The following is a 54,385-nucleotide window of genomic DNA, read 5'->3' as shown; positions in this document are numbered from 1 at the left end:
AGATGTTGCCGGCCAGCAGGTTGGAGAGCTGGGCGAGGAAGAGGGTCGGCCGCAGCCCGTTGGCCAGGCGCTCGTTCAGCAGCGGCCCGGCCTCGCCCGGCGGCAGCGCGGCCAGCTCGCGGCAGATCGCCTCATCCAGGGCCACGTCGCGCTCGCCCCCGCCGGCGGCGACGAGGAGGTGCATCTCCCCCGCCAGCCCGCGGGCGCCGGCATGGTCGAGCGCCAGCCCGGCGGCATAGGTGCCGAGGCGCTGCCAGGGCTCCATCTGCCGCTGGTCGCCCTTCTTCGGGATCTGCGCGTCGAGGGCGAGGCTGGGCAGCGGGTGGATGGGGAAGGGGGCGAAGCTCGCGGCATCCACGACCGGCTTCGCATCAGGCGCCCGCAGCGCCGCCAGATGCGGCTCCACCCCCTCGCCGAGCGAGGAGACGAGGCCGATGCCGGTGATCCAGACCGGCTCGCTCATGCGAGGAGGCCGATCCGCGCCGCCTGCGCCCGCATGGCGGCCGCGAGTTCCGGCGCCGGGAAGTCCTGGATGCTGAATTTCATCTCGCGCACCTCGCAGATACGCTTGCCGGCACTGGTGATGGCGGCATCGGTGACGGCGAAGCCGGAGCCTTCATGCACCAGCCGCGCGGTCACGCTGAGGGTCTCACCTGGCCGCACGAAGCGGCGCAGCTTGGTCTCCCGGCTGCCGGTGAGGAAGGCCATGCGGGCGAAGCCCAGCCGCGCCAGCAGCAGGTAGCCCGAGGCCTGCGCCATGGTCTCGACCAGCAGCACGCCGGGGACCAGCGGATGGCCGGGAAAATGCCCCTCGAAGACCGGGCTCGCCTCCGGCACCACGGCCTCGGCGGCGATGCTCTCGGCATCGGCCGAGAGCACCCGGTCGATCATCTGGAAATATTCGAGGCGCACCGCCCTGGGCTCAGGCCGTGCCGGCGGATTTGGCCGCCACCAGCTCCTCGATCCGCTTTGCCAGGTTCTCCATGACGAAATACTGCGAGGCCGGGGCGGTGCCCGCATTCACCTCCTGCGTCCAGGCCTCGACCGGCACCTTGATGCCGAAGGCCTTGTCGATGGCGAAGACGATGTCGAGGAAGTCGAGGCTGTCGATGCCGAGATCCTCGATCACATGGCTTTCGGGCTTGATGGTGTCGCGCGGGACGTCACTGGTCTCCGCGATGATGTCGGCGATGCGGTCGAACGCCGAGGCCATGGGCTGTCTCCGGGCGGCAAGGGGCAGGGCAGGGGGTCTTGACCCGAACCGGACCGCTTGGCAAGCGCGGCGATCGGTGCGGCCCTGGAAGGGAGCAGGCCCCGGCCGCTCAATCTGCCTTGATGCCGGCCGCCTGCACCAGCGCCGCCAGCCGTTCCACCTCGCCGGCGAGGAAGCGGCCGAATTTCGCGCCCGGCATGGGCCGGGGCAGGCTGCCGCTGGCCTCGATCCGGGCGACGAGCCCCGGCTCGGCCAGCGCCGCCAGCACCTCCGCCTCCAGCCGGGCCGCCCGCGCCTCCGGCACGCCGCGCGGCAGGAACAGGCCGAACCAGCCGACCGAGACGAGGTCGAGCCCGGATTCCCGGAGCGTCGGCACCTCCGGGAAGGCGGGCACCCGCTCGGCGCTGGTGACGGCCAGGGCCTTCATCCGCCCGCCCCGGACAGGCTCGGCCGCCGCCGCGATGGTCTGGAACATCACCTCGACGCGCCCGGCCATCAGGTCCGCATTGGCCGCCCCCGTCTCGCGGTAGGGCACATGGGTCATGTCGAGCCCGGCGGCGATGGCGAATTGGGCGCCGGCCAGGTGCAGCGAGGTGCCGTTGCCGATGGAGGCGTAATTCACCGGCCGCTGCCGCGCCAGGGCGATGAATTCGCTGACCGAGGCGACCGGCAGCGCCGCCGGCACCACCATGATGTTCGGCACCACCGCCAGCATGGCGAGCGGGGTGAAGTCGCGCTCGGCATCATAGGGCAGGTTGCGGAAGAGGAAGCGGTTCACCGCGATGGGCACGCCGTTCAGCAGCAGCGCATGGCCGTCCCGCTCGGCCTGGGCGGCGGCGGCGGTGCCGATGCTGCCGCCCGCCCCGGTGCGGTTCTCGATCGCCACCCCCTGGCCGAGGCCGCGCGCCAGCCCCTCGCCCACCGCCCGGCCGAGGAAATCCGCCGCGCCGCCGGGCGGGAAGGGGATGACCATCCGCAGCGGCCGGTCCGGGAAGGGCTGGGCCCGGGCCCGGCCGGCGAGGGCGAGGGTGGGGAGGGCAAGCAGGGCGCGGCGCGGGGCCTTGGTCATGCGGGTCTCCGTCGCCGCGGGTGGCGGCGCTGGCGCTCGCGGCAGCAAGCCCCATGCCAGGGGGCGGCTTGCCCCAAGGGCCCGCCCGGCCGATCCTGCGGGCCAGATCCCGGGAGGAACCACATGGATTTCGGCCTTTCGCCCGAGCAGGAGGCGATCATCGAGGGCGTCGCCGCCACCTGCCGCCGCTTCGGCGACGACTACTGGCGCGACTGCGAGGCCGAAGCGCGCTTCCCCCGCGAGTTCCACCGCGCCATGGCCGAGGGGGGCTGGCTCGGCATCACCATGCCGCCCGAGCATGGCGGCGCCGGGCTCGGCGTCACCGAGGCGGCGCTGATGATGCACACGGTCGCCCGGCATGGCGGCGGCATGGGCGCGGCCTCGGCGCTGCACATCAACATGTTCGGCCCGCACCCGATCGTCGTCCACGGCACGGCGGAGCAGAAGGCGCGCTGGATCCCGGCCCTGGTCGCCGGCACCGACCAGGCCTGCTTCGGCTTCACTGAGCCGAATGCCGGGCTGGATACCACCAGCATCACCACCTTCGCGCAGCGCGTGCCGGGCGGCTACCGGGTGAACGGGCGGAAGATCTGGACCTCGACTGCCCAGGTCGCCAACAAGATCATGCTGCTGACCCGCACCACGCGGAAGGAGGAGGCGGCCCGGCCCTCCCAGGGCATCACCCTCTTCTACACCGACCTCGACCGCAGCCGGGTCGAGGTGCAGCGCATCCCGAAGATGGGCCGCGCCGCCGTCGATTCGAACATGGTCTTCATCGACGACCTCTTCATCCCGGAGGAGGACCGCATCGGCGAGGAAGGCCGCGGCTTCTCCTACGTGCTCGACAGCCTGAACCCCGAGCGCATCCTGATCGGCGCGGAGGCGGTGGCGATCGGCCGCGACGCGCTGGAGCGTGCCAGCCGCTATGCGCGGGAACGCGTCGTCTTCGGCCGGCCGATCGGGCAGAACCAGGCGATCCAGCATCCGCTGGCCGAATGCTGGGCGGGGCTCGAGAGCGCCTGGCTGATGGTGATGAAGGCCGCCTGGCTCTACGACAACGGGCGCCCCTGCGGCGCCGAGGCGAATACCGCGAAGCTGCTCGGCGCGCGCGCCGGCTACGAGGCCTGCCTCCGCGCCGTGCTGACCCATGGCGGCATGGGCTACGCCAAGGAATATGTGGTGGAGCGGCTGCTGCGCGAGGTGATGATCAACCGCATCGCCCCGGTCTCGGAGCAGATGATCCTCTCCTTCATCGCCGAGCGGGTGCTGGAGCAGCCGAAGAGCTACTGACCCCTCAATTCACCCCGACCGCCCCGCCCAGCACATCGCCGATGCTGCGGTGGATGACGAGGTCGGCGATGTCGTCGAGCCCCGTCTCCTGGATGTTCAGGATGACGAGGCCGGCGCCGCGCCGCTTCGCCATCTCGGGGAAGCCCGCCGCCGGATAGACGACGAGGGAGGAGCCGAGCACCAGGCAGAGATCGGCCGTCATCACCGCCTCCTGTGCGCGGAGCATCGGCCCCTCCGGCATGGACTGGCCGAAGCTGATGGTCGCCGTCTTGATGAGCCCGCTGCAGGCCCGGCACTCCGGCACGTCGCCGTCGCGCTCGAAGGCGCCGCGGAGCTCCTCGATCGAGTAGCGCGTGCCGCAGTCGAGGCAGGCGCCATAGGTGGTGTTGCCGTGCAGCTCGATCACCTGGGCGTCGGGGATGCCGGAGGCCTGGTGCAGCCCGTCGATATTCTGGGTGATGACATCGGTGACCTTCCCCTCGCGCACCAGCCGCGCCACCGCCCGGTGGCCGCGATTGGGCTCGGCCGCGCGCAGCCGGGCATCGGCGGCGAAGCGGCGGCGCCAGCTCTCGCGCCGCAACTCGGCCGAGGCGAGGAAGTCCTGGAACATGATCGGCTTCATCTGCTCCCAGACCCCGCCGGGGCTGCGGAAGTCGGGGATGCCGGATTCCGTGCTGATCCCGGCCCCGCTGAAGACCACGATGCGCCCTGCATCCGCGATCATCCGGCGCAGATCGGCGGTGTCCTGGTCCATGGCGCCCTCCCTCAGCGGCGGAATATCAAGGTCAGGTTGTTCGCCGGCATCGCCTCCACAATGGGCGGGGCGAAACCCTCGGCCGCAGCCGCCTCCGTCACGGCCTCGAGGTCGCGGATGCCCCAGGTGGGGTCGCGGGCGCGGAGGTCGGCGTCGAAGGCGGCATTGCTCGGCGCGGTATGCGCCCCGCCCCGCCGGTAGGGCCCGTAGAGCACCAGCACCCCGCCCGCCTCGAGGCACCCCGCCGCCCCCCGCAGCAGCCCGAGCGTCGCCGCCCAGGGCGCGATGTGGATCATGTTGACGCAGAGCACCGCCGCGGCCGCCGGCCAGCCACCGCCCATGGCGTCGAGCACCATCGCCGGCCGCAGGTTCGGCAGCCCCGCCCCCCAGGCGTCGATGCCCGGCAGCGCCGCCGCCTCGCGCTCGCTGGGCTGGAAGGCGAGGTGGGGCAGGGCGGCGGCGAAGTGGGCGGCATGCTCGCCGGTGCCGCTGGCCACCTCCAGCACCAGCCCGGCGGGCGGCAGGTGCCGCCGCAGCACGGCGAGGATCGGCTCCCGGTTGCGCAGGGTGGCCGGGGCATGGCGGCGCGGGCCGGTCATGCGAGGCCGATGGCGAGGGCGATGCGCTCGCGGATCTCGCCTAACTGCTGTGGTGTGATACGGGATTCGGTCGCTCGCAGTCGCAGCTTCGAGGTGGCGGCGACATGGTGCGGCAGGGCGTAGCAGGGCTTGGCACAGCCATTGTCCGCTGTCGGCTCAATCCGTACCGCAAGGCCCGCCGGGGCGAATTCCGCATCCTCCGTCAGCGGCACCAGGATGACGTTCGGATAGTCGGGAAACAGGTCGTCATCTTCCACGACTATGGCCGGCCGCCGTTTGTTCGGCTCCTTCGGCAGGCCATCCCGCCAATCGGCGAGCACGATCTGCCCAGCCCTCAGCGCGAGGCTCATTCGCGGTCGTGGATGGGCGCCGGCGTGCCCCAGGCTGCGCAGAATGCCTGCGCCTCGGGAGAACGGGCGATATAGGCGGCCACCCTCTGTGTTTCCGCCCGGATCTTCTCCCGCCGCACCCGCTTCGCCTCCGCCGTCGCCAGGTCGCGCAGATAGGTCGAGAGCCCGATCCCACGCTCCCGCGCCGCGCCCTCCAGCGTGGACTGGACCGCCTCGTCGAGCCGGACCGACACCGGAGCACCCATGGCAGCACCTCCAAACACACATGACTGTAGTCTACCGACGTATTACATTCAACGACGGACCCTTAGTCCGGCCTGATCCCCGCCACCTTCAACACAGGCCCCGAGCGGCGGCGAAATCCGCCACCACCTTCTGGTAGCCCGCCGCGTTCAGCGGCTGCGGCGGCGGGTAGAGGCAGACGCCCTCCGGCGGGATCCGCATGGCCGGGCAACCGCCATGCCAGCTTGGTTCCGCCGCCCCGACGCACTAGGTTCCGCCGCGATGCGTTATCTCAGCACCCGCGGCCAGGCCGCGCCCCGCGATTTCGAAGGCGTCCTGCTGGCCGGCCTCGCCGAGGATGGCGGGCTCTTCCTGCCGGAATCCTGGCCGAGCCTCTCGGCCGCCGAATGGCGCGCCCTGCGCGGCCTGCCCTATGCCGAGCTTTCGGCCCGGCTCATCCACCCCTTCGCGGGCGAGGCGCTCTCCTTCGAGACGCTCCGGGCCATGACGGGGGAGGCCTATGCCGGCTTCGGCCATCCGGCCATCGCCCCGCTCGTCCAGCTCGACCAGCGGAGCTTCGCGCTCGAGCTGTTCCATGGCCCGACGCTCGCCTTCAAGGACATGGCGATGCAGCTGCTCGGGCGGCTCTTCGACCATGCGTTGGCCCGGCGGGGCGAGCGGATCACCATCGTCGGCGCCACCTCGGGCGATACCGGCTCGGCCGCCATCGAGGCCTGCCGCGACCGCCATGCCATCGACCTCGTGATGCTCCACCCGGAGGGGCGGACGAGCGAGGTGCAGCGCCGGCAGATGACGACGGTGCTCTCGCCCAACATCGCCAACATCGCCATCCAGGGCAGTTTCGACGACTGCCAGGACCTGGTGAAGGCGATGTTCAACGACGCGCCCTTCCGCCGCGAGATGCACCTCGCCGCGGTGAACTCGATCAACTGGGCCCGTGTCGCCGCGCAGATCCCCTATTACGCCTATGCCGCGCTGGCCCTCGGCGCGCCGGACCGGCCGGTCGCCTTCTCCGTCCCCACCGGCAATTTCGGCAATGTCCTCGCCGCCTGGGCCGTGCGGCGGATGGGGCTGCCGGTCGAGCGGCTGATCATCGGCGCCAACCGCAACAACATCCTGGCGCGCTTCCTGGCCTCGAACGACATGTCGATCCGCACGGTGGAGCCGAGCTACTCGCCCAGCATGGACATCCAGGTCAGCTCGAATTTCGAGCGCCTGCTCTTTGAGCTGCTCGGCCGCGACGGCGCCGCGACGGCGGCCGTCATGGGGCGCTTCCGGGCCGAGGGGCTGATGCCCGTCCCCGATGCGGCCTGGCGCGAGGCGACGGCCCTGTTCCATGGCTTCACCCTCGACGATCCGGGGACGCTGGCCGAGATCCGCCGGCTCTGGACCACGGCCGGGTACCTGGCCGACCCGCATACCGCCATCGGCACCGCCGCCGCCCGGGCCCTGGCGCCGGAGGATCCCGGCATCCCCGTGGTGGTCGCCGCCACCGCCCATCCGGCCAAATTCCCCGATGCGGTCGAGGCGGCGATCGGCCTCCGCCCGCCCCTGCCGCCGCGCCTCGCCGATCTCTACGAGCGGCAGGAACGCTATTCGGGTGCCGCCCCGGACCTCGCCGTGGTCGAGGCGCTGGTGCGTGGCCATGCCCGGCGGAACGGCTGAGGCACCACCTCCCGATGGCAGCGGGCGGTGCGGAACCGCCCGGCCATGCCTACATAGAGGCCAGATCCCATCATCAGACCCGACAGGAACCGCCCTTTGTCATCGAACGAAGCCGTCCGCGTCACCCGCCTGTCCAACGGCCTCACCCTCGTCTCCGAGACCATGCCGCGGGTCGAGACCGTCTCCTTCGGCGCCTATGTCTCCGCCGGCACGCGGCATGAGAGCGAGGCCGAGAACGGCGTCTCCCACTTCCTCGAGCACATGGCCTTCAAGGGGACGGACCGGCGCGACGCGGCGACCATCGCGCGCGACATGGAGAATGTCGGAGGCCACCTGAACGCCTATACGGCGCGGGAGCAGACCGCCTACTACGCCAAGGTCCTGAAGGACGACCTGCCGCTCGCCGCCGACATCATCGGCGACATCCTGACGCACTCGACCTTCATCCCCGATGAGCTGGAGCGCGAGCGCGGCGTCATCCTGCAGGAGATCGGCCAGGCGAACGACACGCCGGACGACATCGTCTTCGACCATTTCCAGACGACCGCCTATCCCGGCCAGCCCATGGGCCGCCCGACCCTCGGCACCGAGGACATCATCAAGCGCATGAAGCGCGAGGTGCTGACCGGCTACATGCAGCACCATTACGGGCCGGAGCGCATGGTCGTCGCCGCCGCCGGCGCGCTGGAGCATGACCGGCTGATCGAGCTGGTCGAGCGGCATTTCCGCGACCTGCCCGAGGTCGCCCCGCCGCCGCCCGAGGCCTCGCGCTATGTCGGCGGCGAATTCCGCGAGGAGCGGGACCTCGACCAGGTTCATATCGTCCTCGGCTTCCCCTCCTGCGGCTACAAGGACCGGCTGCACTACCCGAGCCTGCTGCTGAGCACGCTGCTGGGGGGCGGGATGTCCTCGCGCCTGTTCCAGGAGATCCGCGAGAAGCGCGGGCTGGTCTACTCGATCTACTCCTTCGCCCATCCCTTCGACGATAGCGGCCTCTTCGCCGTCTATGCCGGCACCGGCGAGGCCGAGGCGGAGGAGCTGGTGCCCGTCACGCTGGAGGAGCTGCGCAAGGTGCAGACCGGCGTGACCCAGGACGAGCTCGACCGCGCCAAGGCCCAGCTGCGCGCCAGCCTGCTGATGAGCCTCGAGAGCACCGGCAGCCGGACCGAGCAGCTGGCCCGGCAGATCCAGGTGCATGGCCGCATCATCCCCATCGAGGAGACCAAGGCGAAGATCGCCGCCGTCACCATCGAGGAGGTGCAGGAGGCGGCGAGCCTCGCCTTCCGCGGCACGCCGACGCTGGCCGCCCTCGGCCCCGCCGGCAAGGTGCCGGGCGTCGCCGAGATCGCCGCCCGGCTCCGCGCATGAGCCGCGGACGCATCGCAGTGCCGGTATCTTCCGTGAGGGGCACCCCATGACCTCCCATGCCGACCTTCTCCAGGACCTCGTCGCCGCCGCCCGTGGGGCCGGCGCCGATGCGGCCGATGCGCTGCTGGTCGCCTCCGCCTCGCTCTCGGTCCAGCGGCGCCTCGGCAAGATCGAGCAGCTGGAGCGGTCCGAGGGCTTCGACCTCGGCCTCCGCGTCTTCCTCGGCCAGCGCCAGGCGATCGTCGCCACGACCGACCCCTCGCCGCGCGGCTTCCAGGCCCTGGCGGAGCGCGCCCTCGCCATGGCCCGCGTCGTGCCGGAGGATCCCTTCGCCGGCCTGCCCGAGGCGCCGGACGGGCTGATCTCCTCTGCGCTCGAGCTGGAGGACCCGGCCGAGCCCGGCGCCGAGGACCTCATCGCCCGCTGCGCCGCCGCCGAGGATGCGGCGCTGGCCATTGCCGGGGTGACCAATTCCGAAGGGGCCGATGCCGGCTTCTCGCGCTACACCGTGGCGCTCGCCGCCAGCAACGGCTTCGCCGGCGAATATACCCGCACCAGCCATTCCATCTCCGCCACGGCACTGGCCGGGCAGGGGACGGGGATGGAGCGGGACTACGACTACTCCAGCACCGTCTTCCTCGCCGACCTGGAGGATGCCGCGGCCATCGGCCGCCGCGCCGGCGAGCGGGCGGTCGCCCGCCTCAACCCCACCCGGCCGAAGACCGCGCGCATCCCGGTGGTCTATGACCCGCGCGTCGCGACCTCGCTGCTCGGCCATCTCGCCGGCGCCATCAACGGCGCCGCCGTCGCGCGCGGCACCAGCTTCCTGCGCGACCGGCTCGGCCAGCGCGTCATGGCGCCCGGCCTCTCGGTGATCGACGACCCGACCCGCCGCCGCGGCCTGCGCAGCCGGCCCTTCGACGGGGAAGGGATGCAGGGCATCCGCCGCGCCGTGGTCGAGGACGGCGTCCTCACCAGCTGGATCCTCGACTGGCGCAGCGCCCGCCAGCTCGGCATGGTCTCGACCGGCCATGCCAGCCGCGGCACCGGCGGCCCACCCGGCCCGGCGCCGACCAACCTCTACCTCGCCCCGGGCAGCCTGACGCCCACCGCGCTGATGGCCGATATCCGCGAGGGCCTCTATGTGACCGAGCTGATCGGCATGGGGGTGAACGGCGTGACCGGCGACTACAGCCGTGGCGCCGCCGGCTTCATGATCCGCGACGGGGCGCTGGCCGAGCCGGTCTCCGAGGTGACGATCGCCGGCAATGTCCGCGAGATGCTGCTCCACATGACGCCGGCGGACGACCTGGTATTCCGCCGCGGCACCGACAGCCCGACGGTCCGCGTCGAGGGGCTGACCATGGCGGGTGGCTGAGCACGCCTGCGCAACGTGAGCGGCGGTGATTCCGCCGGCTCACGCAAGGATCACGCTCCGCTGACGGCCCGCCCCGCACTCTCCTGCCACCGCCGCATCCCCGGCGGGCGCAGGAGGCTGCGATGCCCCATCCCCAAGCCCCGACCCGCCGCCGGCTCTGCGGCCTGCTTGCCGCGGCACTGCTCCGCCCCGGCCCTGCGGCGGCCTCGCCCGAATATCTCCCCGAGGCCGAGCCCCAGCCGCAGCCCTTCCCCATGGCGCCGCTGGCGGCGACCCTGACCCTGCCGCCCGGCATCCGCCCGCCTGTCGCCGCCGTGGCGGTGCTGCATGACCGCCTCGGCCCCGATCCGCGGGCCGAGCCCTATATCCGCCACCTGCTGGGCGCCGGACTCGCCGCCTTCGAGATCCTGGATGTCGCCGAGCCGGGCGAGGCGCTGGTTGCCAGCCTCGCGGCGCTGGCTGCCGATCCCAGGGTCGATGCCCGGCGGGTCGGTGCCCTCGGCTTCGGCGCCGGCGCCGCCGCGGCATTGGCGCCCGGCCTGCCGCTCGCCGCGCGGGCGCTGCTCTATCCCGGCTGCGAGGGCCTGGCCCGCTTGCCCGACGGCGCCTGGCCGGGCCAGCCCATCCTCCTCCTGCATGGCGGGGCGGACACGGCGAACCGCGTGGAGGATTGCCGCGGTGCCGCCGCCGCCCTGGCGCGGGCCGGTGCGGCCGTGCGGCGGATCGAGTACCGGGGCGCCAGCTATGCCTGGGACCATCCGGGATTCGGGCTCGAGAGCCGGCTGCTCCATCCGGCCCCGGACGGGGAGGGAAGGGTGGAGGTACTGCCCTGGCCGGGCCTCGCCACCATCTCCGCCGGGCATGTCGCGGGCTTCTTCGCCCGTGAGCTGGCCTTGCCCGGCGGGCGGGGATTTACGCCGAATTAGGGATCTGTCCGCCATCCTCCGCCGCATTCGAAAAGGACGGATGATGCTGGCATCCTTGCGTATCCGCGAGAAGGTTGGCGCTGCCCTGGCGGTGCTGACGCTGACCACCTGCCTATTGGGGGGCTTCGCGCTCCACCGCTTCTCGGCCCTGGCGGGCACCGTCACCGAGATCACCACGAATTGGCTGCCCAGCGTGCAGGCCGCCGGCCGGATCACCCAGCTGTCCCAGCGCTACCGGTCCCTCCTGCCGCTGCACATCCTGAACACCGATGCAGGCCGGATGGCGCAGATCGACCAGGAGATGGTGGAGGTCCTGCGCCTCGTCGAGGAGGTCCGCAGGTCCTATGCGGGCCTGATCAGCGAGGCGGAGGAGGGTGCGACCTATGCGGAGTTCAGCCGGCGCTGGGCCGACTATACGCGCCTGGCGGAGCGGATCCTTGCCTTGTCCCGCCGGAACGAGAATGCCGAGGCGGTCGCCCTCTACCAGACCGAGGCAACCGGCGAGTTCCGCCAGGTCCGGGAGACGCTCGACCGGCTGATCGAGATCAAAGCCCGGGGTTCCGACCGCGCCGGTGAGACGGCGGCGCGGGGTGTGCGGACCGGCTTCGCCGTGATCCTGGCCATGCTCGGCGCCTGCATCCTGGCCGCGGCCGGCGCCGCCACCTGGATCATGCGCGGTCTCCGCCGCGATATCGACGCGGTGGCGCAGCCGATGGAGCGCCTGGCCGCCGGCGACCTCGCGGCCGAAGTGCCCCCCCTGCCGGCCCGGACCGAGATGGGCGGTTTCGCCCTGCGTCTGGGCAGCTTCAAGGCCACGCTGATCGCCAAGCGGCATGCCGATGCCGCCGCCGTCGAGGAGGCCGCCTCCAAGCTCCGCCGCGCCGAGACCCTGGCCGGGCTGATCCGGCAGTTCGAGGCCAGCGCGGCCGGCGCGTTCCGCACCGTCGCCGCCGCGGTCACCGAGCTCGAGGCCATGGCCGGCAGCATGACCGAGACCGCCCGGCGTGGCGAGGCGCAGGCCGGCGGCGTCTCCCATGCTGCGGGCGATGCCTCCCATTCGGTCAGCACCGTCGCCTCCGCCGCGGAGGAGCTCGGTGCCTCGATCGGCGAGATCACCCGCCAGATCAACGACACCGCCCAGATCGCCCGGCAGGCCGCCGAGAGTGCCGCCTCCAGCAACAATACGGTCAATGCGCTGGCGGAATCGGCCCAGCGGATCGGCGATGTGGTGCGGCTGATCAGCGACATCGCCGCCCAGACCAATCTGCTGGCACTGAATGCCACCATCGAATCCGCGCGTGCCGGTGAACATGGCAAGGGCTTCGCCGTCGTCGCCGGGGAGGTGAAGCAACTCGCCGCGCAAACCGCCCGCGCGACGGAGGAGATCGGCGCCCAGATCGGCGCCATGCAGGCCCAGACCGCCGCCTCGGTCCAGGCCATCCGGGAGATCGTCACCTATATCAGCCGAGTCGAGGGAATCGCCGCGCAGGTCGCCGCCGCGGCCGAAGAGCAGAGTGGCGCCACGCAGGAGATCATCCGCGCTGTCTCCAGCGCGGCGACGGGGACGGAAGCGGTGGCGCGCTTCGCCGGCGACCTCATCGAGGGCGCGACGGCGACCGGCGCAGCCGCCACCCAGGTGCGCGCCTCCGCCGCCGAACTGGCTCAGCAATCGGAGCTGCTGCATGGCGAGGTGGATGAGTTCCTCCGGAACGTCCGCGCCGCCTAGGGACAGGTAGGGCTGGCCATTCCGCACCGAAGCCTGTCGCAATCCCGGGCTCGGCTCCCTATATTGCCGATAATTCAGAAATCCGGAGGTCCAGCCTTCATGCGTCGCCCCGTCCTGTTCCTTGCCGCCGCTGTCCTGGCACTGGCCCCTGCGCTCGCGGATGCGCGGCCGGGTGGCGGTTCCTCGGTGGGCAGCCGCGGCAGCCGCACCTACAGCGCCCCGCCCAGCACCAATACCGCACCCAATGCCGCCCGGCCGATGGAACGCTCGATGGAGCCTGCGCGCCCGTCCGCCGGCCAGCAGGCCACGCGCCCGCCGATCGGCCAGCCCAACCCCGCTGGCGGCTTCTTCTCACGCTCGCCCTTCATGGCGGGGCTGATGGGCGGCCTGATCGGCGTCGGCCTCGGCGGTCTGCTCTTCGGCAATGGGCTGTTCAGTGGCTTCACGGGCATCGGCTCCATCTTCGGCCTGCTGCTGCAGATCGGCCTCATCTTCCTGCTGGTGCGGCTGGTGATGGGCTTCATCCGTCGCCGCCAGCCGCAGCCCGCCATGGCGGGAATGCCGGGCGGCATGGCCCGTGAGGCCCAGGGCGGCGCGCCGGACGGCCTGATACGCGGCGGCAGCGCCGGTGCCGCGCCGTCCAGCGCCATCCAGGTCACGCCGGCCGATTTCCAGGCCTTCGAGAACGCCCTGCTGCGGGTGAACGAGGCCTGGAACCGGCAGGACGAGGGGCTCATGCGCGCCGTCGCCACGCCGGAGATGCTGCGCTATTTCGGCGACGACCTCGCCAAGCTGCATAGCCGCGGCCTCCGCAACGAGACCCGCGACGTGAAGCTGGAGCAGGGCGACCTGGCCGAGGCCTGGCGCGAGGGCAGCCGCGAATTCGCCACCGTGGCGATGCGCTTCTCGCAGATCGACGTGACCCGCCGCATCAGCGACGGCACGGTGGTCGAGGGCGACCCGAATCGCCGGACCGAGGCGACCGAACTCTGGACCTTCATGCGGGTCCAGGGTGGCCCGTGGGTGCTCTCCGCCATCCAGCAGACCGGCTGACCGCTTTCACGCCTGCGTCATAATTGCGCCGCCATCTCCGAAAGGGGATGGCGGCGTTGCCGTAATTGTGGCCGGCTGGGACCAAATCATGGCATAACCATGGCAAGATTTGTCCCCAATGCCGGAGGCTTCCGATGATTCCGCTCTGCTTCCTGGCCGTCATTGCCGCCGTCGCCGGCCTTCTCGTCGTCGGCTTCGCCCTCGGAACCGCCGGTGCCTCGATGATCCTGCTGGCGGCCCCGATGCTCGGCCTCGTCTCCCTGACCAGCGGCCTCGCCGCCGCCGTCCTGGCGCTCCGCCGGAAGAGCGTCTTCGCCTGATACGCGCTCTCGCCTGAGCCTGGCGCCGCTGCCGGCGGCGCGCCCTATTCCGGCACCGCATGGGGCATGCTAGGGGCGTCCGCCCCGCCATGCTCCGCCCCCCATGCTCCGCCGCCTGATCCGGCATCCCACCACCCAGGCGGCCTTTGCCCGGCTGCTCGGCCTCTATCTGTCCCTGGTCTTCCGCACCACGCGCTGGACCCTGCTGGGAGAGGCCCATCTGGCAGCCGCGCTCGGCCCAGGGGAGGGCGCGAAGCCCCGGCCCATCCTCGCCGCCTTCTGGCATGAGCGCCTGCCGATGATGCCGATGCTCTGGCTGCGCGCCCGCGCCGCGGAGCCGCGCCTTGCTGGCACACGTGCCCATGTCCTCGTCTCGCGCCATCGCGATGGGCGCTTCATCGGCGATATCGTCCGCCGCTTCCGTCTGGAGCTGGTGCATGCCTCCTCCTCGCGCGGCGGCGCGGCCGGGATGCGGGTGCTGCTGCGGGTGCTGGGGCAGGGGGATATGGTCGTCATCACCCCGGACGGGCCGCGCGGCCCACGCCGTCAGGCGGCGCCGGGCGTTGCCCAGCTCGCGGCGCTCGCCGATGTGCCGGTGCTGCCCTGCGCCGCCCGCACCAGCCGCGTCCAGGTCCTGGGTAGCTGGGACCGCATGGTGCTGCCGCTGCCCTTCGCCCGCGGCGTGCTGGTGATGGGGCCGCCGGTGCCGGTGGACCGCACCGCGCCGCTTGCCGCCCTGCCGGCGATCGAGGCGGCGCTGACCGCCGCCTGCGAGGCGGCCGATGCCTGGATCGGCCGCGCCGCATGAGCCTTGCCAGCCTCGCCTGGCGGTGCGGCGCCACGCTCGCCGCGCCGGTGCTGCCCCTCTGGCTGCGCCTCCGTTGCCGCCGTGGCAAGGAACTGGCCGGGCGCCTGGCGGAGCGCCGCGGCTGCGGCATCGCCCGCCCGCCCGGCCCCTTGCTCTGGCTGCACGCGGCCAGCATCGGGGAAACGCTCTCGCTCCTGCCGGTGCTCGATGCGCTGGCGCGCCGCGCGCCCACCCTGTCGATCCTGCTGACCACCGGCACCGTGACCAGCGCCGCCCTGCTGGAGCGCCGGCTGCCGCCCGCCCTCCGGCCCCGGGTGATCCACCGCTTCGTTCCGCTCGATGTCCCCTCCTGGGTCGGCCGTTTCCTCGATGGCTGGCGCCCCGATGCCGCCGGCATGGTCGAGTCGGAGCTCTGGCCCAACCTGTTGCGCACCGCTCATGCCCGGCGCCTGCCGCTCGCCCTGATCAATGGACGGCTCTCGGCCCGCTCCGCCGCCCGCTGGCGCCTCGCCCCGGCGCTGGGGCGGGAGCTGATGGCCGCCTTCACCCTCATCCTGGCGCAGAGCCCGGCCGATGCCGCCCGCTTCGCCGCGCTCGGCGCCCGCGCCGTCAGTGCGCCGGGCAATCTGAAGGAGGCCGCGCCGCCCTTGCCGGCCGACCCGGCGGCGCTCGCCGCGCTCCAGGCCGCCATCGGCCATCGCCCCGTGCTGCTCGGCGCCCAGACCCATCCGGGCGAGGAGGCGATGCTGATCGAGGCGCATCGGCAGCTTGCCGGCGAATTCCCCGGGCTGCTGACCATCCTCGCCCCGCGCCACCCGGAGCGCGGCGCCGCGATTGTGGCCGAGGCCGGCGGCCTCTCCGCCTGCCGCCGCAGCACCGGTGCCCTGCCGGGGCCGGGGACCGAGCTCTACATCGCCGACACGTTGGGCGAGCTCGGCATCCTCTACCGCCTCGCCGGGGTCGCGCTGGTCGGCGGTTCGCTGGTGCCGCATGGCGGGCAGAACCCGCTGGAGCCGGCGCGGCTCGGCTGCCCCATCCTGCTCGGCCCGCATACGGCGAATTTCGCCGATATCGTCGCCCGGCTGCTGGCGGCGGGGGCGGCGCGCCTGGTCCGCCCGGCCGAGGCGGCGGCGCTGGCCGCGGCCATTCGCGCTGTGCTATCCAACCCGGATCATGGCCGGAATCTGGCAGACGCCGCCGCCGTCGCCATCGCGTCGGCGGACGCCCTGCCGGATGAGGTGGCCGAGGCGCTGCTCCGGCTGCTGCCGGCCAGTGCCCTGGGGGACGAGGACCGATCGACGCCCGATGCCCATTGAGATGACCGCAGGTTGATGCGCGCACCCGCATTCTGGGGCGGCGACGGCTCTGGCCTGATGCCGCTGCTGCTGTCCCCCATCGCCTCCTTCTATGAGGCGGCGACGGCGCGGCGCATGGCGAAGCCCGGCTGGCAGGCACCCGTGCCCGTCATCTGCTGCGGCAACGCCACGGCGGGCGGGGCCGGCAAGACCACCGTCGCGCTCGACCTCGGCCAGCGCCTGGCGCATCGCGGCATCGCCGTGCAATTCCTGCTGCGGGGCTATGGCGGGCGGCTGAAGGGCCCGGCCCGGGTCGATCCGGCCGTGCATGACAGCCAAGCCGTGGGCGACGAGGCGCTGCTGCTGGCGGCCGAGCGCCCGGCCTGGATCTCCGCCGACCGCGCCGCAGGGGCGCGGGCCGCCATCGCCGGCGGCGCCCAGGCCATCATCATGGATGACGGCCTGCAGAACCCGACGCTGGAGAAGGACCTCTCGCTGCTGATCATCGACGGGAGCTTCGGCTTCGGCAACAACCGCATCATCCCGGCCGGCCCGCTGCGCGAGCCGGTCGCCGCCGCCGCCGCCCGCTGCCGCGCCGCCGTCATGATCGGCGAGGACGAGACGAATGCCGTGCGGCTGCTGCCACCCGGCCTCCGCGTGCTCCGCGCCCATCTTCGGCCGGGACCCGAGGCGGCGATGCTGGCCGGCCAGCCGGTGCACGCCTTCTGCGGCATCGCCAACCCGAAGAAATTCTTCGCCACGCTGCAGGAAGCCGGGGCGATGATCGCCGGCCGCGCCCCCTTCGCCGACCACTACCCCTTCGATGAGGGCGACATGCGGGCGATCCTCGCCGAGGCCGAGACGCTGCGTGCCATCCCCGTGACCACCCGCAAGGATTTCGTCCGCATTCCCCCCGCCTTCCGCAGCCGCGTCACCGTCGTCACCGTGCGGCTGGAATGGGAGGATACGGCGGCGATCGAGGCCCTGCTCGACCCGCTCGCCGGGCGCGTGCCGATCCCGGCCTGATCCTTCCTCCGCGATGCCGGGGCGCCGCCCCGGTCACGCTCCATGGCACGGACCTCCCACATGTCGCGCTTCCTGCACCGGGTCGAATATGCGGCCGCGCGGCTGTTGCTCGGCCTGTCGCGCCGGCTGGGGCCGGAGCGCGCCTCGGCGCTTGGCGGCCGCATCGCCCGCACTATCGGCCCGCTGCTGCCGGTCTCGCGCACGGCCCGCAGCAACCTCGCCCGCGCCCTGCCGAAGCTCACCGCCGCCGAGCGGGACCGGGTGGTGCGCGACATGTGGGAGAATCTCGGCCGCACCGTCGCCGAGCTGCCGCATCTGCCGAGCCTCACCTGGGAGATAGAGGGGCGGGAGTATCTCGAGCCCATCGCCGCGCATGGCGGCCCGGCCATCCTCGTCTCCGGCCATATCGGCAACTGGGAGGTCCTGCCGCCGGCGCTCGCCACCATGGGAATCCGCATGGGCAGCGTCTACCGCGCCGCCGACAATGCCGAGGTGGATGCGCTGATCCGCGCCTGCCGCGCCGCCGCGGTGGAGGGCGAGCCGCTGCCGCTCTTCCCCAAGGGCTCCCTCGGGGCCCGCGCCGCGTTGCGCTTCCTGTCGCAGGGCGGCGTGCTCGGCATGCTGGCGGACCAGAAGCTGAATGACGGCATCGCCGTGCCGCTGCTCGGCCTGCCGGCGATGACCGCGCCGGCACCCGCCCAGCTCGCGCTCCGCTTCGGCTGCCCGATCATCCCCGGCCGGGTCCTGCGCCTCGGTCCCTGCCGCTTCCGCCTGGTGGCGGAGCCGCCGCTGCCCGTGCCGCCGGGCGAGGACCGCCAGGCGCAGATCCTCGCCCTCACCACCGCCATCAACGACCGCCTCTCCGCCTGGATCGCCGAGCGCCCGGCGGAATGGCTCTGGCTGCATCGCCGCTGGCCGAACTAGGGTGGTTCTGTACCGGCTGGACGGTTGACATACCGTCCAGCCGGTATAGTTTTTCGCTATCATGATGGATGGCATGTCCCTTTCCGCACCTGTCGATGCCCGCACCCGCATCCTCGATGCTGCCGAGGCGCTGGTGCGCGCCAAGGGCGTCGCCGGCCTCACCCTCGATGCCGCTGCGCGCCTCGCCGGTGTCTCGAAGGGTGGCCTGCTCTATCACTTCGCCTCGAAGGAGGCGCTGCTCACCGGCCTCATCGACCGCATGGCGGCCTTCATCGAGGAGGATTTCGCCGCCGGCATCGCCGCCCAGCCGGAGGGGCCGGGGCGCGTCGCCCGCGCCTCGCTGGCCTGGGGCTTCGGCCCCGCACCGGAGGCGGCGGACGAGCGCTGCGACCGTGCCGCGGCTGTCTTCCTGGCCACCTTCCACCACAATCCGGCCCTGCTCGATCCGGTCCGCGCCGTGATCGCCCGCATGCGCCGGGCCGTGGCGGAGGACGGCCTCGCCCCTGGCATCGGCGGCGTGGTGATGGCGGCGGGAGATGGGCTTTTCATGGCCCGCATCTTCGGGATGTACAAGCCGACGCCCGAGGAAATGGCCGACATGCACGCCACCCTCTCCCGTCTCATCGAGGAGTCCGCGTCATGAGACTGTCGACCTCGCTCGCCGGTGCGCTCCTCGTCATGCTGATCGCCGGCGCCGCTGCCGCGGGCACGCAATTCAACCCCGCCATGCCCGGCCTTTTCGGCCTGGTCAGCGAATATATCCGCTGCGGCGACCCGCCGGATGGCGCGCTGCTCGCCTTCGACGTCATGGACGAGGCGGAATTCCTTGAGCTTCTCGATCCCGGTGCGGCGGAGGCGCCCACCAAGTGACCCGCCGCGCGGCTCTGCTCGGCCTGCTGCTGCTGGCCGCCGCGGCCGGCACCCTGGCGGCATTGCGGCCCGACTCGCTCGGCCCTGGCCCGGTAACCGAGGCCGAGGCAGCGCCGCTGCCCCCGGCCGGCGTCGGCGCGCTCGGCCGGGTGGAGCCTGCCAGCCGCGTCCGCCGGCTGAATCCGCCCGGCGGCATGGCCGTCACCCGGCTGGAGCGGCTGCTGGTCAATGAGGGCGACCAGGTCGAGGCCGGCCAGCTCCTCGCTGAGTTCGGCGATGCCGTGCAGAAGGATGCCGCCATCGCCGAGGCCGCGGCCCAGCTTGCCCGCGTCCGCGCCGAACTCGCCCGCATCCGCGCCGCCGGCCGGCCGGAGGAGATCGCCGCCCAGCAGGCCCGGATCGAGGCGCTGCGCTTCGCCGAGAACAGCGCCCGCCGCGATGCCGAGCGGGCCGAGGCCCTCGTCCCCTCCGGCGCCGGGGGGCTGGCCCCGGCCGAGCGCGCCCGCTTCGCCGCCGCCCGCGCCGCCGCCGAGCGGGCCGAGGCGGATGCAACCCTGCAGCGCCTGCGCATCCCCCGCCCGGAGGATCTCGCCGTGGCCGAGGCGGAGGTCGCCACCGCCGAGGCCGGGCTGATCCGCGCCCAGGCCGACGCCACGCTGTCCCGCGTGATTGCCCCCATCGCCGGCACCATCCTCAGGATCCATGCCCGCCCCGGCGATCAGGTCGGCAGCGACGGGCTGCTGGAGATGGCCGATCTCGGCCGGCTCGACATCGTCGCCGATGTCTACGAGACCGACCTGCCACGCCTCCGCCCCGGCGCCGCAGCGGAGGTGATCGTCCCTGGCGACCCCCGGCGCTACCCGGCGGAGCTGCGCGAGATCGGCTGGATGGTCCGCCGCACCACCCAGGCCAATACGGACCCGGTGGCCGCCGTCGATGCCCGTACCGTCGAGGTGCGCCTCACCCTCTCGCCGGAGGGACGCGCCGTGCTGGAGCGGCGGACCAACATGCAGGTGCAGGTCTCGATCCGCCCATGAGCGACGTCATCCCGCGCAGCATGCCGGAGGCGTCGCTGCTGCCCTGGGCGCCGGAGCTGAGCGGCGAGCCTGCTGCCGCCGCGCCGCCGCCGCGCCGCCCGCGGCCTGGCTTCGGTGCCGCCATGCTGCTGCCGCTGCGCCTCGCCTGGCGGCAGCTGCGGGCGGAGCGGGCGCGCCTCGCCTCCGCCATTGCCGGCGTGCTCTTCGCCTGCGTCCTCGTCTTCATGCAGCTTGGCTTCCGCTCGGCACTCTTCGACAGTGCGACGGCGCTGCTCTCCGCCATGCGCGCCGATATCTTCCTGATGCACCCGCTGACCACGGTGAGCTTCAAGCCGGAGATGCTGCCCCGCATCCGCGCCAGCCAGGCCATGGCGCTGCCCGAGGTGCAGGCTGCCGTACCCGTCTACCTGGCCCAGGCCACCTGGCGGAACCCGGAGGACGGCACCCGCCGTCCGGTCCAGCTCGTCGGCTTCGACACCGAATCCGGGGTGATGGACTTCCCGGGCCTTGCCCCCCTGATCGAGACGCTGAAGCGCCCCGACACCATGGCCTTCGACCTCCGCTCGCGCCCCGAATTCGGCGCCGTGCCCCGGCTGCTGGCGGAGCGCGGCCCCTTCCAGGTCCAGCTCGGCAACCGCCAGATGGAGGTCGTCGGGCTGATCGAGATCGGCCCCTCCTTCGGCGCCGACGGCAATGTCGTCATGTCGGACGTCAATTTCCGCCGCGTGGTGAAGGAGCGTCAGGCGAGCCAGGTCGATCTCGTCGCCATCAAGCTGAAGCCCGGCGCCGATCCCGCCATGGCGGTCGAGCGGCTGCGCGCCGTCCTCCCCGCCGATGTCCGCGTGCTCAGCCAGCCCGACCTCGTCGCCCATGAGCGGGACTATTGGGAGACGGCGACGCCCATCGGCTTCATCTTCGCCTTCGGCAGCCTGATGGGCCTGATCGTCGGCATGGTGATCGTCTACCAGATCCTGTTCAGCGACATCGCCAGCCACCTGCGGGAATATGCGACCCTCAAGGCGATCGGCTATTCCAACGCCTTCCTCGGCCGTGCCGTGCTCTCGGCGGCGCTGATCCTCGCCGTGCTCGGCTTCATCCCCGGCCTCGTCATCTCGACACTGCTCTACGACGTGGTGGGGAAGGGGACTTTCCTGCCGCTGGAGATGGACCTCTCCCGCGCCCTCAGCGTCTTCGGCATGATTTTCACCATGTGCGCCCTGGCCGGACTGCTCGCCATGCGGAAGCTGCGCGACGCCAACCCGGCGGACATGTTCTGATGCAGTCGCCGATCCAGCTGCGCGGCGTCACCTATGCCTACGGCACCGGCGACCTTGCCCGCCCGGTGCTGCGCGATGTCGACCTCACCGTGGCGCCGGGCGAGGTGGTGCTGCTCACCGGCCCCTCGGGCAGCGGCAAGACCACGCTGCTGACGCTGATCGGCGCGCTGCGCGCGCTGCAGCAGGGCAGCGCGACTGTTCTCGGCCAGCAGCTCGCCGGCGCGACGGAGCGACAGCGCACCGCCATCCGGCGCCGCATCGGCTTCATCTTCCAGCAGCACAACCTGCTTGGCTTCCTGACGGCCCGGCAGAATGTGGCGATGGCCCTCGAGCTCGACCCGGCGACCACCGAGCGCGAGCGCCTGGCCCGCGCCAGCGAGATGCTGGCCGCCGTCGGCCTCGCCGAGAAGGGCGAGTCCCGGCCGGACCAGCTCTCGGGCGGCCAGCGCCAGCGCGTCGCCGTGGCCCGGGCGCTGGCGGGCCAGCCCGGTCTCATCCTGGCCGACGAGCCGACCGCGGCGCTCGACCGGCAATCGGGCGGCGATGTGGTGCGGCTGCTGCGCGACCTTGCCCGCCGCCGTGGCGTGCCGATCCTGATGGTCACGCATGACCCGCGTATCCTCGACATCGCCGACCGCATCATCGCGATGGAAGATGGGCGGATACTGCCTGCGAATGAGGCAAACTCCGCGTCGGCGGCCTAAATAGCCCCGGCCGTTGCGTTGACAGGACGGAGCCGCAGCATCGACGATCCCTGCCAGGTTCAAACAGGGCAGGTCAATACACATGCTGGGACGAGGCTTCATTGCCGCGGCGGCGCTCGCTTGCGCGCTGCTGGCCACCACCACCGCACGCGCCCAGCAGACGCTGGAGGCGGTCAAGGCGCGCGGCCAGCTCGTCTGCGGCATCGGCACCGGCGTCGCCGGCTTCGGCCTGCCGGACAGCCGTGGCGTCTGGCAGGGCATGGATGTCGATCTCTGCCGTGGCCTTGCGGTGGCCATCTTCAACGACGCCAACAAGGTCCGCTTCGTCCCGCTCTCCTCCTCGACGCGCTTCACCGCGCTCGGCGCGGGCGAGGTGGATGTGCTGTTCCGCACCAGCACCCAGACCATGCTGCGCGACGTGACGCTCGGCCTCCGCCACGTCACCACCTATTTCTATGACGGCCATGGCTTCATCGTCCGCACCGGCAGCGTGCAGAAGGTGGCCGAGATGCGCGACGCCACCATCTGCCTCGTCCAGGGCACGACCAACGAGCAGGTGACGGCGGATTACTTCCGCAGCATCAGCACGCCCTTCCGCCCGCTGCTCTTCGAACGCACCGACCAGGCCACGGCGGCGCTGCAGGCCGGGCGCTGCGACAGCTTCGGCACCGATGCCTCGCAGCTCGCCGGCGTCCGCTCCACCATGGCGAAGCCCGCCGACTGGGTGATCCTGCCGGAGCGCTTCAGCAAGGAGCCCTACGGCGCCTATATCCGCCGCGACGACCAGCAGTGGTTCGACGTGGTGCGCTGGTACACCACGGCGCTGATCGAGGCGGAGGAGCAGGGCATCACCCAGGCCAATGCGGAGGAGATGCGCCGCACCAGCCCAAGCCCTAATGCCCGCCGCCTGCTCGGCGTAACGCCCGAGCTCGGCGAGGCGCTGAAGCTCGACCGCAGCTGGGCCTATAACGTGGTGCGTGCGCTGGGGAATTACGGCGAGATCTACGACCGTGCCTTCGGCCCCGAGACCAGCATCGACCTGCCGCGCGGGCCCAACCGCCTCTGGACCCAGGGCGGCCTCATCTACGCGCTGCCGATGCGCTGAGGGTTCCGGTGCCCGCCGGCCAGCGGCACCAGGTGCAGGCTGTGCCGGCGGACGCCGCGCTGGCTCGTCACCGCATCGGCCAGCCGCCGCACCGCGCCTGCCCGGCGAGCCCGCCTCGGGAGTCGAGGATCGCCACCACCACCCGGCCGAACCGCTCGCGGTGCGCCTCACCCTGGCGGCGAGACTGTAGGATGGCCGCGGTGATGCCCGTCCGCCCGCTCCCGGTCGTGGGGCGGGTGGGGGCAGGTCCCAGGCGGAGGAACGGACGATGCGCGTCATGGTGCTGGTGAAGGCGACGGCGGATAGCGAGGCGGGCACGCTGCCCTCGGCGGAGCTGCTCGAGGCCATGGGCCGCTTCAACGAGGAGTTGGCCCAGGCGGGCATCATGCTGGCCGGCGAGGGGCTGAAGCCCTCCGCCCTCGGCAAGCGCGTGGCCTTCGATGGCGCCAGCCGCAGCGTCACCGACGGCCCCTTCGCCGAGACGCGGGAGCTGGTGGCGGGCTTCTGGCTCTGGCAGGTGAAGGACATGGCGGAGGCGATGGAGTGGGTTCGCCGCTGCCCCAACCCGATGCCCGGCCCGAGCGAGATCGAGATCCGGCCGCTCTACGAGATGGAGGATTTCGCCGCGACGCCCGAGCAGGAGGCCGGCCTGCGCCCCGACATCCCCGGCCCGTAGGAGGCTGTCACGGCCGCGTCCTGCCCGAATAGGCCAGGGCGCGGCCTCACCCCTCCAGGCAGGCCGCCCGCAGCAGCGCGAAGGCCCGGGCCCGGTGGCTGATGGCATGCTTCGCCGCGGGCTCCATCTCGCCGAAACTTTCGGTGCCGCCCTCGGGGACGAACATCGGGTCGTAGCCGAAGCCCCGCTCGCCCCGCGGCGGATGGATCCAGCTGCCATGGACCTCGCCGAGGAAGCCCTCGCTATGCCCGTCCGGCCAGGCGAGGACGAGGGCGCAGGAGAACCAGGCATGGCGGTCGGCGAAGGCCTGGGCCAACGCCGCCACCTTCGCCATCGCCATGGCATAGTCCCGCCCGCCGCCCGGCAGCTCGGCCCAGTCGGCGGTCCGCACGCCGGGGTCGCCGCCCAGCGCGGCGACGGAGAAGCCGCTGTCGTCGGCCAGCGCCGGGAGCCCTGTGGCCCTGGCTGCGGCCAGCGCCTTGATGCGGGCATTGCCGAGGAAGCTCTCCTCGGTCTCCTCCGGCACCGGCAGGCCGAGCGCCCCGGCCGCGATCACCTCCATGCCGTAGGGCTGGAGCAGCTCCGCGACCTCGCGCCGCTTGCCCTCGTTATGGGTGGCGATGACGAGGCGGCCGCCTTCCAGGCGCCTAGCCAATGCCGACCGCCGCGCGCTGCCGCCGGAACAGCTCGTCGGTGCCCAGCCGCGCCAGGCGCAGCAGCGCCAGCAGCTCCGCCTCGGAGAAGGGCTCGCCCTCCGCCGTGCCCTGCACCTCGACCATGCCGCCCTTGCCGGTGAGGACGAAATTGGCGTCCGTCTGCGCCTTGCTGTCCTCGTCATAGTCGAGGTCGAGCACCGGCGCGCCCTGCCAGATGCCGCAGGACACGGCCGCCACCTGGTCGCGCAGCGGCACGGTGCTGAGGACGTTCATCCTCATGGCATGGCGGAAGGCCAGGTGCAGCGCCACCCAGCCGCCGGTGATGCTGGCGCAGCGCGTGCCGCCATCGGCCGTCAGCACGTCGCAATCGACGGTGATGGACATCTCGCCCATGGCCTTGAGGTCGGTGACGGCGCGGAGGCTGCGGCCGATCAGCCGCTGGATCTCCTGCGTCCGGCCGGACTGCTTGCCGCGTGCCGCCTCACGGTCGGAGCGGGTATGGGTCGCCCGCGGCAGCATGCCGTATTCGGCCGTCACCCAGCCCTGCCCGGTGCCGCGCAGGAAGGACGGCACCCGGCTCTCGATGCTGGCGGTGCAGAGCACCTCGGTATTGCCCATGCGGATGCGGCAGGAGCCCTCCGCATGCCGGGCGACATTGGGCTCGAGGATGACGGTGCGGAGCGCATCGGCGGCGCGACCAGAGGGACGGTTCATGCCGCGCGGGGTAGCACCGGGTCGGCGGGAAGGCGAGGGGGCTTGCCCGGCCGATCCGGCTTGACCGCCCTGGCGGTTCCTATTATGTTCTAGATGCGCCGTGGAGCTCGCCCCCCCCATGCCCTCCTCCGCCGCAGACACTACGTCCAGCCCGCCTCCCGGCCCTGGGCGCCCATGACCGGTGTGGGATTGGGCGCCTCCGCGCTCCTGCCCGATCCGGATTTGTCCGAAATCGACCGGCCCGGCTCCTGCCACTTCGCCGACGGCATGATCGGCCGCCTTTGGTACCCGCCCTGTATCCCGGGTTGGAGGGAGCCTGCCTGATGCCCGAGGCGCTCGCCCGCTTCATTGCCGCAAGGCCGGATCTGGTGGCGCCGCTCCGCATCGTCGCGGCGCTCGGACTGCCCGATGCCTGGATCGGCGCCGGCTTCCTCCGCAACCCGGTCTGGGACGACCTCTCCGGCCTCGCCCCCGGCAGCAACCCGCCCGGGGATGTCGATGTGGTCTGGTTCGACCCGGCCCGTGCCACGGCGGCGGCGGATGCCGCGATCGAGGCCACGCTCCGCGCCAGCCATCCCGGCCTCCCCTGGTCGGTCCGCAACCAGTCCCGCATGGCGGCCCGCAACGGTGACGCCCCCTATGGCTCGACGGTGGAGGCCATCGCCCATTGGCCGGAGACAGCAACCGCCATCGCCGCCCGCTGGACCGGCGACGGGGTGGAGGTGGCCGCCCCATACGGTACGGCCGACCTCTTCGGTCTTGTCCTCCGCCCGGCCTCGCCCGCCCGGGCCGAAGCCTTTGCCGCCCGCGCCGCCGCACGGGGCTGGACGCGGCGCTGGCCCCGCCTGACCATGGCCGGCATCAACCGGAGCCCCGCCTGATGCTGCAGCCGCCGCCCGCCGAACCCGGCATGCCCGAGGACGAGATCGACACCCCCGCCCTGGTGCTCGACCTCGACGCCTTCGAGGCCAATCTCGACCGCATGGCGGCGCTGCTCGAGGGCACCGGCGTCAGGCTCCGCGCCCATGCCAAGACGCACAAGTCGCCCGTCATCGCCCGCCTGCAGATGCAACGCGGCGCGGTCGGCCAATGCGTGCAGAAGGTCGCCGAGGCCGAGGTCCTGGCCTGGGGCGGCATCCCCGACATCCTGGTGAGCAACCAGGTGGTCGGCGCCCGCAAGCTCGCCCGCCTCGCCGCCCTGCAGCGCATCAGCCATGTCGCGGTCTGTGTCGATGGGCCGGAGCAGGTGGCGGCGCTGGAGGCGGCGGCTGCCGCCGCCGATACCCGCATCACCGTCCTCGTCGAGATCGATTGCGGCGCCTCCCGCTGCGGCGTCGAGGCCGGGCCGCCGACGGTGGCGCTGGCCCAGCGCATCGCGGCGAGCCCCCACCTCATCTTCGGCGGGCTGCAATCCTACCATGGCAGCGCCCAGCACATCCGCGCCCCGGAGGGGCGTGCCGCCGCCATTGCCCATGCGGTGGAGCTGACCCGCCGCAGCGTGGAGCAGCTCGCGCAACAGGGGCTGTCCTGCGCCATCGTCGGCGGCGGCGGCACCGGCACCTTCCGGAACGAGGTGGCGAGCGGCGTCTATACCGAGATCCAGGCCGGCTCCTACGCCTTCATGGATGCCGACTACGCCCGCAATGCGGAGCCGCCGCCCTTCCGCCACGCCCTGTTCGTGCTGTCGACGGTGATGAGTCGCGCCATCCCCGGCATCGCGGTGCTGGATGCCGGCCACAAGGCCGTCGCCATCGATAGCGGCCTGCCGCTGGTGCATGGACGCCCCGGCCTGCGCTATGCGGGCGCCTCGGATGAGCACGGCAAGCTGCTGGTGGAGGATGGCGCCCCGCCCGCGCTCGGCGAGAAGCTGCGCCTCGTCCCCGGCCATTGCGACCCGACGATCGATCGCTACGACTGGTATGTGGGCGTCCGCGGTGGGCGGGTGGAATGTCTCTGGCCGGTCGGCTCGCGCGGGGCGATGGCCTGATAATGGAGGCCGGGCCGTGCCCGGCCGCTTCTCAGCGCGCCCGGTGGCGGGCGGCCTGGGCCTTCGGCTTGGCCGGAGCCGCCGCCGGCCGCGTTACCGGGCGGCCCCCGGCGGCATCGCCCTGCTCGAGGCGTGGCGCCGGCCGCAGCGTGGCGCGGGTGCCGACGGTGCGGAGCAGGCCAGGGCGAGCGGTCGTGACCGCCGTCGGGGCGGCGGCACGGGCGGCACGGGCGGCGCGGGCTGCCTCGCGCGGCTTGGGCGCAGTCGCGGCGACCGCCTGGCGGCCGGCCCGCGCGGCGCGCAGCGGCGCCGCCTGGGTGCTCACCAGCATATGCCGGCCGGGCAGCCGGGTCTGGCGCATCGGTGCCGCCTGGGCGGCGGCCATGAAGGAGGGCATGCTGCGCCGGGCCGCGACCGCGACGCCCATCTGGCCGAAGCCCTGGTCGAGCAGCGCCATCATGTGGCGGTCCCGCTCGCGGCCTGAGGCGCCGCCGAACACCGCAGCCACCAGCCGCACCCCGTCACGCTGTGCGCTGGCGACGAGGTTGAAGCCGCTGTCGTTGACATAGCCGGTCTTGATGCCATCCGCCCCGTCATATTCCTGGAGGAGGCGGTTGTGGTTCCAATGGGTCCGGCCGCGGAAGACGAAGTGCGGCGTCGAGAAGAAGCTGAAGCGCTCCGGGTAGTCCTGCATCAGCCGGCGACCGAGCAGCGCCATGTCGCGCGCCGTCGTCACCTGATCGAGGTCGGGCAGGCCGGAGGCGTTGCGGAAGGTGGTGCGGGTCATCCCCAGCGCCCGGGCCTTCATCGTCATCATCTGGGCGAAGCGGTCCTCGCTGCCGCCGCCGAGATACTCGCCGAGCGCCGAGGCCGCGTCATTGGCCGACTTGGTGACGAGGGCGAGGATCGCCTCCTCGACCGTCAGCGTCATGCCCGAGGTCAGGCCGAGGCGCGACGGCGACATGGAGGCCGAATGCCCCGAGACCCGGATCGGGCTGTCGAGGCTGATGCGGCCCTCGCGCAGCGCCTCGAAGGCCATGTAGACCGTCATCATTTTGGTGAGCGAGGCGGGGTAGCGCTGCTCATCCGGGCTGGCCGCGATCAGCACATTGCCGGACCGGGCATCGGTGACGATGGCGGCGTATCGCTCGCTCCCGATCTGGGCGCGGGCGGGCGCGGCTGCGTTGAGGCCAAAGGTGACGGCTAGAGCCATTACGGCTCCGAAGCGCGATGCGCAGGTCCCCAACATACCATTCCCCCGATACGCGGCCCATGCCCCCCGGCCGACCTGCGAATCGACTATAAGCTACGATCGAGCCGGCTCGGTTGTCCACGGGAATGGAAAGAGAACCAGCAGAAAGCAAAGGGTTACCAGCTTCCTTTAACCTATGGTTGTGAATCTCGTGGGCCGGGACGGATTCATCGGCATCCTGATCGCGAGCCGGTTACCCTGGGTTATGCTGCACTGCAAAATTAAGCTTGCAATTCATTAAGCCAAGATTCTACTAGAGCCATGCTGCAATGCAGCAAATGGCGAGGCACCGAGGCTCGACGCAAGCCTGGCCGCGCCGCGACCCATTGAGGAGCAAGGCGATGGCAGTGGTTTCCGAGGCCAAGCTGGCCGATGTCAAGAAGCTGGTGAACGAAGCCGCCGCGAGCGGCGCCAACAAGACCCAGAAGCTGGTCCAGGATGGCGCCGCCCCGGCGCATGCGACGATGGAGAAGACGATGGAACAGGCAACGAAGGCTACCGAGGGCATGATGAAGGCAGCCGAGCAGGCCGCCGAGTTCAGCCGCGGCAATGCCGAGGCGATGGCGAAGGCCGCGCAGGTCTACATGACCGGCGTGCAGGACCTCTCCAAGCAGACCCTGGCCATGATGCAGGGCCTGAGCGAGCACGCGATCGCCAGCGCCAAGGCGCTTGCGGCGGTGAAGAGCCTGAAGGAGGCCACCGAGATCCAGACCTCCTACGCGCGCACCGCGATGGAGAAGGCCCTGGCCGAGAGCACGAAGCTGCAGGAGGCCTCGCTGAAGCTGGCCGAGGCCACCTTCGCGCCGCTCTCCGCCCGCATGACGCTGGCGGTCGAGACGATGTCGAAGCCGATCGCGGCCTGATCGACCGGCCCGGCCCTTCGGGGCCGCAGGCTTGCGGGGCCCGGCCCCGGCATACCCCGCTTGCGGGGGTGCCGGGCCGGGCCCTCGCCGTTTTGGGGCCTTTTCCGGCACGGCCCGCAGCCCATATCCTGCGCCATGACCCCGCTTGGCCCTTCACCTCGCGCCATCGGGGGCGATATCCTGTCCAGCAGGCCGGGCCGGTTGCCCGGTCAGCCCGGATGCCCGAAGGCAGGCGAGGCCTGACCACCAGGAACCCCATGAGCGCTCAGGACAAGCTGTTGATCGAAGGGGCCACCCCACCCGGCACACCACCCGGGGAGACCACGCCGAACACCGGCGTCGTCGTGAAGACCCGGCCGCGCACCAAGAAGCCGGCCATGTACAAGGTCCTGATGCTGAACGACGACTACACGCCGATGGAATTCGTCGTGCATGTCCTCGAACGCTTCTTCCAGAAGAACCGGGAGGAGGCCACACGGATCATGCTGCATGTCCATCGGCGCGGGGTCGGCGTGTGCGGGGTCTATACCTATGAGGTGGCGGAGACCAAGGTCACCCAGGTGATGGACCTGGCCCGGCAGAACCAGCACCCCCTCCAGTGCACGATCGAAAAGGAATGACGGTGCCGGGCACTCCACCTGGTGCCTCCTCTCGAAGCGGTGCTGCGAAGTGCCGTCACAAGACTGCCACCCCGCCGAATGGGGGGCTCGTTCGCTCTGGCCGAGCACCCCAGATCATCGGCATCATCGCCATCGGTTCATCCACTGTTGGCATTTTCAGCGGAAACCCACCCGTGGGCCTGGATGTTCCAGTCCTGTTGGGTTCCATCGGGGAGCGTCGCTAAGCATGTTGTCCCGCAATCTTGAGCAGACGCTCCACCGCGCCCTCGGACTGGCCAATGAGCGCCGGCACGAATACGCGACACTGGAGCACCTCCTTCTCGCCCTCACCGACGATGCCGACGCGGCCACCGTGCTGCGCGCCTGCGGCGTCGACAATGACAAGCTCAAGCGCGACCTGACCGAGTTCCTCGACAAGGACCTCGCGGGCCTCGTGACCGAGCGTGCCGGCGACCCGAAGCCGACCGCCGGCTTCCAGCGCGTCGTGCAGCGCGCTGCCATCCATGTCCAGTCCTCCGGCCGGGACGAGGTGACGGGCGCCAATGTCCTGGTCGCCCTGTTCTCCGAACGGGAGAGCCATGCCGTCTATTTCCTGCAGCTGCAGGACATGACGCGGCTGGACGCGGTCAATTTCATCTCCCACGGCATCGCCAAGGCGCCGGGCCGGGCCGCCAACCGCCCCGTGCAGGGGACGCCGACGACCAGCCAGGCGCCCGAGGAGCCGGAGAAGGAGGAGAAGCCGCGTGGTGGCCGCAGCCAGGACGCGCTCTCCAACTACTGCGTCAACCTCAACAAGAAGGCGCAGCAGGGCAAGATCGACCCGCTGATCGGCCGCGACCACGAGATCGAGCGGACGATCCAGATCCTCTGCCGCCGTACCAAGAACAACCCGCTCTATGTGGGTGACCCGGGCGTCGGCAAGACCGCCATCGCCGAGGGGCTGGCCAAGCGCATCATCGAGGGCGACGTGCCCGAGGTGCTGGCGAAGTCCACCATCTATGCGCTCGACATGGGCAGCCTGCTCGCCGGCACCCGCTACCGCGGTGATTTCGAGGAGCGGCTGAAGGCGGTCGTCAACGAGCTCGAGCAGCAGCCCGGCTCCATCCTCTTCATCGACGAGATCCATACGGTGATCGGCGCCGGCGCCACCTCGGGCGGTGCGATGGATGCCTCGAACCTGCTGAAGCCGGCGCTGGCCCAGGGCACGCTGCGCTGCGTGGGCTCGACCACCTACAAGGAGTACCGCAACTACTTCGAGAAGGACCGGGCCCTCGTCCGGCGCTTCCAGAAGATCGACGTCAACGAGCCGAACATCGAGGATGCGGTCAAGATCCTCCAGGGGCTCAAGACGAATTACGAGAAGCACCACAAGGTTCGTTACACGCCCGAGGCGATCCGCGCTGCCGTCGAGCTCTCTGCCAAGTACATCCATGACCGGAAGCTGCCGGACAAGGCGATCGACGTGATCGACGAGGTCGGCGCCTCCCGCATGCTGCAGCCCGAGGGCAAGCGGAAGAAGACCGTTACGCTCAAGGATGTGGAGGAGATCGTGGCGAAGATCGCCCGCATCCCACCGAAGACCGTCAGCAACGACGACAAGGAGACGCTCAAGACGCTGGAGCGCGACCTGAAGTCGATGGTCTTCGGCCAGCAGACGGCGATCGAGGCGCTCTCCTCGGCCATCAAGCTGTCCCGTGCGGGGCTGCGCGATGCGGAGAAGCCGATCGGCAACTACCTCTTCTCCGGCCCAACGGGCGTCGGCAAGACCGAGGTGGCGAAGCAGCTGGCGAAGACGCTCGGCATCGAGCTGATCCGCTTCGACATGTCCGAGTACATGGAGCGGCATTCGGTCAGCCGGCTGATCGGTGCGCCGCCGGGCTATGTCGGCTTCGACCAGGGCGGCCTGCTGACGGATGCCATCGACCAGCACCCGCATGCGGTCCTGCTGCTCGATGAGATCGAGAAGGCGCATCAGGATCTCTACAACATCCTGTTGCAGGTGATGGACCACGGGAAGCTGACCGACCACAACGGCAAGACGGTCGACTTCCGCAACGTGATCCTGATCATGACCACCAATGCCGGCGCGGCCGACATGGCGAAGCCCGCCATCGGCTTCGGCAGCAGCGTCCGGGTGGGCGAGGATACGGAGGCCATCCAGCGGATGTTCACCCCCGAATTCCGCAACCGGCTGGATGCGGTGGTGCCCTTCTCCGGCCTCACGCCCGAGATCGTCGGCCAGGTGGTCGAGAAGTTCGTGATGCAGCTGGAGGCCCAGCTCGCCGACCGGAACGTGACCATCGAGCTGTCCTCGGCGGCCAAGGAGTGGCTGGCCGAGAAGGGTTATGACCCGCTCTATGGCGCAAGGCCGCTGGCCCGCGTGATCCAGGAGCACATCAAGAAGCCGCTCGCCGAGGAGCTGCTCTTCGGCAAGCTCGCCAAGGGCGGTTCGGTGAAGGTGAACCTGCGCGATGGCCTGCTGGCCTTCGACTACCAGGAGGCCGCGCCGCCCGCCCTGCCGAAGCCTGAGGAAGGCCCCGGCGATGGCGAGGCGGAGAAGGAGCCGGAGGCGGTGGAGTAGCGCTCCACCTCTCTCTCTGGGAGATTGGACGGGCGCGGGGGACATCCTCTGCGCCCGTTTCCATTTGGGGAGAAGCCAGTGAGCGCCATCAAGGACTGGGATGCCTACAACGCCGCCGCGCGGGCACAGGGCAAGGAACTCACCGCGCTGCATCCCGAGCTGGTGAAGGGCTTCGGCGCGCTGAGCCGCGGCGCCGCCACCACCCAGCATCTCGATGCCAAGACGCGGGAGTTGATCGCGTTGGCGGTCGCCATCACCACCCGCTGCGATGGCTGCATCGATGCGCATGTGCGGAAGGCGAAGACGGCCGGCGCCAGCAAGGCGGAGATCGCCGAGGCGCTCGGCGTGGCGATCGCGCTGAATGCGGGCGCGGCCTTCACCTATGCGCTGCATGCGCTGGACGCGGCGGAGGAAACTGCGGGCTGATCAGGCCTCGGGCTGGGCGAGGCTCAGCATCAGGGTGACCAGGCCGCCTTCCTGCACCGCCATGGCAGCCTGGGGAAGGGTGAACCAGCGGCGTTCCCGCTGGGACTTCTCCGGCCAGTCATCCAGCAGCTCATCGACGGCGAGGGGGAAGACATCCACTTCGCAGGTCACGGTGGCGCCGTCCGGCAGCCGCTTCGGATAGGCATAGGCGCCGATCGGCTCCGCGGTGATGCGGCCGCGGATGCCGGCTTCCTCATAGGCCTCGCGCTCGGCCTGCTTCGACCCGCCGCACTTCTCCGTCCAGCCCTTGGGCAGCACCCAGCGCCGCGTCTCCCGGCTGGTGACGAGCATGACCTGCGTCTCGCCATCCGCCTGCCGGAAGGGCAGGGCGGCGCATTGGCGACCGCGGCGGTGTGGACGATTCTTGGGTTTGCGGGACATGATTCCTGGGTATGCAGCCTGCCGCACAAGAGTTGTGTATCTATGGACGTAACCTCAATGGCAGATTGCCCCAGGGTGGTCCAGATGACTGGTCCATCACCGTACACTTCCCGCTAACGTGTTCCAAACATGCGGTCCCCGGCATCGCCGAGGCCGGGGACGATGTAGCCGTGGCTGTCGAGATGGCTGTCGATCGCCGCAGTCCAGACCGGCACTTCGGGATGGGCGCCATGGAAGCGCTCGATTCCCTCGGGCGCTGCGAGCAGGCAGACGAGTCGAAGCTCCCGGCAGCCACGCTCCTTCAGCCGGTCCACCGCGGCGACGGCGCTGTTGGCGGTCGCCAGCATCGGGTCCAGCACCACGACAAGGCGCTCGGCCACGTCGGGCGGAGCCTTGAAGTAGTACTCGACGGCCTGGAGCGTCTTCGGATCGCGGTAGAGGCCGATATGGGCGATGCGGGCGGAGGGGACGAGGTCGAGCATCCCGTCGACGAAGCCCATGCCAGCGCGGAGGATGGGGGCGAAGACCAGCTTCTTGCCCGAGAGGAGGGGCGTCTTCATCCGCGCCAGCGGAGTGTCGATCTCGACCTCCTCGAGAGGAAGGTCGCGCGTCACCTCATAGGCCAGCAGCATGCCGATCTCGTTCAGCAGGCGGCGGAAGCCCTGGGTGGAGCGCTCCGCGCTGCGCATGAGGGAGAGCTTGTGCTGCACCAGCGGGTGGCGGACGACATGGACCTGGCGCATCGGGCCTGACCTTTCATGCTTGGCGGGCCGCTTCAGGCCCTTCTGCGCTTGGCGCTACAGCCATCGGGCTGGCTTTAGAAGACGGTGCCATCGCTGGCGATGCGGAGTGGCGGGCCGCCATCGGCGCGGCGCTCGGCGGCGAGGCGGCGGCCGGCCCACCAGGTGCCGCCTTCCAGCACGCGGGCCAGCGGGAATGCCTCGGCGGCAACGCCGAGGCGGGTGCGGACGAGCGGGGCGATGGCGTCCAGCAGGGTGACGGTCAACGCCCGCCAGCCGACGATCAGCGGGGAGCCTGGCTCATGCGCCCGGGCGCCATCCGTGGGGTCGGCGAGGCGGAGGACGCCCATATCGAGGAAGAGGCCTCCATTGCGATATTCCGGCAGGCCGGTCAGCGCATCGATCCCGGTGACGCGGAGGCCGGCCTCTTCCAACGGCTCGATCAACGAATAGGCTAGCCACTGGGAGAGCTTATGGAAGGGCACCAGCCCGTCCGGCGCGGTGATGGCGGGATGCGGCCAAGCATCGCCGAAGCCGGCGCGGCCGGGCCAGATGGTGCCGAGATGGTGCAGGATGGCGATGAGGATGGCGCGGGCGGGGAGGGTGCCGCCTTCGGCCTGGGCGGCGAGGTGGTCGAACAGGCCACCGGGACGGCCGGCGAAGATGGCGGGCGAGGCGGCCACGGCCTCGCCCAGGCGCCGGAGCAGGGCGGCACGGCCTTCGAGGCCGATCAGCGGGTTCTCGGGCCCCGCCTGGAAGCCGGTGGCGAGGTCCGCGGCGGTGAGCTTGGCGAGGCGGGCGGCATCGGCGCGGGCGCTGCGCCCATCCGCGGCGAAGGCACCGGCGGCGAACATCCGCAGGCTGGCGACGGCGAGGCCCTCGGAGCGGGCGAAGACCTGACCGGTTTCCGCTTCGTGGTAGCGCCATGCCATGCCGGCGCCGGCATCGAGCAGGACGGAGGTGATGGCGAGGTCGAAGGCCATCCGCGGATCGCGGCCGCGAAGGGCAGCCCAGCGGTCCAGGCCGCCCACTGTGAAATGGCGCCAGCGGGCGTGGAAAGGGACCACGAGGTCCGGATAGTTCTCCCGAACCACCCTCGCCACGAAATCGGCCGTGGCGGGCAGGCGGCCCAGGTCGAGGGTCCAGCCATCGAGCCTGCCCTGCTGCGCGAGGGTATAGAGATCCCCGCAGCGCTCGCGCACCGCCTCCGGCGACAGGAGGTCGGTCACATGCTCTCCAGCGGCCGGCCGACGGTGCGGGCGAGGTCGGCGGGGCTCGGGGCCTCGGGGGCGAAGTAGCCGGCCGCCTTCTTCGCCTCCATCTCGACGGCCGCATCGGGCGGGATGCGGTCGGGCGGGATGGGCACGCGCTCCAGCACCTCGATCCCCTGCTCCACCATGGCGTCGTACTTCATGTTGGACATGGAGATGAGGCGGTGGATGCGCGTCACGCCCAGCCAGTGCAGCACATCAGGCATCAGCTGCTGGAAGCGGGCATCCTGCACGCCGGCGACGCATTCGGTGCGCTCGAAATAGGTGGCGGCCTGGTCGCCGCCCTCCTGGCGCTTGCGGGCGTTGTAGACGAGGAATTTCGTCACCTCGCCGAGTGCCCGTCCCTCCTTGCGGTTGTAGACGACGAGGCCGACGCCGCCCTCCTGCGCCGCCCGGATGCCCTCCTCGATGCCCTGGATGAGATAGGGGCGGCAGGTGCAGATGTCGGACCCGAAGACGTCGGAGCCGTTGCACTCGTCATGCACCCGGCAGGCGAGGCGGGTATGGCGGTCGGCCAGCGCCCGCGGGTCGCCGAAGATATAGGCGGTGATGCCGCCGACGGGCGGCAGGAAGACCGAGAGGTCGGGGCGGGTGACGAGCTCCGGGTACATGCCCCCGGTCTGCTCGAATAGGGTGCGCCGCAGCGCGTGTTCCGGGACGCCGAAGCGCTCGGCGATGCCGGGCAGCCACCAGACCGGGTCGATCGCCGCCTTGGTGACCGAGACATCCCCATTGCCATGCAGCACCTCGCCATCCGGTGCGAGGGCGCCGGCGCCCATCAGGGCGTTCAGCTCGGCCATGTTCAGCCGGGCACGGGTGATGGCGATGGTCGGCCGGATATCGATCCCCTCGCCGATGGCATCGCCGAAGACCTGGCCGACGACATGGCCCCAGGGGTCGAGCGAGACGATCCGCCCCGGCTCCGTCCATTGGGGGTAGGGGCCGATCTCCGTGACCGGGTGGGTATTGGCGAGGTCGGGCCGCTGCAGAGGCGAGAGCGCGCCGGCCGAGACGGCGAGCGCCCGGTAGAGCGAGTAGGAGCCCCCATGGGTGCCGATGACATTGCGGTCGGAGGGGCGGGTGACGGAGCCGATGACCGGGCCGCGCTCGGCCGGCGTCGGTGCCGCCCAGCGCAGCGGCCAGCGATGGGCCTGTGGCTCGGGATGCGAGGTAAGGCGGATATGGCGCGGGGCGTTGCTGCTCATGGGGCGAAGCTTGACAGGATGCGATGCCGACTCAAAGGGGCGCTTCCGGCGTAGCAACGGAAGGTGTTGCCGCCTTATCCTCGGCCCATGCCCCCGTCATGAGGGGCGGGACCAGGGAGAAAAGTTCATATGCAACGCCGCCGCGCCCTCGCGGGCGGGATCGCCGGATTTGCCGGCGCCGCCACGCTCGCCAGCCCCAACCTCGCCGGCGCCCAGCCGCGCATCCGCTGGCGCTGCCCGAACAGCTTTCCAAAGACTCTCGACACGCTCTACGGGGCGGCCGAGATCGTGGCGCGCCGGGTGCGGGAGATGTCGGACGGCGCCTTCGAGATCACCGTCTCCGGCCCGGGCGAGATCGTGCCCGCCCTGCAGATCATGGATGCGGTGGGGCAGGGCTCGGTCGAGTGCGGCCTCACCGCCAGCCTCTTCTACTTCGGCAAGGACCCGAGCCTCGCCATCAGCACCACGCTGCCCTGGGGCATGCCGAGCCGGGCGATGTTCGCCTGGCTGAACTATGCCGGCGGGCGCGACCAGCTGCGGGAGGTGTTCCGCGACCAGGGCGTGGTCGCCATCCCGGCCGCCTGCACCGGGGCGCAGATGGGCGGCTGGCTGAAGAAGGAGATCAGGACGGTCGACGACCTGAAGGGGCTCAAATTCCGCATCGCCGGCTTGGGCGGCAGCGTGATGGCGAAGCTCGGCGTCATCCCGCAGCAGATCGCGCCTTCCGACATCTACCCGGCGCTGGAGCGGGGCGTCATCGACGCGGCCGAATATATCGGCCCCTATGACGACGAGAAGCTCGGCTTCGGCCAGGTGGCCAAATTCTATTACTATCCAGGCTTCCAGGAGATCGGGCCGAGCACTGACTTCATCGTCAATCAGCGCGTCTGGGAGGGGCTGCCGAAGGCCTATCAGTCCATGCTGGAGACGGCATGCGCCGAGGCCTGGCATGCGACGACGGCAAAGTACGACGTGGTCAACCCGGCGGCGCTGCGGCGGCTGGTGGCCGGCGGCACCCTGCTCCGCCCCTATCCGCGGGAGGTGATGGCGGCACTCTACAAGGCGGCGCAGGAACTCTATGCCGAGCTCGGGGCGCAGAATGCCCGCTTCAAGCGCATCCACGAGCATTGGGACCGGTTCCGGCTGGAGCAGAGCCAGTGGTTCCGCGTGGCGGAGGACAGCGCCGCGAATTTCGTCGCGGTGACGACCTCGCAGCGCTGACCGGCTCCGTCAGGCGGCCTCGGCCGCCTGGCGTCCGAGGATGAAGTCCGCTGCCTTCTCGGCGATCATCAGCGTCGTCGCATAGGTATTGGCGGAGGGCATGCTCGGCATGATCGAGGCATCGACGATGCGCAGCCCCTGCATGCCATGCACCAGCAGCCGGTCGCTGACGACGGCGCTCGGGTCGGTCTCGGGCCCCATGCGAGCGGTGCCGATCAGGTGGTATGTGGTGCTGCCGTTGCGCTTGGCGAAGTCGAGCAGCTCATCGTCGGTCTGCGCCTGGGAGCCGGGCAGGGTCTCGGCCTCCAGGTACCGCGCCAGCTCCGGCGTGTTCAGCATCCGCCGCACCAGCCGCATGCCGCCGAGATGGACGCGCACATCCATCGGGTCGGAGAGGTAGTTCGGGTTGATCACCGGGTCCTCGAAGACATCGGTGCTGCGGGCGGTGACCCAGCCGGTGCTCTCCGGCCGGTGCTGCCAAGCGCCGGCCGTGACGCCCGGATAGTCGTCCAGCACATAGACCTTGCCCTCGACATAGGAGCCGGGGGTAAAGACGCATTGCAGATCGGGCATGTCGAGCCCCTCGAAGCTCTTCCAGAAGACATGGACGTGCGAGGGCGCGGTGGCGAGGATGCTGGGCCGGCGCAGCCCCCAGCGGGCGATCTGCACCCCGAGCTTCATGCCGCGGCCGAGCTGGTTCAGCGTCTCGACGCCCGGCTTCGCCCGCATGACGAAGCGCGAGGCGTAGTGGTCGCGGAAATTGGCGCCGACGCCGCGCAGCGCATGCACGACCGGCACGCCGAGCCGCTCCAGCAAATCCACCGGCCCGACGCCCGAGACCTGCAGCAGCCGCGCCGTGTTCACCGTGCCGGCGGAGAGGATGACCTCGCGCCGCGCCCGCACCTCGCGTGGCGGGGCGCCGCGGGCGGCAAGGTAGCGGATGCCGACGGCACGCTTGCCCTCGAAGAGGATGGCGCTGGCCCGCGCATTGGTCCGCACCTCGAGATTGGGCCGCCGCATCGCCGGCTTGAGGAAGGCCCGCGCCGCCGAGACGCGCCGCCCGTTGCGGATGGCGCGCTGGAAATAGCCGACGCCGGCCTGGTCGCCGCTGTTGTAGTCGAGGGCGCGGGGGATGCCGAGGCCCACGCAGCCCTCGATGAAGGCCTCCGAGACCGGGTTGATCCAGTCCATGTCGGTGACCGGGATGCCGTCCTCGTTGCGGCCGCGCGAGTGGTCGCCCTCACCGATGCGGTTCTCGCTGCGCCGGTAGTAGGGCAGGCAGTCGGCATAGCCCCAGCCCCGGTTGCCACGCTGCGCCCAGTTGTCGAGATCGGCGGGCTGTCCGCGGTTGTAGACCATGCCGTTCACCGAGGAGGAGCCGCCGAGCGTCCGCCCCTGCGTCGTGCTGATGCGCCGCCCGCCGGTCATCGGCAGCGGCTCGGTCTTGAACTGCCAGGTCACGCCGGGGTCGACCAGCGTCTTGATGAAGCCGGCCGGGATATGGATGAAGGGGTTGCGGTCCGGCGGGCCTGCCTCCAGCACGCAGACAGTGATGCCCGGATCGGCGCTCAGCCGGTTGGCGAGGACGGAGCCGGCGGCGCCCGATCCCACGATGACATAGTCGAAGCTGTCGGCATCCATGCGCGGCGTCCTGCTGGCTCTTGATCTCAGGCTATAAACCGAACGGCGAGGCTGCCAAGCCGCCCGAAATCCGCCCGGACCGCATCGCCCGCCGTGATCTCGAGCGGCACCATGCAGGTGCCGGTGGTCACGTACTGCCCGGCAGCGAGGCCGGGGCCATGGGCGGAGAGCTCATTCGCCAGCCAGGTGAGGGCGATGCGCGGATCTCCCAGCACATTGGCGCCGATGCCCTCGCGGCCATAGCGCTCCCCGACCCGGGCGGTGACGGGGTGGGCCGCGAGGTCGAGGCCGCGCCAGTCGGCAGGGGCCTCGGGGCCAAGGACGAACTGATGGGCACAGGCATTGTCGGCGATCAGCTGCGGGCCGCCGGCCGTGGCGAAATCCTCGAAGCGGCTGTCCGGCACCTCGATGCCGAGATGCAGCGCGCCGACCGCATCCATGACCTCGGCCTGCTTATAGGGCGTGGAGCGGGGCGGCAGGCCACGCGCGAGGCGGAAGACGAATTCCGGCTCGGCGACCAGCATGGCATTGGCGCCGAGCGGCACCTCGGCCCCGTCGGGGAAGACCTGGCTGGCGAGGATGCGGCCGGCCAGCGGGCCATCCACCCCGATATGCGCCTGCCCGGCCTTGCTGGTGGCGGCGATCTTCCAGCCGAAGAGCGGCTGCCCGTCGCGTCCTTCCAACCGGGACTGGATGGCATAGCCCTCAGCCCGGCTGGAAGGACGCATCGAGGCGGGAAGGGCAGCCAGGCGGCGCCCCTCCCGCCAGTGCTGCCACAGCAGCGCCGCGGCGGCTTCGGCCGCGCCGTCGTCGAGCATCGTCGTCTCCCCCATCGGTCCTTTGGCGGCCGTCGCTGGCCGCGTCAGAACCCTTCAAGCACGATCTTGCCCCGCACGCGCCCCGCCTCGATAGCCGCATGGGCGCGGCGAAGATTCTCCGCCGTGATCCGGCCCTGGTTGTCCGGCGGTGCCGGGCGGAGGATGCCGCCATCGATCAGCTCTGCCGCCTCGGTGAGGATGGCGTGCTGGCGCTGCATGTCGGCGGTGCGGAACATCGGCCGGGTGAACATCGCCTCCCAATGGATCGAGACGCTCTTGAACTTGACCAGGCGCAGGTCGAGCGGCTCCGGGTCGTCGATCAGCCCGAACCGGCCCTGCGGCGCGATCAGCCTGGCGATCTCGGCCCAGGCGGCGGCATCGGTATGGGTCGAGAAGACGTAGCGCACCGGGCCGAAAGGCTTCACCTGCGCGGCCAGGGGCTGGGTGTGGTCCACCACCTCATGCGCCCCGCAATCGCGCACCCAGGCGGCGCTTTCGGGGCGAGAGGCGGTGCCGATGATCCGCAGCCCGGTCAGCGCCCGGGCCAGGGCGATGGCGATGGAGGGTACCCCGCCGGCGCCGCCCAGCATCAGCAGCGACTCGCCGGCGCCCCCGCCGCGGGGAATCTCCAGCCGGTCGAACAGCATCTCCCAGGCCGTCAGCGTGGTCAGCGGCAGGGCGGCCGCCTCGGCATGGGAGAGCGTGGCGGGCTTCCGTCCGGTGATCCGCTCATCGACCAGCTGCAACTCGGCATTGGAGCCGGGGCGGTCGAGCACGCCGGCGTAGTAGACGGCGTCGCCGGGGCGGAAGAGCGTGCAGCCCGGCCCCACCGCCTCGACGATGCCGGAGGCGTCGTAGCCCAGCACCCGGGGCTCCGTGGGCGAGGCATCGAAGGCGGCGCGGCTCTTGGTGTCGCGCGGATTGACCGAGACGGCCTGCACCCGGACCAGCAGGTCGCGGCCCTCGGGCGCCGGCGGCTCCGGCAGCTCGAGATCCTGGAGCGAGCGCGGGTCGCCGATCGGCAGGCCCCGCTCGGTATAGCCAACCGCCTTCATGCGACCTCTCCCCGCAGCGGGCGGAAGAAGGCGGCGATCTCGGCCGCCAGCGCCGCGGGCTGTTCCATGGCGGCGAAATGCCCGCCCCGCTCCATCGGCGTCCAGCGGCGGATATCGGTATAGGTCCGCTCGGCGATGCTGCGCGGCGGGCGCCTGATCTCCTTGGGGAAGGCGGCGTAGCCCAGCGGCACATCCACGGTGCGGCCCTCGGGGATCGGCCAGGCGCCATGCATCCGGGCGTAGTAGGGCCAGAAGGAGGCACCGATGCTGCCGGTGAACCAGTAGAGGGCGATATTCGCCAGCAGCCGGTTGCGCGGATGGACGCTCTCCACATCCCCGTCGCAATCCGACCAGGCACGGAATTTCTCGACGATCCAGGCGGCGAGGCCGGCGGGGCTGTCGTTCAGGGCGAAGGCGAGGGTCTGCGGGCGAGTGCCCTGGATCGATTGGTAGCCGGTCTCCTCCCGCATCCACTGGGCGACCTCCTCGAGGTAGCGCCGCTCCTCCTCGGTCGGGTTTTCGGGCGGGGGCTGGTCGGGGCGGAGGGAGAGCAGGTTCAGGTGGATGCCGATCAGCTTCTCCGGATGGGCGACGCCGAGGCGGGAGGCGGTGAAGCCGCCCCAGTCGCCGCCCTGGGCGCCGAACCGCCCATAGCCCAGTACGCCGTCCATCAGATGGGCGAGGCAGTCGGCGATGGCCTCGACGGCGAAGCGCGGCTGGCCGGGGCGGAAGGACAGGCCATAGCCGGGCAGGGACGGGGCAACGACGGTGAAGGCATCCGCCGGGTCGCCGCCGAAGCGCGCCGGGTCGGTCAGGCGCGGGATGACGTCGAGGAATTCGAAGACCGAGCCGGGCCAGCCATGCATCAGCAGCAGCGGCATCGGTGCCGGCCCCTGGCCCTGGACATGCAGGTAGTGCAGGTCGATGCCATGCAGGGGTACGGTGAATTGCGGGAAGGCATTCAGCCGCGCCTCCGCCTGGCGCCAGTCGAAGCCGCTCTGCCAATAGGCGAGCAGGTCGCCGAGATACTCGACATCCGTGCCGGTCGCCCAGGGCTCGCCCGGTGCCTGGTCGGGCAGGCGGGTGAGCGCGAGGCGGGTCTTGAGGTCTGCGATGGCGGAATCGGGGATGTCGAGGCGGAAGGGCCGGGGTATCGGGACCATGCATTCCTCCTGCCCGTCCTGGCGGGCGATTGCCGCCCAGGCCAGCGCGGCCGGTGGTTCCCGTCAAGCGATGGAATGCGTGCCGGTGCATCCGGCTGGCTTGACGTGCGATGGGTGCAAGCCACCAATGCGCGGCAAGACCGGGGAAGGAAGCCAGGATGAAACGTCGTCAACTGATCGCGGCCGGCGGCCTGCTGCTTGGCGCCCGCGCGGCCCGGGCTGATGAGGAATGGCCCGCCCGTACCGTCACCATCCTGGTGCCCTTCGCGCCCGGCTCCTCCTCCGACATCATCGCCCGTGCCATCGCGCAGGGCATGCAGCAATCCCTCGGCAAGCCGGTGGTGGCGGAGAACCGGCCGGGTGCGACCGGCGAGGTCGGGGCGCGCGCCGTCATCCGCAGCGCGCCGGATGGGTATATGCTGATGCATGCGCCGATCAGCACCTGGGCGATCAATGTCGCGCTGCGGCCGAACCTCGCCTACGACCCCGTCACCCAGCTGACGCGCATCACCCAGACGGTGCGGACGCCAAATGTGCTGGTAGTGCATCCCGGCCAGGTTCCGGCGAAGACGCTGCCGGAGCTGGTGGCCTGGCTGAAGGGCAATGGCGGGCGTGCCTCCTACTCCACCAGCGGCATCGGCTCCTCCGACCACCTGACGATGGAGATGTTCAAGCAGGCAACCGGGACCGAGGTGGCGCATGTGCCCTATGCGGGCGGCGGGCCGGCGACGACGGACCTGATCGCGGGGACGGTGCAGATGTCCTTCCAGAATCTCGGCTCGATTGCGCCGCAGATCCGCGACGGGCGGGTACGGCCGATCATCATCACCAGCGAGGCGCGCAGCCCGCTGCTGCCGGAGGTGCCGACGGCGGGCGAGATGGGGCTGCGCGATTTCGTGGTCTATTCCTGGCAGGGTTTCGGCGGGCCGGCGGCGATGCCGGCACCGCTCGTCGCGCGCATCCACGCGGCGGCGGTGGGCGCGCTGCGGTCGCCGCAGACCGAGGCGCGGCTGGTCGATCTCGGCTTCGAGGTGGTGGGGAACAGCCCGGAGGAGTTCGCCCGCTTCCAGGCGGCGGAGATCGCCCGCTGGAAGCGCGTCGTCACCCAGGGTGGGATTACGGCCGAGTAGTGTCCTGCTGCTGCGCGGGGCGGCCGGCGGCGACGCCGGCCAGCCAGCGGTCCCGGTAGCGGATGCGCAGCCGGCGCGGCGAGGGCGGCAGCAGCCGCATGCCCTCGGCCGCGACGCGATAGACCACCCTGCGGAGGACCTGCTTCGGCGAGAAGCCCTCAGCGTAGTGCTTGCCCTCGCCGACGCCGTAGCGGAAGGCGCGGTCGAGGATCCAGCCTTCCTCCATCTGCTCCGGGCGGATGATGTGGCGGACGCGGGCGGCAGCCTCGAACCAGCCGCGATGACCGGCGGCTTCCAGCCGGCGCAGCAGCTCCGTCTCGCTGCCCATGGCGTAGAGCGGGTTGGTGCCGTCCGGGCCGACATGCTCGGCGAAGCGGGTGCCGGCCTCGAAGACGCTGGCCCGGATCGCCATGTTGGGGCCGAAGATGTCGGTGAAGCCGCAGGGGCCGCTCGGCCGGCGCTTCTGGGCGTAGAGCACGCTGAACTCCACCGCCTGTTCCGACAGCCAGTCGGGCTTCGGCCGGGGCCAGTCGGGCAGCACGGTGCCGCCGAAGAGATCGGCCTCCGGATGCGCATCGGCCGCGGCCTGGAGCTGGCGGAGCCAGTCGGCATCGGGCAGCACGTCGTCATCGGTGAAGACGGCGAGGCGGCCGCGCAACTCCGGCAGGGCGAGATTCAATGCGCGGTTCTTGCCGGGCTTCGGGCAGGACAGGATGGTGAGCGGCAGGCGGCTGGCGAAGCCCTGCAGCACCTCCATCGTGGTGTCGCTGCTGCCATTGTCGACGACCACCAGCTTCCAGCCACCCTCCGGGGCGGTGAGGCCGGTGAAGGCCTCGAGCACGCGCGGGATGGCATGGGCGCGGTTGCGGGTGGCGAAGAAGACGGTGAGGGCTGGGTCGCTCATCGGCGTGGCTCCCGGGCTTCGTCGGCGCGGGCGCCGATATCGAGGGTCGGGATGATCGGCTCGCCATCACGGCGCAGCAGTGCCCGCAGCACGCGCGCGGGGAGGCTGCGCTTCTTCTGCTCGCCCATCAGTGCCATGCGGGTGAAGCCGCGCGCATATTCGAGGCGCCAGCGCAGGCCGAGCAGCGATGTGCTTCGCCGCGGCAGCAGCCCGGCGGGAAGCGTGACGAGCTCGACCGCCAGGCGGCGTGGCAGCTCGCGCCAGACCTGTTCGGGCGAGCCGAGGATGCGGCGGGTGGCGACGGTGGAGGCGCCCTGCCAGTAGAGCCGGTCGAGCAGCCATTCCGGCCGCATCCGCCCGGCCTGGATCTGGTGGCGCACGACGATGCTGCTGTCATACCAGGCGGAAAAGCCACGGTCCTGCAACCGCCAGCCGACCTGCACATCCTCATCCGAGAGCAGCAGCCGCCCGAAGCGGCCAAGCCGGTCGGCGAAGCCGCCCATCTCGAGCAGGGGCTGGCGCTGGACGATCATGTTGACGCCATAGGGCTCCAGCCCGGCCGGCACCTGCGGCGTGCGGAATTCGCCGGCGCCCTCCCATTCGATGATGGAGAGCACGCCGCGCAGGCTCTCGGGCCACCAATCCGGCAGCGGCTGCTCCCAGACCGGCAGGACCCGTCCGGCCAGCACGCCCGGCCAGGGATGGCGCGAGGCGGCGACGCGCTGGATCTGCTCGATCCAGTCCGGCATGGCGAGTGCATCGTCATCGAGATAGGCAATGAAATCCGCCTCGCTCGCCGCCGCGCCCATGTTGCGGGCGGCGCTGGCGCCCGGGCGGTCGACGCGCAGCAGCCGTGCATTGGGCAGCGGCGCGACCATCGCGGCGAGCTGCTCGCTGACCTCTGGCCGGCTGCAGCTGTCGACGACGATGATGTCGAAGGCATCGGAGCCGACGGTCTGCTCCCGCAGGCTCTCGAGGCAGGTTTTCACATAATGTGGTCGATCATGGGTGACCAGGCACGCGGTGACCGTCGGCACGCGGGTAGCGGGGAGCATTGCCGCACCGCCATGGTGTGTCGTCGTCATCCTGTCCTCGGTCGTGACAGCGCCCTGCATACGCCTCGCATCCTGGGAAGCCGCCGGGAAAATAGAAGGTGGAGGCATACAAAAGAAAGGTGTTGCGGTGCATCACGCGCGGTACGTGCAGTCACGTTGCGTTGCGCCTGAACATTGGTCTGCGGTTCCTCGAAAGTTTCCTACGAAACAGTCCTGCCGAGGTCAAAGATTTGTGTGTGCCGCCTTTCGATTTTCCGCGGCGCAACACCTCTCACGCCAATGGCATTATCGCATTCGGGCCATGAATGTGATTTTGCGCTGCGGTATGAGATCGGATCGTTCGATGCAAGGCGTGCATGCAAGCGAGAGGCGCCCCGATGCGGGCGGGCCATTGCCGCTGGCCGTCGATCTGGACGGAACGCTGCTGGCTACGGACACCCTACATGAAGGGCTGGTCGAGGCGCTGTTGCACAGCCCCACGGCTTTCCCTAGCCTGTTAAGAAGCCTGCCCGAGGGGCGGGCCGCCTTCAAGCGGCGTGTCAGCCAGCAGGCGCCGGCCAAGGCTGCCGGCCTGCCCCTGCGCGAGCCCTTCCTCGAGTGGTTGCGCGAGCAGCGCGACCTTGGGCGTGAGTTGCACCTCGTCACCGCAGCCGATCAGGCGATCGCCGATGCAGTCGCGGCGCATGTCGGATTGTTCCGCAGTGCGACGGGCAGCGACGGCACGCGCAACCTGCGGAGCGAGGAGAAGGCGGAGTTCCTGCGCCGTTCCTTCCCCGATGGTTTCGCCTATGCGGGTGACAGCCGGCACGACCTGCCGGTCTTCGCTGCCGCCTCCGAGATCGTGCTGGTGAATGCAAGCCCAGCGACGACGGCGGCGGCGCGAGCCGTCAACCCGGCGATCATCGCCGAATTCCCGCCCGAAGGCTCGCGGATCCGCACCTGGATCGGCGCATTGCGCGTCCACCAGTGGTCGAAGAATGTCCTGGTCCTGGTTCCGCTGCTGCTCGGGCACAAGCTGTACGACACCACGGCCATCCTGCACTGCGTGCTGGGAATGCTGCTGCTGAGCCTCGCCGCCTCCGGCACCTATTTGCTGAACGACCTCGCCGACCTCACTTCGGACAGGCAGCACCGCAGCAAGCGGCATCGCGCCATCGCCTCGGGACGCATCCGGCCCCTGCATGCGCTGGCGGCGGCAATAGTGCTCATCGTCTTTGCGCTGTTGGCGCCCTTGCTGTTCCGCCCGATGCTTTCGGTGGCGATCATCGGCTATTGCGGGCTGTCGCTGCTCTATTCCGGCGGGCTGAAGCGCATCGCGCTGATCGATACGCTGACCATCGCGGCGCTCTTCACCATGCGGCTCTCGCTCGGCATCGAACTGGCGGATATTCCCTACTCGCCCTGGCTCGTCGCCTTCGCCGGATTCTTCTTCTTCTCGCTGGCGCTCGCCAAGCGTCATTGCGAGCTGATGGAGGCGCGTGAGAGCGGCAACCTCGCCCGGCGCGGCTGGGAGGTGGATGACTGGCCGCTGACGCTCGGCTTCGGCGTGGCGGCCGGGCTGGGCGCGTTGCAGATCATGATCCTGTATGTTGCCGATGATGCGCTGCCCTCGCGTATGTACACCCATGCCGCTTGGCTCTATGTGGCGCCCGGCGCGGTTGCTGTCTGGTTGATGCGGATCTGGCTGCTGGCCCATCGCCGCCTGTTGCAGCATGACCCGGTGGTCTTCGCGCTGCGCGACCCCTGGTCGTGGGGGATCGGCGCTGTGGCCGGCCTCGCCCTGGCCATGGCGCTCTAGGACAATTCAGGATGCCCGATAGCTTGGCTGCCCAGGCGATGACACGCATGACCGGCTGGAAATCCACTGCCCTGCAGGGCTGGGGCCGCAGCACGCTCAGCCCCTGCCTCGCCGCGCGGCCGGAGCGCCTGCGCGAGTTGCGGGCCGCGCTGGATACGCCTGAGGGCCGCACGCTCATCGCTCATGGCGGCGGGCGCAGCTATGGCGATGCGGCGCTGAATACCGATGGTGCCGTTGTGGTGACCGGGCGGCTCGACCGCATCCTCGCCTTCGACCCGGCAACGGGTGAGCTGGTGGCGGAGCCGGGCGTGACCTTCGCCGACCTGCTGGCCGTCTTCCTGCCGCGCGGTTTCGTGGCCCCGGTGTCGCCGGGCACCGCGCATGTCACGCTGGGCGGCGCGCTGGCGAATGACGTGCATGGCAAGAACCACCACCATGCGGGCAGCTTCGGCGACCATGTGCTCTGGTTCGACCTGCTGCTGCCGGATGGGCGGATGCAGCGCGTCTCCGAGGCGGAGGACCCGGCCCTGTTCCACGCCACCATCGGCGGGATCGGATTGACCGGGCTGATCGCCGCCATCTGCCTCAGGCTCGTGCCGGTGCCCTCCAACGCGCTTGCGGTGCGGCGGCGGCGCGTCGGCGATCTCGATGAATTCCTGGCCGGATTCGAGGCGGCCTCCGGCGCGACCTGGTCGGTCGGCTGGATCGATGCCCTGGCCAGCGGCCGCTCGCTGGGCCGTGGCATCCTGGAGACGGCGGAGCCGAGCCCCACCGGCCTGCCTCACACGGTGCCGAAATCCCGGCGGTTCCCCGTCGATGCGCCGGGCTGGCTGCTGAACGGGATGAGCGTCCGCGCCTTCAATGCGCTCTACTGGCGGCGCGTACCGGCCGCCGGCCAGGAGGTGACGGTGCCCTACCGGCAATTCCTCTATCCACTCGATGCGATCGAGGGCTGGAACCGGATGTATGGCAAGCAGGGCTTCCGGCAGTTCCAGTGCGTGGTGCCGCCGGGCCCTGGCGTGGCAGCGCTGCGCCGGCTGCTGGAGACGGTCGCCGCCGCCGGCAGCGCCTCCTTCCTCGCGGTGCTGAAGGTGATGGGGCCGGAGGGGCGGGGCATGCTCTCCTTTGGCATGCCGGGCTACTCCCTGGCGCTCGACATCCCCGCCCGGCCCGGCAGCGAGGAGCTTTTCGGCCGGCTGGAGCGCATCACCCGGGATGCCGGCGGGCGCATCTACCTGGCGAAGGACAGCCTGCTCTCGGCCGAGGCCTTCTCCGCGATGTACCCCCGGGCGGATGAGTTCCGGGCGGTGCGGGCCCGGGTCGACCCGGATCGGCGCCTCGGCTCCGACATGGCGCGGAGGCTCGGGCTATGAGGGAGACCTGGCTGATCCTCGGCGCCTCCTCGGCGGTCGCCCGCGCCTTTGCGCGGGAGGCGGCGGAGCATGGCGCGGCGCTGCTGCTCGCCGGGCGGGACATGGAGGATCTGGGGCACCAGGCCACCGACCTCGCCATCCGCCATGCGGTGCCGGCGGTGCCGATGCGCTTCGAGGCGCGGGACCTCGCCAGCCATGCCGGCTTCGTCGCCGAATGCCGGGAACGGGCCGGGGAGGGGCTGCTGAACGTCTTCCTCGCCTTCGGCGTCATGCCGGACCAGGCGGAAGCGGATGCCGACCCGGCGGTCGCGGCCGGGATGGTCGAGGCCAATTTCACCGGTGCCGTCTCCGTGCTCGGCACGCTGGGGCCAGTGCTCGAGGCGCAGCGCGGCGGCGTCGTGGTGGCACTGGGCTCGGTCGCGGGCGACCGGGGAAGGAAGCGCAACTTCCTCTACGGCGCCACCAAGGCGGCGTTGCTGACCTATCTGCAGGGCTATGCGGCGCGGCTGTCGGGCGCCGGGGTGCGGGTGCTCTGCATCAAGGCGGGGCCGGTCGATACCGGCATGACCTGGGCGCTGCCCAAGCTGCCTTTCATGGCCTCACCGCGGGCCTTCGCCGCGGCGGCCTGGCAGAAGGCCCGGCGAGGCTCCGGCAGCGCCTATCTGCCGGGAATCTGGTGGCCGGTGATGAGCATCATCCGGCTCCTGCCGACGCCCATCTTCAATCGCTTGGACATCTAGCCGGCTTTCGGCCCGTCTTTGGAGGATTGCATGGCACCGCCGCCGCTGGCCGGTTCTGATCCGACTATCTGCCCTGCCAGTTTTCTACGCCTCGGCTGCGACTGTGGTAATATACCATCCATATATGGGACACCCGAAACTGTGTGCAGGCAAGGCATAGCCAGGTTGAATGCGTCCCAGCCGGACCACGCCCTGTGATCGGCATCGTGCGGCGCATCGTCCCGGCTTCGGGCTCGCCTGCCTGGGTGGCGGCAGAGACCTTGGGCTCGGCCGCCTTCTCCCTGGTCGGCCTGCTCTTCATCGCCAGGCTCATCGGACCGCAGGCGGCGGGCACCGGCGCCATCGCGGCCAGCGCCTTCCTCACCATCGACTTCCCGATCGCCGCGCTCTTCGGCGATGCGCTGCTGCAGCGGCGGGACCTTGAGGAGCGACACCGGTCCTCGGCGCTGTGGGTGACGATCGGCGTGGCGCTGCTTGGCATGATCGGCCTCTTCCTCGCCGCGCCGCTCATTGCCGGGGCGATCGGCGCGCCGGTGCTGACCGACATGATCCATGTGCTGTCGCTGCTGCTGCCCTTCTCGGCCGCTTCCGGGCTGATGGCGGCGCTGGCCCTTCGGGCCCGCCACTACCGGTTGCTGGCACAGCGGGTGCTGATCTGCCAGCCACTCTCGGTGGGGGCGGGGATGGTCGCCGCCTTCGCCGGCTGGGGCCCCTGGGCGATGGTCGTGCAGCAGGCGGTGGCGACGCTCTCCGTCTTTCTGCTGCTGGCCGCACTGTCTGGCTGGCGGCCGCGGCTGGTGGTGGACCGGGCGGCGATCGCGGATCTCTGGCCGATCGCCGGGCCTCAGATCCTCGCCCTGCTGGTGCTGAACGGGCGCTACCGCATCTTCATCCTGGTGCTCGGCATGATGGTGGCGGAGACGGTGGTGGCGGTGACGCATATCGCCTTCCGCCTGCTCGATGTCGCCATGTCGGTCGTGAGCGGCGCCTCGTCGCGGCTCGCCATGCCGCGGCTCTCCGCCCTGCAGCACGACCGCGACGCAATGGCGGAGTGTTACGGCGACCTGGCGCAGCTTCAGGCGCTGATCGGCCTGCCGATCGCCATCGGCCTCGCCATCACCGCGCCGCAGCTCATCACCCTGCTGATGGGTGGGCCCTGGGTGGCGGCGGCGGAGCCGGCCCGGCTGGTGGCGCTGGCCGCGGTGCCGGCCTTCCTGATCGGCCCGGCCCCGGCGCTCTGGCTGGCGCTCGGGCGGACGCGGATGAACCTCATCACCCAGCTCATCGGCTTCTGCGTGCCCTTGATGGCGCTGCTGATCGTGCAGCCGGTGGATGCGGCCGGGGCCGCGGTCTGCTGGGTGGGGGGGACGCTATCGGTGGTGCCGCTGCAGGTGATCCTCGGATTGAGGGCGCTCAACCGGCCGCTGCGCTGGCTGGTGGGGCAGCTCACCGTGCCGATCGTGGCGACCGCGGCCATGACGGGGGTGGCGCTCTTCGTCGCCGAGCATGTGGCGGGGAAGCCGGCGCTGATGGCGATCTCGCTGATCGGCGGCTGCGGCGCGGCGACCTATTGCGCCATGCTGGCGGTGCTGCTCGGCGGGCGGTGGCCGCGGGCGCTGCGCGAGGCCTGAGCGTGAGGCCAGGATCGCGCCGCATGGCGCCTGGTGTCCTGCCCCTTTCCCTCGCGGGATTGCCCGCCAGGGAAGGGGGCAAGCAGGCCATCAGCTTGCTCTAGATGAATTGGCCCCGCAGGAAGCCGAGCGCCGGCAACGGCGTCCATTTGCGGGGCAGCTCGGCCCGGGTGATGGGCGCCACGCTGTAATGCGGCACGGGCTGGCGGCTGCGGCGCAGGAAATCCTCATAGGCGCGCACCTGCTGGGCGCGCCAGTCGCGGTCCGCCAGGGCGGCAGCGCGGCTGCGGTACACATCGGCGACCCGATTGGTGCGCCCGACCGTGGCATAGACAGCCCAGAGACGATCGTCGTCGCGGCCGACGGGGATAAGGTCCCTCACACCCGTTTAGGTCGCAATCGGCGGGGCTGGCGTCAAGGGCTTAGCCAAGCTCGCGCTTCGCATCCTGCAGCCTCGCCCGCTCCTCCGCCGAGACGATGGGGTAGTGCAGGCCGAGGGATTCGAGCTGCTGGGCCAGCGCCTCGGCCACCACCAGCCGGGTGAACCACTTGTTGTCGGCCGGGACGACGTACCAGGGCGCTGCCGGGGTGGCGGTGGCGCGGATCGCCCGCTCATAGGCGTCCTGGTAGGCGTCCCAATGGCGTCGCTCGGCGATGTCGCCGATGTCGAATTTCCAGTTCTTCTCCGGCTCCTCGATCCGCTTGAGGAAGCGTTCGCGCTGTTCCGCCTGGCCGAGATGGAGGAAGAATTTCAACACCGTGACGCCTTGGCGTCCGAGATAGGCCTCGAAGGCGGCGATATCGGCCAGCCTCTCCTCCCAGATCCGCTTGCCGCGCACGGCCTGGGGCAGTTTCTGCCGGTCGAGGATCTCCGGATGGACGCGGGCGACCAGCACCTCCTCGTACCAGGAGCGGTTATGGATGCCGATCTGGCCGCGAGTCGGCAATGCCGTGATATGGCGCCAGAGGAAGTCGTGGTCGAGCTCGACCGGGCCTGGCGTCTTGAAGCTGGTGACGTGGCAACCCTGCGGATTGATCCCGGTGAAGACATGCTTGATGGCGCCATCCTTCCCGGCGGCATCCATCGCCTGGAAGATGCAGAGCACCGCCCAACGGTCCTGCGCATAGAGCATGTCCTGCAGGGCAGCGAGTCGCTCGACACCCTCCTGCAGCAGGGCGGCGGCGGCCTCCTTCCCGAGATCGATGCCGGCCGTGTCGCCGCTGTCCCAATCCTTCAGGTGGAAGTTCCGGCCCTGCTCCACCCGGTACCGGGCCACCAGCTTGCGACGCCGCTTCAGGTCCATGTGAATTCTCCTCAGGGCAGGCGCAGGCGGATGCTGAGCGGGCAATGGTCGGACAGGCGCTCCCGCCAGCCGCTCCCCTGCTCGCCATAGACCATGACGCGAAGGCTGTTCGGCACCATCCAGTCGCGTGCCGGGCCGCCGAGCAGGATATGGTCGATGAAGGCGCGGCCGCCGCGAGGGCCGGCCCAGCATGGGTTGGAGACGCCCTCCGTCACCCGCAGGAGCGGTGCGGCCGTGGAAAGCTCGTGCCAGAGCCTCTCGGTTCGTGCATCGAAGGACCGGTTGAAGTCGCCGAGCAGGGCGAAGGCCACGCCCTCGCGGCGCCGGGCCGCGATCCATTTGGCGAGGATCTCGCCCTGCCGGGCCAACTGCTCGCATTCCGGCTCCGGCCGATCCAGCCGGCCACTGCTGCAGCCGCTTTTCAGATGAAGGGAGAGCAGGCGGAGCCGGCCACTGTCCGACTCGACCGTGACATCGGTGCCGCGCCGCAGCGAGCGGCGTGCCTCCGGGTTGAGGTCGAGCGCCGCAAGGTCCGGGTTGCGGATGACATGCAGCCCGCGGCGGATGGCGAAGCCGGCGCGCTGCAGGTCATCCTCCTCGGGGAAGACGAAGACATAGCGACGTGGGTCGAGGATCAGGGCAGCGCCTTCGGGCCCATCCACTTCCTGCAGGGCGATGACATCGGCATCGAGGCGCCGGGCATAATCGGCAAGCCGGGCGAGATCGGCCTGGGCCCGCGGCGACCGGTCGTGTGGCAGCAGCGCGTCGCGGGTGGTGAGCCAGGCGATGTTCCAACTGGCCAGTTTCAATTCCGTGGCCCGGCCGAGGCCGGGGGCGAGAAGGAGGAGCAGGGTAAGAATCAGAGACCGCATGGAGCCAGAGTGCCGGGCGGCGGCCGGGGTTGCATAGCCACCGATCGCGGAGGGGACAGGCCAACCGGTCCTGGTCTAGCCTTCCCGCATGATCCGATCCTTCCTCGCCGGTGCCCTGCTGCTTGCCCTGCCCGTGGCGGCGCAGGAGGTGAAGGCGCCGGAGACGGCCCTGCAGCGCATCGCGGCCCTGCCGGCGGAGGCGGCTGGCTGGCGCCGTGCCGATGTGACCGATTTCGAGGCCCGGCCGAGCGGGGCGGGGCTCGGCGCCGCGGCGGAATACCGGCCCGTGGCGGGCGGCCCAGGCGTCGCCACCCTCTATGTCTATGACCGCGGCCTGGCGGGCGGCGCGACGCTGGCCAGCCTCGACGGCGAGTTCACCCAGGCGCTGCGCGAAATCGAGATGCTGGGCGCCATGCGCCGCTACCGGGTGGAGGCGCGGCTGCCGGGGCCGCCGGTCCTGGGTGCCGCGGGGCGGGAGGCGCTGCGCTGTGCGCAATTCGCCCTGGCCTTCGATGGCGGCAACCGGGCCGACAGCTTCCTCTGCCTCGGCGTACAGGAGCAGCGCTTCGTCAAGCTGAGGATGACCCTCCAGGCCGGCGCGCCGGAGGCGGAGGCACAGCAGCTGCAGGCGCTCGGCGGGGCGCTGCTATCCGGGATGCGATAACGGGAGGACAGGGATGAAGGCCAATACGGCGCCGCTGACGGTGCGGCTGGATGGGTTGCGGGTGGCGATCACGGCGGGGGCGGGCGGCATCGGCCGGGCCATGGCGGATGGCTTCGCCAGCTGCGGCGCGAAGGTCTTCCTCTGCGATGTGGACCAGGAGGCGCTGGCGGCCTGTCCCTACCCCTCGATGGTCGCCGATATGGAGAGCGTCGAAGGCTGCGAGGGCTTCGTCGATGAGGCGGTCGCGCGGCTCGGCGGGCTCGACGTGCTGGTGAACAATGCCGGCATCGCCGGGCCCACCGCCCGCGTCGAGGATGTGACGCCGGAAGCGCTGAGCCGCACGCTGAAGATCGACCTCGAGGCCATGTTCCACTGCGCCCGCCGTGCGGTGCCTGCGCTGCGGGCGGCGGGCGGCGGCTCCATCGTCAACCTCTCCTCGGCGGCCGGGCGCTTCGGCTTCCCGCTGCGGAGCCCCTATGCGGCGGCGAAATGGGGGGTGATCGGCTTCACCAAGTCGCTTGCCATCGAGCTGGGGCCGGAGGGAATCCGGGTGAATGCCATCCTGCCCGGCCTCGTCGCCGGCG

Annotated in this window: 57 protein-coding genes (2 of these 57 running past the window's edge); 33 read left to right on the top strand and 24 right to left on the bottom strand. The window is 70.9% G+C overall.

From position 1 onward, the window contains the following. From BLR02_RS14435 to BLR02_RS14420, 4 genes are all read right to left on the bottom strand, one after another. Positions 1-463 carry the 5' end (the start) of a beta-ketoacyl-ACP synthase gene (locus tag BLR02_RS14435; protein WP_090663691.1) on the bottom strand. The gene continues 683 nt to the left of window position 1, outside the view, so the window shows 463 of its 1,146 coding nt (coding positions 1-463); the start codon lies at positions 461-463; its stop codon lies off the left edge, out of view. Then, the gene (locus tag BLR02_RS14430) at positions 460-912 is read right to left on the bottom strand and encodes a 3-hydroxyacyl-ACP dehydratase FabZ family protein (RefSeq protein WP_090560268.1); all 453 of its coding nucleotides are present in this window, start codon (positions 910-912) and stop codon (positions 460-462) included. The genes BLR02_RS14435 and BLR02_RS14430 overlap by 4 nt, the downstream gene beginning before the upstream one ends. Positions 913-922: 10 nt before the next feature. Further along, a complete protein-coding gene (locus BLR02_RS14425; protein WP_090560269.1) occupies positions 923-1,213 on the bottom strand; it encodes an acyl carrier protein in 291 nt (96 codons plus the stop codon). A 109-nt stretch (positions 1,214-1,322) separates the two neighbouring features. Beyond that, entirely contained in the window at positions 1,323-2,282 is a 960-nt protein-coding gene (locus BLR02_RS14420) for a Bug family tripartite tricarboxylate transporter substrate binding protein (protein ID WP_090663690.1), read from the bottom strand. A gap of 123 nt (positions 2,283-2,405) precedes the next feature. Between BLR02_RS14420 and BLR02_RS14415 the strand changes: the two genes are divergently transcribed. Then, positions 2,406-3,572 (top strand): acyl-CoA dehydrogenase family protein, encoded by a 1,167-nt coding sequence (locus BLR02_RS14415; protein WP_090560270.1) that lies wholly within the window; start codon positions 2,406-2,408, stop codon positions 3,570-3,572. Positions 3,573-3,576: 4 nt separating this feature from the next. Here BLR02_RS14415 and BLR02_RS14410 read toward each other — a convergent pair whose 3' ends face one another. From BLR02_RS14410 to BLR02_RS14395, 4 genes are read right to left on the bottom strand one after another with little or no spacing between them, the layout of a single operon-like run. After that, complete coding sequence (locus tag BLR02_RS14410) at positions 3,577-4,326, bottom strand: SIR2 family NAD-dependent protein deacylase (RefSeq protein ID WP_218127951.1); 750 nt, start codon at positions 4,324-4,326, stop codon at positions 3,577-3,579. A gap of 11 nt (positions 4,327-4,337) precedes the next feature. Continuing rightward, complete coding sequence (locus tag BLR02_RS14405) at positions 4,338-4,925, bottom strand: DUF938 domain-containing protein (protein WP_090663689.1); 588 nt, start codon at positions 4,923-4,925, stop codon at positions 4,338-4,340. Further along, complete coding sequence (locus BLR02_RS14400; RefSeq protein ID WP_090663688.1) at positions 4,922-5,275, bottom strand: type II toxin-antitoxin system PemK/MazF family toxin; 354 nt, start codon at positions 5,273-5,275, stop codon at positions 4,922-4,924. Before BLR02_RS14400 ends, BLR02_RS14405 begins: the two co-directional genes overlap by 4 nt. After that, on the bottom strand, positions 5,272-5,520 hold the full coding sequence (locus tag BLR02_RS14395; protein WP_090663687.1) for a hypothetical protein: 249 nt from the start codon (positions 5,518-5,520) through the stop codon (positions 5,272-5,274). Before BLR02_RS14395 ends, BLR02_RS14400 begins: the two co-directional genes overlap by 4 nt. 259 nt (positions 5,521-5,779) lie before the next feature. Between BLR02_RS14395 and thrC the strand changes: the two genes are divergently transcribed. From thrC to BLR02_RS14305, 18 genes are all read left to right on the top strand, one after another. After that, the gene (gene thrC, locus BLR02_RS14390) at positions 5,780-7,183 is read left to right on the top strand and encodes a threonine synthase (protein WP_090560274.1); all 1,404 of its coding nucleotides are present in this window, start codon (positions 5,780-5,782) and stop codon (positions 7,181-7,183) included. A 162-nt stretch (positions 7,184-7,345) separates the two neighbouring features. After that, positions 7,346-8,551 carry a M16 family metallopeptidase gene (locus BLR02_RS14385; RefSeq protein WP_090663741.1) on the top strand — a complete coding sequence of 402 codons (1,206 nt, stop codon included), beginning with the start codon at positions 7,346-7,348 and terminating at the stop codon, positions 8,549-8,551. Between the two features lie 46 nt (positions 8,552-8,597). Then, on the top strand, positions 8,598-9,929 hold the full coding sequence (locus BLR02_RS14380) for a TldD/PmbA family protein (RefSeq protein ID WP_090663686.1): 1,332 nt from the start codon (positions 8,598-8,600) through the stop codon (positions 9,927-9,929). Positions 9,930-10,051: 122 nt separating this feature from the next. After that, positions 10,052-10,855 carry a dienelactone hydrolase family protein gene (locus BLR02_RS28655; protein ID WP_143018136.1) on the top strand — a complete coding sequence of 268 codons (804 nt, stop codon included), beginning with the start codon at positions 10,052-10,054 and terminating at the stop codon, positions 10,853-10,855. Positions 10,856-10,898: 43 nt separating this feature from the next. Then, positions 10,899-12,581 carry a methyl-accepting chemotaxis protein gene (locus BLR02_RS14370; protein ID WP_176849571.1) on the top strand — a complete coding sequence of 561 codons (1,683 nt, stop codon included), beginning with the start codon at positions 10,899-10,901 and terminating at the stop codon, positions 12,579-12,581. Positions 12,582-12,680: 99 nt separating this feature from the next. Continuing rightward, positions 12,681-13,634 carry a TIM44-like domain-containing protein gene (locus BLR02_RS14365; protein ID WP_090560278.1) on the top strand — a complete coding sequence of 318 codons (954 nt, stop codon included), beginning with the start codon at positions 12,681-12,683 and terminating at the stop codon, positions 13,632-13,634. A gap of 134 nt (positions 13,635-13,768) precedes the next feature. After that, complete coding sequence (locus tag BLR02_RS14360) at positions 13,769-13,954, top strand: hypothetical protein (RefSeq protein ID WP_090560279.1); 186 nt, start codon at positions 13,769-13,771, stop codon at positions 13,952-13,954. Between the two features lie 103 nt (positions 13,955-14,057). Beyond that, a complete protein-coding gene (locus BLR02_RS14355; protein ID WP_090560280.1) occupies positions 14,058-14,762 on the top strand; it encodes a lysophospholipid acyltransferase family protein in 705 nt (234 codons plus the stop codon). Continuing rightward, the gene (locus tag BLR02_RS14350; protein ID WP_090663683.1) at positions 14,759-16,078 is read left to right on the top strand and encodes a 3-deoxy-D-manno-octulosonic acid transferase; all 1,320 of its coding nucleotides are present in this window, start codon (positions 14,759-14,761) and stop codon (positions 16,076-16,078) included. Before BLR02_RS14355 ends, BLR02_RS14350 begins: the two co-directional genes overlap by 4 nt. A gap of 15 nt (positions 16,079-16,093) precedes the next feature. After that, a complete protein-coding gene (gene lpxK / locus BLR02_RS14345) occupies positions 16,094-17,083 on the top strand; it encodes a tetraacyldisaccharide 4'-kinase (protein ID WP_090560282.1) in 990 nt (329 codons plus the stop codon). A gap of 42 nt (positions 17,084-17,125) precedes the next feature. Then, positions 17,126-18,007: a lysophospholipid acyltransferase family protein gene (locus BLR02_RS14340; protein ID WP_090663682.1), complete on the top strand. Its 882-nt coding sequence runs from the start codon at positions 17,126-17,128 to the stop codon at positions 18,005-18,007. 73 nt (positions 18,008-18,080) lie between these two features. Continuing rightward, the gene (locus BLR02_RS14335; RefSeq protein ID WP_176849569.1) at positions 18,081-18,650 is read left to right on the top strand and encodes a TetR/AcrR family transcriptional regulator; all 570 of its coding nucleotides are present in this window, start codon (positions 18,081-18,083) and stop codon (positions 18,648-18,650) included. Beyond that, a complete protein-coding gene (locus BLR02_RS14330; RefSeq protein WP_090560285.1) occupies positions 18,647-18,877 on the top strand; it encodes a hypothetical protein in 231 nt (76 codons plus the stop codon). The genes BLR02_RS14335 and BLR02_RS14330 overlap by 4 nt, the downstream gene beginning before the upstream one ends. After that, on the top strand, positions 18,874-19,914 hold the full coding sequence (locus BLR02_RS14325; RefSeq protein ID WP_090663680.1) for an HlyD family efflux transporter periplasmic adaptor subunit: 1,041 nt from the start codon (positions 18,874-18,876) through the stop codon (positions 19,912-19,914). Before BLR02_RS14330 ends, BLR02_RS14325 begins: the two co-directional genes overlap by 4 nt. After that, on the top strand, positions 19,911-21,191 hold the full coding sequence (devC, locus tag BLR02_RS14320) for an ABC transporter permease DevC (protein ID WP_245704787.1): 1,281 nt from the start codon (positions 19,911-19,913) through the stop codon (positions 21,189-21,191). Before BLR02_RS14325 ends, devC begins: the two co-directional genes overlap by 4 nt. After that, complete coding sequence (locus BLR02_RS14315) at positions 21,191-21,895, top strand: ATP-binding cassette domain-containing protein (protein WP_090663679.1); 705 nt, start codon at positions 21,191-21,193, stop codon at positions 21,893-21,895. Before devC ends, BLR02_RS14315 begins: the two co-directional genes overlap by 1 nt. Positions 21,896-21,977: 82 nt before the next feature. Beyond that, positions 21,978-23,000, top strand: a complete 1,023-nt coding sequence (locus BLR02_RS14310) for an amino acid ABC transporter substrate-binding protein (protein WP_090663678.1) — start codon at positions 21,978-21,980, stop codon at positions 22,998-23,000. 268 nt (positions 23,001-23,268) lie between these two features. Beyond that, positions 23,269-23,676: a YciI family protein gene (locus BLR02_RS14305; RefSeq protein ID WP_090560289.1), complete on the top strand. Its 408-nt coding sequence runs from the start codon at positions 23,269-23,271 to the stop codon at positions 23,674-23,676. A 46-nt stretch (positions 23,677-23,722) separates the two neighbouring features. Here BLR02_RS14305 and BLR02_RS14300 read toward each other — a convergent pair whose 3' ends face one another. Next, complete coding sequence (locus BLR02_RS14300; protein WP_090560290.1) at positions 23,723-24,331, bottom strand: non-canonical purine NTP pyrophosphatase; 609 nt, start codon at positions 24,329-24,331, stop codon at positions 23,723-23,725. Beyond that, the gene (rph, locus tag BLR02_RS14295; RefSeq protein WP_090560291.1) at positions 24,324-25,046 is read right to left on the bottom strand and encodes a ribonuclease PH; all 723 of its coding nucleotides are present in this window, start codon (positions 25,044-25,046) and stop codon (positions 24,324-24,326) included. Before rph ends, BLR02_RS14300 begins: the two co-directional genes overlap by 8 nt. A 323-nt stretch (positions 25,047-25,369) precedes the next feature. Here rph and BLR02_RS14290 point away from each other — a divergent pair, with 323 nt between their 5' ends. Both BLR02_RS14290 and BLR02_RS14285 read left to right on the top strand, forming a co-directional pair. Beyond that, the gene (locus tag BLR02_RS14290; RefSeq protein ID WP_090663677.1) at positions 25,370-25,927 is read left to right on the top strand and encodes a nucleotidyltransferase family protein; all 558 of its coding nucleotides are present in this window, start codon (positions 25,370-25,372) and stop codon (positions 25,925-25,927) included. Continuing rightward, a complete protein-coding gene (locus BLR02_RS14285; protein ID WP_176849568.1) occupies positions 25,927-27,033 on the top strand; it encodes a DSD1 family PLP-dependent enzyme in 1,107 nt (368 codons plus the stop codon). The genes BLR02_RS14290 and BLR02_RS14285 overlap by 1 nt, the downstream gene beginning before the upstream one ends. A 31-nt stretch (positions 27,034-27,064) precedes the next feature. On the opposite strand, the gene BLR02_RS14280 is transcribed toward BLR02_RS14285, so the two are convergent. Next, positions 27,065-28,246, bottom strand: coding sequence for a D-alanyl-D-alanine carboxypeptidase family protein (locus BLR02_RS14280; RefSeq protein WP_245704786.1), 1,182 nt, complete (start codon positions 28,244-28,246; stop codon positions 27,065-27,067). A 380-nt stretch (positions 28,247-28,626) separates the two neighbouring features. Between BLR02_RS14280 and BLR02_RS14275 the strand changes: the two genes are divergently transcribed. The 4 genes from BLR02_RS14275 (at position 28,627) to BLR02_RS14260 (ending at position 32,775) form a co-directional block, all read left to right on the top strand. Beyond that, positions 28,627-29,148, top strand: coding sequence for a phasin family protein (locus BLR02_RS14275; protein WP_245704785.1), 522 nt, complete (start codon positions 28,627-28,629; stop codon positions 29,146-29,148). Between the two features lie 257 nt (positions 29,149-29,405). Continuing rightward, entirely contained in the window at positions 29,406-29,768 is a 363-nt protein-coding gene (gene clpS / locus BLR02_RS14270; RefSeq protein WP_245704784.1) for an ATP-dependent Clp protease adapter ClpS, read from the top strand. A 226-nt stretch (positions 29,769-29,994) separates the two neighbouring features. Then, positions 29,995-32,349 carry an ATP-dependent Clp protease ATP-binding subunit ClpA gene (gene clpA / locus BLR02_RS14265; protein ID WP_090663675.1) on the top strand — a complete coding sequence of 785 codons (2,355 nt, stop codon included), beginning with the start codon at positions 29,995-29,997 and terminating at the stop codon, positions 32,347-32,349. 87 nt (positions 32,350-32,436) lie between these two features. Then, positions 32,437-32,775, top strand: coding sequence for a carboxymuconolactone decarboxylase family protein (locus BLR02_RS14260; protein ID WP_090561023.1), 339 nt, complete (start codon positions 32,437-32,439; stop codon positions 32,773-32,775). Here BLR02_RS14260 and BLR02_RS14255 read toward each other — a convergent pair whose 3' ends face one another. The 4 genes from BLR02_RS14255 to BLR02_RS14240 all read right to left on the bottom strand — a co-directional run bounded on the left by BLR02_RS14255 (position 32,776) and on the right by BLR02_RS14240 (position 36,432). Beyond that, entirely contained in the window at positions 32,776-33,216 is a 441-nt protein-coding gene (locus BLR02_RS14255) for an NUDIX hydrolase (protein ID WP_090560296.1), read from the bottom strand. It abuts the gene before it with no gap. Positions 33,217-33,329: 113 nt separating this feature from the next. Continuing rightward, positions 33,330-33,959: a uracil phosphoribosyltransferase gene (upp, locus tag BLR02_RS14250; protein ID WP_090560297.1), complete on the bottom strand. Its 630-nt coding sequence runs from the start codon at positions 33,957-33,959 to the stop codon at positions 33,330-33,332. 74 nt (positions 33,960-34,033) lie between these two features. Then, positions 34,034-35,185, bottom strand: a complete 1,152-nt coding sequence (locus BLR02_RS14245; RefSeq protein ID WP_090663674.1) for a DUF1688 family protein — start codon at positions 35,183-35,185, stop codon at positions 34,034-34,036. Beyond that, the gene (locus BLR02_RS14240; protein WP_090663673.1) at positions 35,182-36,432 is read right to left on the bottom strand and encodes a GTP cyclohydrolase II; all 1,251 of its coding nucleotides are present in this window, start codon (positions 36,430-36,432) and stop codon (positions 35,182-35,184) included. Before BLR02_RS14240 ends, BLR02_RS14245 begins: the two co-directional genes overlap by 4 nt. Before the next feature lie 129 nt (positions 36,433-36,561). Here BLR02_RS14240 and BLR02_RS14235 point away from each other — a divergent pair, with 129 nt between their 5' ends. Next, the gene (locus BLR02_RS14235) at positions 36,562-37,653 is read left to right on the top strand and encodes a TRAP transporter substrate-binding protein (protein WP_090663672.1); all 1,092 of its coding nucleotides are present in this window, start codon (positions 36,562-36,564) and stop codon (positions 37,651-37,653) included. A gap of 9 nt (positions 37,654-37,662) precedes the next feature. Here the strand turns inward: BLR02_RS14235 and BLR02_RS14230 are convergent, their stop codons facing one another. From BLR02_RS14230 to BLR02_RS14215, 4 genes are read right to left on the bottom strand one after another with little or no spacing between them, the layout of a single operon-like run. After that, complete coding sequence (locus BLR02_RS14230) at positions 37,663-39,294, bottom strand: GMC family oxidoreductase (RefSeq protein WP_090663671.1); 1,632 nt, start codon at positions 39,292-39,294, stop codon at positions 37,663-37,665. A gap of 26 nt (positions 39,295-39,320) precedes the next feature. Continuing rightward, positions 39,321-40,112, bottom strand: coding sequence for a 2-keto-4-pentenoate hydratase (locus tag BLR02_RS14225; protein WP_090663670.1), 792 nt, complete (start codon positions 40,110-40,112; stop codon positions 39,321-39,323). 44 nt (positions 40,113-40,156) lie between these two features. After that, on the bottom strand, positions 40,157-41,167 hold the full coding sequence (locus tag BLR02_RS14220; RefSeq protein WP_090560303.1) for a zinc-binding alcohol dehydrogenase family protein: 1,011 nt from the start codon (positions 41,165-41,167) through the stop codon (positions 40,157-40,159). Then, positions 41,164-42,330, bottom strand: coding sequence for an epoxide hydrolase family protein (locus BLR02_RS14215; protein ID WP_090663669.1), 1,167 nt, complete (start codon positions 42,328-42,330; stop codon positions 41,164-41,166). Before BLR02_RS14215 ends, BLR02_RS14220 begins: the two co-directional genes overlap by 4 nt. A gap of 158 nt (positions 42,331-42,488) precedes the next feature. Here BLR02_RS14215 and BLR02_RS14210 point away from each other — a divergent pair, with 158 nt between their 5' ends. Continuing rightward, positions 42,489-43,460: a Bug family tripartite tricarboxylate transporter substrate binding protein gene (locus tag BLR02_RS14210; RefSeq protein ID WP_090560305.1), complete on the top strand. Its 972-nt coding sequence runs from the start codon at positions 42,489-42,491 to the stop codon at positions 43,458-43,460. Here the strand turns inward: BLR02_RS14210 and BLR02_RS14205 are convergent. Both BLR02_RS14205 and BLR02_RS14200 read right to left on the bottom strand, forming a co-directional pair. Then, on the bottom strand, positions 43,447-44,364 hold the full coding sequence (locus tag BLR02_RS14205) for a glycosyltransferase (protein ID WP_090560306.1): 918 nt from the start codon (positions 44,362-44,364) through the stop codon (positions 43,447-43,449). The two genes, BLR02_RS14210 and BLR02_RS14205, sit on opposite strands and share 14 nt — an antisense overlap. After that, a complete protein-coding gene (locus tag BLR02_RS14200) occupies positions 44,361-45,479 on the bottom strand; it encodes a glycosyltransferase family 2 protein (RefSeq protein ID WP_176849567.1) in 1,119 nt (372 codons plus the stop codon). Before BLR02_RS14200 ends, BLR02_RS14205 begins: the two co-directional genes overlap by 4 nt. 283 nt (positions 45,480-45,762) lie before the next feature. Between BLR02_RS14200 and BLR02_RS14195 the strand changes: the two genes are divergently transcribed. The 4 genes from BLR02_RS14195 (at position 45,763) to BLR02_RS14180 (ending at position 50,961) form a co-directional block, all read left to right on the top strand. After that, positions 45,763-47,217 carry a UbiA family prenyltransferase gene (locus BLR02_RS14195; protein ID WP_218127950.1) on the top strand — a complete coding sequence of 485 codons (1,455 nt, stop codon included), beginning with the start codon at positions 45,763-45,765 and terminating at the stop codon, positions 47,215-47,217. An 11-nt stretch (positions 47,218-47,228) separates the two neighbouring features. Then, the gene (locus BLR02_RS14190; RefSeq protein WP_090560309.1) at positions 47,229-48,590 is read left to right on the top strand and encodes an FAD-binding oxidoreductase; all 1,362 of its coding nucleotides are present in this window, start codon (positions 47,229-47,231) and stop codon (positions 48,588-48,590) included. Then, positions 48,587-49,330: an SDR family NAD(P)-dependent oxidoreductase gene (locus BLR02_RS14185; protein WP_090663667.1), complete on the top strand. Its 744-nt coding sequence runs from the start codon at positions 48,587-48,589 to the stop codon at positions 49,328-49,330. The genes BLR02_RS14190 and BLR02_RS14185 overlap by 4 nt, the downstream gene beginning before the upstream one ends. A 194-nt stretch (positions 49,331-49,524) precedes the next feature. Next, positions 49,525-50,961 carry an oligosaccharide flippase family protein gene (locus BLR02_RS14180; RefSeq protein WP_176849565.1) on the top strand — a complete coding sequence of 479 codons (1,437 nt, stop codon included), beginning with the start codon at positions 49,525-49,527 and terminating at the stop codon, positions 50,959-50,961. Between the two features lie 100 nt (positions 50,962-51,061). Here BLR02_RS14180 and BLR02_RS14175 read toward each other — a convergent pair whose 3' ends face one another. From BLR02_RS14175 to BLR02_RS14165, 3 genes are read right to left on the bottom strand one after another with little or no spacing between them, the layout of a single operon-like run. Next, positions 51,062-51,343 carry a hypothetical protein gene (locus BLR02_RS14175; RefSeq protein WP_090560312.1) on the bottom strand — a complete coding sequence of 94 codons (282 nt, stop codon included), beginning with the start codon at positions 51,341-51,343 and terminating at the stop codon, positions 51,062-51,064. A gap of 40 nt (positions 51,344-51,383) precedes the next feature. Then, positions 51,384-52,265 carry a polyphosphate kinase 2 family protein gene (locus tag BLR02_RS14170; protein WP_090663665.1) on the bottom strand — a complete coding sequence of 294 codons (882 nt, stop codon included), beginning with the start codon at positions 52,263-52,265 and terminating at the stop codon, positions 51,384-51,386. Positions 52,266-52,276: 11 nt separating this feature from the next. Continuing rightward, the gene (locus tag BLR02_RS14165; RefSeq protein WP_090663664.1) at positions 52,277-53,137 is read right to left on the bottom strand and encodes an endonuclease/exonuclease/phosphatase family protein; all 861 of its coding nucleotides are present in this window, start codon (positions 53,135-53,137) and stop codon (positions 52,277-52,279) included. Between the two features lie 88 nt (positions 53,138-53,225). Here BLR02_RS14165 and BLR02_RS29500 point away from each other — a divergent pair, with 88 nt between their 5' ends. Together BLR02_RS29500 and BLR02_RS14155 are read left to right on the top strand one after the other, a co-directional pair. Beyond that, the gene (locus BLR02_RS29500; protein ID WP_090663663.1) at positions 53,226-53,801 is read left to right on the top strand and encodes a hypothetical protein; all 576 of its coding nucleotides are present in this window, start codon (positions 53,226-53,228) and stop codon (positions 53,799-53,801) included. 13 nt (positions 53,802-53,814) lie between these two features. Next, positions 53,815-54,385 carry the 5' portion of an SDR family oxidoreductase gene (locus BLR02_RS14155; protein ID WP_245704783.1) on the top strand. The gene runs 212 nt beyond the window's last position, so the window shows 571 of its 783 coding nt (coding positions 1-571); it begins with the start codon at positions 53,815-53,817; the stop codon falls past the right edge of the window.

This window comes from Belnapia rosea (assembly GCF_900101615.1).
GTDB classification, from domain to species: Bacteria; Pseudomonadota; Alphaproteobacteria; order Acetobacterales; family Acetobacteraceae; genus Belnapia; species Belnapia rosea.
The sequence above is the reverse complement of the archived record's forward strand: the minus strand, read 5'-3'. Positions and strand labels throughout refer to the sequence as shown.

Excerpts from the sequence above, each read along its gene's own strand:
- BLR02_RS14425 (WP_090560269.1), bottom strand. The coding sequence starts at position 1,213 with ATGGCCTCGGCGTTCGACCGCATCGCCGACATCATCGCGGAGACCAGT.
- BLR02_RS14420 (WP_090663690.1), bottom strand. The coding sequence starts at position 2,282 with ATGACCAAGGCCCCGCGCCGCGCCCTGCTTGCCCTCCCCACCCTCGCC.
- BLR02_RS14415 (WP_090560270.1), top strand. The coding sequence starts at position 2,406 with ATGGATTTCGGCCTTTCGCCCGAGCAGGAGGCGATCATCGAGGGCGTC.
- BLR02_RS14410 (WP_218127951.1), bottom strand. The coding sequence starts at position 4,326 with ATGGACCAGGACACCGCCGATCTGCGCCGGATGATCGCGGATGCAGGG.
- BLR02_RS14405 (WP_090663689.1), bottom strand. The coding sequence starts at position 4,925 with ATGACCGGCCCGCGCCGCCATGCCCCGGCCACCCTGCGCAACCGGGAG.
- BLR02_RS14400 (WP_090663688.1), bottom strand. The coding sequence starts at position 5,275 with ATGAGCCTCGCGCTGAGGGCTGGGCAGATCGTGCTCGCCGATTGGCGG.
- BLR02_RS14395 (WP_090663687.1), bottom strand. The coding sequence starts at position 5,520 with ATGGGTGCTCCGGTGTCGGTCCGGCTCGACGAGGCGGTCCAGTCCACG.
- thrC (WP_090560274.1), top strand. The coding sequence starts at position 5,780 with ATGCGTTATCTCAGCACCCGCGGCCAGGCCGCGCCCCGCGATTTCGAA.
- BLR02_RS14385 (WP_090663741.1), top strand. The coding sequence starts at position 7,346 with ATGCCGCGGGTCGAGACCGTCTCCTTCGGCGCCTATGTCTCCGCCGGC.
- BLR02_RS14380 (WP_090663686.1), top strand. The coding sequence starts at position 8,598 with ATGACCTCCCATGCCGACCTTCTCCAGGACCTCGTCGCCGCCGCCCGT.
- BLR02_RS28655 (WP_143018136.1), top strand. The coding sequence starts at position 10,052 with ATGCCCCATCCCCAAGCCCCGACCCGCCGCCGGCTCTGCGGCCTGCTT.
- BLR02_RS14370 (WP_176849571.1), top strand. The coding sequence starts at position 10,899 with ATGCTGGCATCCTTGCGTATCCGCGAGAAGGTTGGCGCTGCCCTGGCG.
- BLR02_RS14365 (WP_090560278.1), top strand. The coding sequence starts at position 12,681 with ATGCGTCGCCCCGTCCTGTTCCTTGCCGCCGCTGTCCTGGCACTGGCC.
- BLR02_RS14360 (WP_090560279.1), top strand. The coding sequence starts at position 13,769 with ATGATTCCGCTCTGCTTCCTGGCCGTCATTGCCGCCGTCGCCGGCCTT.
- BLR02_RS14355 (WP_090560280.1), top strand. The coding sequence starts at position 14,058 with ATGCTCCGCCGCCTGATCCGGCATCCCACCACCCAGGCGGCCTTTGCC.
- BLR02_RS14350 (WP_090663683.1), top strand. The coding sequence starts at position 14,759 with ATGAGCCTTGCCAGCCTCGCCTGGCGGTGCGGCGCCACGCTCGCCGCG.
- lpxK (WP_090560282.1), top strand. The coding sequence starts at position 16,094 with ATGCGCGCACCCGCATTCTGGGGCGGCGACGGCTCTGGCCTGATGCCG.
- BLR02_RS14340 (WP_090663682.1), top strand. The coding sequence starts at position 17,126 with ATGGCACGGACCTCCCACATGTCGCGCTTCCTGCACCGGGTCGAATAT.
- BLR02_RS14335 (WP_176849569.1), top strand. The coding sequence starts at position 18,081 with ATGTCCCTTTCCGCACCTGTCGATGCCCGCACCCGCATCCTCGATGCT.
- BLR02_RS14330 (WP_090560285.1), top strand. The coding sequence starts at position 18,647 with ATGAGACTGTCGACCTCGCTCGCCGGTGCGCTCCTCGTCATGCTGATC.
- devC (WP_245704787.1), top strand. The coding sequence starts at position 19,911 with ATGAGCGACGTCATCCCGCGCAGCATGCCGGAGGCGTCGCTGCTGCCC.
- BLR02_RS14315 (WP_090663679.1), top strand. The coding sequence starts at position 21,191 with ATGCAGTCGCCGATCCAGCTGCGCGGCGTCACCTATGCCTACGGCACC.
- BLR02_RS14310 (WP_090663678.1), top strand. The coding sequence starts at position 21,978 with ATGCTGGGACGAGGCTTCATTGCCGCGGCGGCGCTCGCTTGCGCGCTG.
- BLR02_RS14305 (WP_090560289.1), top strand. The coding sequence starts at position 23,269 with ATGCGCGTCATGGTGCTGGTGAAGGCGACGGCGGATAGCGAGGCGGGC.
- rph (WP_090560291.1), bottom strand. The coding sequence starts at position 25,046 with ATGAACCGTCCCTCTGGTCGCGCCGCCGATGCGCTCCGCACCGTCATC.
- BLR02_RS14290 (WP_090663677.1), top strand. The coding sequence starts at position 25,370 with ATGCCCGAGGCGCTCGCCCGCTTCATTGCCGCAAGGCCGGATCTGGTG.
- BLR02_RS14285 (WP_176849568.1), top strand. The coding sequence starts at position 25,927 with ATGCTGCAGCCGCCGCCCGCCGAACCCGGCATGCCCGAGGACGAGATC.
- BLR02_RS14280 (WP_245704786.1), bottom strand. The coding sequence starts at position 28,246 with ATGGCTCTAGCCGTCACCTTTGGCCTCAACGCAGCCGCGCCCGCCCGC.
- BLR02_RS14275 (WP_245704785.1), top strand. The coding sequence starts at position 28,627 with ATGGCAGTGGTTTCCGAGGCCAAGCTGGCCGATGTCAAGAAGCTGGTG.
- clpS (WP_245704784.1), top strand. The coding sequence starts at position 29,406 with ATGAGCGCTCAGGACAAGCTGTTGATCGAAGGGGCCACCCCACCCGGC.
- clpA (WP_090663675.1), top strand. The coding sequence starts at position 29,995 with ATGTTGTCCCGCAATCTTGAGCAGACGCTCCACCGCGCCCTCGGACTG.
- BLR02_RS14255 (WP_090560296.1), bottom strand. The coding sequence starts at position 33,216 with ATGTCCCGCAAACCCAAGAATCGTCCACACCGCCGCGGTCGCCAATGC.
- upp (WP_090560297.1), bottom strand. The coding sequence starts at position 33,959 with ATGCGCCAGGTCCATGTCGTCCGCCACCCGCTGGTGCAGCACAAGCTC.
- BLR02_RS14240 (WP_090663673.1), bottom strand. The coding sequence starts at position 36,432 with ATGAGCAGCAACGCCCCGCGCCATATCCGCCTTACCTCGCATCCCGAG.
- BLR02_RS14235 (WP_090663672.1), top strand. The coding sequence starts at position 36,562 with ATGCAACGCCGCCGCGCCCTCGCGGGCGGGATCGCCGGATTTGCCGGC.
- BLR02_RS14230 (WP_090663671.1), bottom strand. The coding sequence starts at position 39,294 with ATGGATGCCGACAGCTTCGACTATGTCATCGTGGGATCGGGCGCCGCC.
- BLR02_RS14225 (WP_090663670.1), bottom strand. The coding sequence starts at position 40,112 with ATGCTCGACGACGGCGCGGCCGAAGCCGCCGCGGCGCTGCTGTGGCAG.
- BLR02_RS14220 (WP_090560303.1), bottom strand. The coding sequence starts at position 41,167 with ATGAAGGCGGTTGGCTATACCGAGCGGGGCCTGCCGATCGGCGACCCG.
- BLR02_RS14215 (WP_090663669.1), bottom strand. The coding sequence starts at position 42,330 with ATGGTCCCGATACCCCGGCCCTTCCGCCTCGACATCCCCGATTCCGCC.
- BLR02_RS14210 (WP_090560305.1), top strand. The coding sequence starts at position 42,489 with ATGAAACGTCGTCAACTGATCGCGGCCGGCGGCCTGCTGCTTGGCGCC.
- BLR02_RS14205 (WP_090560306.1), bottom strand. The coding sequence starts at position 44,364 with ATGAGCGACCCAGCCCTCACCGTCTTCTTCGCCACCCGCAACCGCGCC.
- BLR02_RS14200 (WP_176849567.1), bottom strand. The coding sequence starts at position 45,479 with ATGCAGGGCGCTGTCACGACCGAGGACAGGATGACGACGACACACCAT.
- BLR02_RS14195 (WP_218127950.1), top strand. The coding sequence starts at position 45,763 with ATGCAAGGCGTGCATGCAAGCGAGAGGCGCCCCGATGCGGGCGGGCCA.
- BLR02_RS14190 (WP_090560309.1), top strand. The coding sequence starts at position 47,229 with ATGCCCGATAGCTTGGCTGCCCAGGCGATGACACGCATGACCGGCTGG.
- BLR02_RS14185 (WP_090663667.1), top strand. The coding sequence starts at position 48,587 with ATGAGGGAGACCTGGCTGATCCTCGGCGCCTCCTCGGCGGTCGCCCGC.
- BLR02_RS14170 (WP_090663665.1), bottom strand. The coding sequence starts at position 52,265 with ATGGACCTGAAGCGGCGTCGCAAGCTGGTGGCCCGGTACCGGGTGGAG.
- BLR02_RS14165 (WP_090663664.1), bottom strand. The coding sequence starts at position 53,137 with ATGCGGTCTCTGATTCTTACCCTGCTCCTCCTTCTCGCCCCCGGCCTC.
- BLR02_RS29500 (WP_090663663.1), top strand. The coding sequence starts at position 53,226 with ATGATCCGATCCTTCCTCGCCGGTGCCCTGCTGCTTGCCCTGCCCGTG.